At 59.0% G+C, this 57,671-nt stretch carries 52 protein-coding genes (1 of these 52 running past the window's edge); 10 read left to right on the top strand and 42 right to left on the bottom strand.

The window, feature by feature from the left end; translation table 11 throughout:
• From EOS_RS48700 to EOS_RS05710, 7 genes are all read right to left on the bottom strand, one after another.
• Window positions 1–82: the 5' portion of an aromatic-ring hydroxylase C-terminal domain-containing protein gene (locus tag EOS_RS48700; protein ID WP_326972900.1), read on the bottom strand. It extends 68 nt beyond the left edge of the window; 82 of the gene's 150 nt are visible here — the first part of the coding sequence; the start codon lies at window positions 80–82; its stop codon lies off the left edge, out of view.
• A gap of 15 nt (window positions 83–97) precedes the next feature.
• Window positions 98–577: an FAD-dependent monooxygenase gene (locus EOS_RS43430; RefSeq protein ID WP_053063769.1), complete on the bottom strand. Its 480-nt coding sequence runs from the start codon at window positions 575–577 to the stop codon at window positions 98–100.
• Window positions 578–639: 62 nt separating this feature from the next.
• Window positions 640–978: an FAD-dependent monooxygenase gene (locus tag EOS_RS47915; RefSeq protein WP_268760293.1), complete on the bottom strand. Its 339-nt coding sequence runs from the start codon at window positions 976–978 to the stop codon at window positions 640–642.
• 147 nt (window positions 979–1,125) lie between these two features.
• Window positions 1,126–2,160: an amidohydrolase family protein gene (locus tag EOS_RS05730; RefSeq protein ID WP_047845634.1), complete on the bottom strand. Its 1,035-nt coding sequence runs from the start codon at window positions 2,158–2,160 to the stop codon at window positions 1,126–1,128.
• A 91-nt stretch (window positions 2,161–2,251) separates the two neighbouring features.
• Window positions 2,252–3,562, bottom strand: coding sequence for an MFS transporter (locus EOS_RS05725; RefSeq protein ID WP_047845633.1), 1,311 nt, complete (start codon window positions 3,560–3,562; stop codon window positions 2,252–2,254).
• Window positions 3,563–4,572: 1,010 nt separating this feature from the next.
• Window positions 4,573–6,153, bottom strand: coding sequence for an ABC transporter substrate-binding protein (locus EOS_RS05715; RefSeq protein ID WP_053063767.1), 1,581 nt, complete (start codon window positions 6,151–6,153; stop codon window positions 4,573–4,575).
• A gap of 65 nt (window positions 6,154–6,218) precedes the next feature.
• Window positions 6,219–8,348 (bottom strand): acetate--CoA ligase family protein, encoded by a 2,130-nt coding sequence (locus tag EOS_RS05710; protein ID WP_047845631.1) that lies wholly within the window; start codon window positions 8,346–8,348, stop codon window positions 6,219–6,221.
• A gap of 213 nt (window positions 8,349–8,561) precedes the next feature.
• On the opposite strand from EOS_RS05710, the gene EOS_RS05705 reads away from it, so the two are divergent.
• Window positions 8,562–9,245 carry an RraA family protein gene (locus EOS_RS05705; protein WP_047845630.1) on the top strand — a complete coding sequence of 228 codons (684 nt, stop codon included), beginning with the start codon at window positions 8,562–8,564 and terminating at the stop codon, window positions 9,243–9,245.
• A 60-nt stretch (window positions 9,246–9,305) separates the two neighbouring features.
• Here the strand turns inward: EOS_RS05705 and EOS_RS05700 are convergent, their stop codons facing one another.
• The 22 genes from EOS_RS05700 to EOS_RS05595 all read right to left on the bottom strand — a co-directional run bounded on the left by EOS_RS05700 (window position 9,306) and on the right by EOS_RS05595 (window position 32,562).
• Window positions 9,306–10,364 (bottom strand): flavin reductase, encoded by a 1,059-nt coding sequence (locus tag EOS_RS05700; protein ID WP_047845629.1) that lies wholly within the window; start codon window positions 10,362–10,364, stop codon window positions 9,306–9,308.
• A complete protein-coding gene (locus EOS_RS05695; RefSeq protein WP_047845628.1) occupies window positions 10,361–11,239 on the bottom strand; it encodes an SMP-30/gluconolactonase/LRE family protein in 879 nt (292 codons plus the stop codon). Before EOS_RS05695 ends, EOS_RS05700 begins: the two co-directional genes overlap by 4 nt.
• Before the next feature lie 19 nt (window positions 11,240–11,258).
• Window positions 11,259–12,149: an amidohydrolase family protein gene (locus EOS_RS05690; RefSeq protein WP_047845627.1), complete on the bottom strand. Its 891-nt coding sequence runs from the start codon at window positions 12,147–12,149 to the stop codon at window positions 11,259–11,261.
• Window positions 12,150–12,344: 195 nt separating this feature from the next.
• On the bottom strand, window positions 12,345–13,004 hold the full coding sequence (locus tag EOS_RS05685; protein WP_047845626.1) for a GntR family transcriptional regulator: 660 nt from the start codon (window positions 13,002–13,004) through the stop codon (window positions 12,345–12,347).
• Between the two features lie 232 nt (window positions 13,005–13,236).
• Window positions 13,237–14,367, bottom strand: coding sequence for a porin (locus tag EOS_RS05680; RefSeq protein WP_047845625.1), 1,131 nt, complete (start codon window positions 14,365–14,367; stop codon window positions 13,237–13,239).
• 367 nt (window positions 14,368–14,734) lie between these two features.
• Window positions 14,735–16,219: an MFS transporter gene (locus EOS_RS05675; RefSeq protein WP_235442711.1), complete on the bottom strand. Its 1,485-nt coding sequence runs from the start codon at window positions 16,217–16,219 to the stop codon at window positions 14,735–14,737.
• Between the two features lie 60 nt (window positions 16,220–16,279).
• Window positions 16,280–17,134, bottom strand: a complete 855-nt coding sequence (locus tag EOS_RS05670; protein ID WP_047845668.1) for an amidohydrolase family protein — start codon at window positions 17,132–17,134, stop codon at window positions 16,280–16,282.
• Between the two features lie 11 nt (window positions 17,135–17,145).
• Entirely contained in the window at window positions 17,146–18,498 is a 1,353-nt protein-coding gene (locus tag EOS_RS05665) for a CapA family protein (protein ID WP_047845624.1), read from the bottom strand.
• Complete coding sequence (locus EOS_RS05660; protein WP_053063765.1) at window positions 18,411–18,950, bottom strand: amidohydrolase family protein; 540 nt, start codon at window positions 18,948–18,950, stop codon at window positions 18,411–18,413. Before EOS_RS05660 ends, EOS_RS05665 begins: the two co-directional genes overlap by 88 nt.
• On the bottom strand, window positions 18,947–19,507 hold the full coding sequence (locus tag EOS_RS05655) for a DUF2889 domain-containing protein (protein WP_047845623.1): 561 nt from the start codon (window positions 19,505–19,507) through the stop codon (window positions 18,947–18,949). The genes EOS_RS05660 and EOS_RS05655 overlap by 4 nt, the downstream gene beginning before the upstream one ends.
• Window positions 19,504–20,391 carry a TauD/TfdA dioxygenase family protein gene (locus EOS_RS05650; RefSeq protein ID WP_160312468.1) on the bottom strand — a complete coding sequence of 296 codons (888 nt, stop codon included), beginning with the start codon at window positions 20,389–20,391 and terminating at the stop codon, window positions 19,504–19,506. Before EOS_RS05650 ends, EOS_RS05655 begins: the two co-directional genes overlap by 4 nt.
• Window positions 20,392–20,524: 133 nt before the next feature.
• The gene (locus EOS_RS05645; RefSeq protein ID WP_047845621.1) at window positions 20,525–21,517 is read right to left on the bottom strand and encodes an ABC transporter ATP-binding protein; all 993 of its coding nucleotides are present in this window, start codon (window positions 21,515–21,517) and stop codon (window positions 20,525–20,527) included.
• Window position 21,518: 1 nt separating this feature from the next.
• A complete protein-coding gene (locus tag EOS_RS05640) occupies window positions 21,519–22,532 on the bottom strand; it encodes an ABC transporter ATP-binding protein (RefSeq protein ID WP_047845666.1) in 1,014 nt (337 codons plus the stop codon).
• Between the two features lie 72 nt (window positions 22,533–22,604).
• Complete coding sequence (locus EOS_RS05635; protein ID WP_047845620.1) at window positions 22,605–23,504, bottom strand: ABC transporter permease; 900 nt, start codon at window positions 23,502–23,504, stop codon at window positions 22,605–22,607.
• Window positions 23,505–23,517: 13 nt separating this feature from the next.
• Window positions 23,518–24,453: an ABC transporter permease gene (locus EOS_RS05630; RefSeq protein WP_047845619.1), complete on the bottom strand. Its 936-nt coding sequence runs from the start codon at window positions 24,451–24,453 to the stop codon at window positions 23,518–23,520.
• Window positions 24,454–24,455: 2 nt separating this feature from the next.
• Window positions 24,456–25,469: an Ldh family oxidoreductase gene (locus tag EOS_RS05625; protein ID WP_047845618.1), complete on the bottom strand. Its 1,014-nt coding sequence runs from the start codon at window positions 25,467–25,469 to the stop codon at window positions 24,456–24,458.
• Window positions 25,470–25,737: 268 nt separating this feature from the next.
• The gene (locus EOS_RS05620; protein ID WP_152693081.1) at window positions 25,738–25,995 is read right to left on the bottom strand and encodes a purine-nucleoside phosphorylase; all 258 of its coding nucleotides are present in this window, start codon (window positions 25,993–25,995) and stop codon (window positions 25,738–25,740) included.
• A gap of 237 nt (window positions 25,996–26,232) precedes the next feature.
• On the bottom strand, window positions 26,233–27,831 hold the full coding sequence (locus EOS_RS05615) for an ABC transporter substrate-binding protein (RefSeq protein ID WP_047845616.1): 1,599 nt from the start codon (window positions 27,829–27,831) through the stop codon (window positions 26,233–26,235).
• Window positions 27,832–27,889: 58 nt separating this feature from the next.
• Window positions 27,890–29,401, bottom strand: a complete 1,512-nt coding sequence (locus tag EOS_RS05610; protein WP_235442710.1) for an MFS transporter — start codon at window positions 29,399–29,401, stop codon at window positions 27,890–27,892.
• A gap of 19 nt (window positions 29,402–29,420) precedes the next feature.
• On the bottom strand, window positions 29,421–30,377 hold the full coding sequence (locus tag EOS_RS05605; RefSeq protein WP_047845615.1) for a hydroxymethylglutaryl-CoA lyase: 957 nt from the start codon (window positions 30,375–30,377) through the stop codon (window positions 29,421–29,423).
• 9 nt (window positions 30,378–30,386) lie between these two features.
• A complete protein-coding gene (locus EOS_RS05600) occupies window positions 30,387–31,622 on the bottom strand; it encodes a CaiB/BaiF CoA transferase family protein (RefSeq protein ID WP_047845614.1) in 1,236 nt (411 codons plus the stop codon).
• Window positions 31,623–31,632: 10 nt separating this feature from the next.
• Complete coding sequence (locus EOS_RS05595; protein WP_053063763.1) at window positions 31,633–32,562, bottom strand: HpcH/HpaI aldolase/citrate lyase family protein; 930 nt, start codon at window positions 32,560–32,562, stop codon at window positions 31,633–31,635.
• A 275-nt stretch (window positions 32,563–32,837) separates the two neighbouring features.
• Between EOS_RS05595 and EOS_RS05590 the strand changes: the two genes are divergently transcribed.
• Together EOS_RS05590 and EOS_RS46965 are read left to right on the top strand one after the other, a co-directional pair.
• Complete coding sequence (locus tag EOS_RS05590; protein WP_047845613.1) at window positions 32,838–33,938, top strand: LLM class flavin-dependent oxidoreductase; 1,101 nt, start codon at window positions 32,838–32,840, stop codon at window positions 33,936–33,938.
• Between the two features lie 202 nt (window positions 33,939–34,140).
• Window positions 34,141–34,311, top strand: coding sequence for a hypothetical protein (locus EOS_RS46965; RefSeq protein WP_160312467.1), 171 nt, complete (start codon window positions 34,141–34,143; stop codon window positions 34,309–34,311).
• Window positions 34,312–34,793: 482 nt separating this feature from the next.
• On the opposite strand, the gene EOS_RS05585 is transcribed toward EOS_RS46965, so the two are convergent.
• Window positions 34,794–36,188, bottom strand: a complete 1,395-nt coding sequence (locus tag EOS_RS05585; protein WP_047845612.1) for a CoA transferase — start codon at window positions 36,186–36,188, stop codon at window positions 34,794–34,796.
• A 186-nt stretch (window positions 36,189–36,374) separates the two neighbouring features.
• Here EOS_RS05585 and EOS_RS05580 point away from each other — a divergent pair, with 186 nt between their 5' ends.
• Window positions 36,375–37,976 carry an ABC transporter substrate-binding protein gene (locus tag EOS_RS05580; RefSeq protein WP_047845611.1) on the top strand — a complete coding sequence of 534 codons (1,602 nt, stop codon included), beginning with the start codon at window positions 36,375–36,377 and terminating at the stop codon, window positions 37,974–37,976.
• A 59-nt stretch (window positions 37,977–38,035) separates the two neighbouring features.
• Here EOS_RS05580 and EOS_RS05575 read toward each other — a convergent pair whose 3' ends face one another.
• A complete protein-coding gene (locus EOS_RS05575) occupies window positions 38,036–38,908 on the bottom strand; it encodes a LysR family transcriptional regulator (RefSeq protein ID WP_047845610.1) in 873 nt (290 codons plus the stop codon).
• Window positions 38,909–38,973: 65 nt separating this feature from the next.
• Here EOS_RS05575 and EOS_RS05570 point away from each other — a divergent pair, with 65 nt between their 5' ends.
• On the top strand, window positions 38,974–39,825 hold the full coding sequence (locus tag EOS_RS05570; RefSeq protein ID WP_047845609.1) for a ketopantoate reductase family protein: 852 nt from the start codon (window positions 38,974–38,976) through the stop codon (window positions 39,823–39,825).
• Window positions 39,826–40,553: 728 nt separating this feature from the next.
• Here EOS_RS05570 and EOS_RS49150 read toward each other — a convergent pair.
• From EOS_RS49150 to EOS_RS05550, 4 genes are all read right to left on the bottom strand, one after another.
• Complete coding sequence (locus tag EOS_RS49150) at window positions 40,554–40,907, bottom strand: MBL fold metallo-hydrolase (RefSeq protein WP_075645289.1); 354 nt, start codon at window positions 40,905–40,907, stop codon at window positions 40,554–40,556.
• 309 nt (window positions 40,908–41,216) lie between these two features.
• Entirely contained in the window at window positions 41,217–42,065 is an 849-nt protein-coding gene (locus EOS_RS05560; RefSeq protein ID WP_047845607.1) for a pirin family protein, read from the bottom strand.
• A 62-nt stretch (window positions 42,066–42,127) separates the two neighbouring features.
• Window positions 42,128–42,757: an NADPH-dependent F420 reductase gene (locus EOS_RS05555; protein ID WP_047845606.1), complete on the bottom strand. Its 630-nt coding sequence runs from the start codon at window positions 42,755–42,757 to the stop codon at window positions 42,128–42,130.
• 28 nt (window positions 42,758–42,785) lie between these two features.
• Window positions 42,786–43,388, bottom strand: coding sequence for an FMN-dependent NADH-azoreductase (locus EOS_RS05550; RefSeq protein ID WP_047845605.1), 603 nt, complete (start codon window positions 43,386–43,388; stop codon window positions 42,786–42,788).
• Window positions 43,389–43,514: 126 nt separating this feature from the next.
• On the opposite strand from EOS_RS05550, the gene EOS_RS05545 reads away from it, so the two are divergent.
• Window positions 43,515–44,432: a LysR family transcriptional regulator gene (locus EOS_RS05545; RefSeq protein WP_047845604.1), complete on the top strand. Its 918-nt coding sequence runs from the start codon at window positions 43,515–43,517 to the stop codon at window positions 44,430–44,432.
• A 446-nt stretch (window positions 44,433–44,878) separates the two neighbouring features.
• Here EOS_RS05545 and EOS_RS05540 read toward each other — a convergent pair whose 3' ends face one another.
• From EOS_RS05540 to EOS_RS05515, 7 genes are all read right to left on the bottom strand, one after another.
• Window positions 44,879–46,876: a family 2A encapsulin nanocompartment cargo protein cysteine desulfurase gene (locus EOS_RS05540; protein ID WP_047845603.1), complete on the bottom strand. Its 1,998-nt coding sequence runs from the start codon at window positions 46,874–46,876 to the stop codon at window positions 44,879–44,881.
• Entirely contained in the window at window positions 46,851–47,783 is a 933-nt protein-coding gene (locus EOS_RS05535; RefSeq protein ID WP_047845602.1) for a family 2A encapsulin nanocompartment shell protein, read from the bottom strand. Before EOS_RS05535 ends, EOS_RS05540 begins: the two co-directional genes overlap by 26 nt.
• Window positions 47,784–47,892: 109 nt before the next feature.
• Window positions 47,893–48,126 (bottom strand): helix-turn-helix domain-containing protein, encoded by a 234-nt coding sequence (locus EOS_RS44185; protein WP_075645288.1) that lies wholly within the window; start codon window positions 48,124–48,126, stop codon window positions 47,893–47,895.
• Window positions 48,123–49,052: a serine O-acetyltransferase EpsC gene (gene epsC / locus EOS_RS05530; RefSeq protein WP_047845601.1), complete on the bottom strand. Its 930-nt coding sequence runs from the start codon at window positions 49,050–49,052 to the stop codon at window positions 48,123–48,125. The genes EOS_RS44185 and epsC overlap by 4 nt, the downstream gene beginning before the upstream one ends.
• A 48-nt stretch (window positions 49,053–49,100) precedes the next feature.
• Window positions 49,101–49,568: a rhodanese-like domain-containing protein gene (locus EOS_RS05525; RefSeq protein ID WP_047845600.1), complete on the bottom strand. Its 468-nt coding sequence runs from the start codon at window positions 49,566–49,568 to the stop codon at window positions 49,101–49,103.
• Window positions 49,569–49,846: 278 nt separating this feature from the next.
• Window positions 49,847–50,191 carry a DUF3088 domain-containing protein gene (locus EOS_RS44180; RefSeq protein ID WP_075645287.1) on the bottom strand — a complete coding sequence of 115 codons (345 nt, stop codon included), beginning with the start codon at window positions 50,189–50,191 and terminating at the stop codon, window positions 49,847–49,849.
• 94 nt (window positions 50,192–50,285) lie between these two features.
• The gene (locus EOS_RS05515; RefSeq protein WP_047845598.1) at window positions 50,286–51,503 is read right to left on the bottom strand and encodes an acyl-CoA dehydrogenase family protein; all 1,218 of its coding nucleotides are present in this window, start codon (window positions 51,501–51,503) and stop codon (window positions 50,286–50,288) included.
• Window positions 51,504–52,184: 681 nt separating this feature from the next.
• Here EOS_RS05515 and EOS_RS05510 point away from each other — a divergent pair.
• The 4 genes from EOS_RS05510 (at window position 52,185) to groL (ending at window position 57,604) form a co-directional block, all read left to right on the top strand.
• A complete protein-coding gene (locus EOS_RS05510) occupies window positions 52,185–53,837 on the top strand; it encodes an ABC transporter substrate-binding protein (protein ID WP_082163222.1) in 1,653 nt (550 codons plus the stop codon).
• A 155-nt stretch (window positions 53,838–53,992) separates the two neighbouring features.
• On the top strand, window positions 53,993–55,351 hold the full coding sequence (locus tag EOS_RS05505) for an LLM class flavin-dependent oxidoreductase (protein WP_047845597.1): 1,359 nt from the start codon (window positions 53,993–53,995) through the stop codon (window positions 55,349–55,351).
• Between the two features lie 305 nt (window positions 55,352–55,656).
• Window positions 55,657–55,950: a co-chaperone GroES gene (locus EOS_RS05500; RefSeq protein WP_047845596.1), complete on the top strand. Its 294-nt coding sequence runs from the start codon at window positions 55,657–55,659 to the stop codon at window positions 55,948–55,950.
• A gap of 13 nt (window positions 55,951–55,963) precedes the next feature.
• Complete coding sequence (gene groL, locus EOS_RS05495) at window positions 55,964–57,604, top strand: chaperonin GroEL (RefSeq protein WP_047845595.1); 1,641 nt, start codon at window positions 55,964–55,966, stop codon at window positions 57,602–57,604.
• Window positions 57,605–57,671: the final 67 nt, after the last annotated feature.

The raw sequence follows: 57,671 nt of genomic DNA, 5'->3' as shown, positions 1-57,671 counted from the left end.
ACGCGACATGCTGGTCCGGCCGTATCAGCGCATAACGCGCGCCGTACAGCGCGTGCAAGGCGGGATCGTCGACGGTGACCAGTGTGAGTGGAATGCCTCACTCGGCAGCGTGCGCGAGCATCGGCGTCGCCGCTGTCGCGGGGCCGGCCGTGACAAGCAGCGTAAAGCCTTCGCCGAAACGGTCATACAGCGCTTCACCGCGTGCGGTTGAGTCGCCGCTTGATAGCCAGAAGTGCGGTGCCCGGCCGCCCGGGCACGCGGACGGTACGTAGTCGCGGTAATGCGTGGGCGGTGGCGTGCTGCCGTCATCGAAGACCACTGGTGAGCCGTCATAGCGGTAGCCGAGCACAACGCCGAGCGTATCGAATTCGCGCGTCTTCCATTCAACAATGTGCTCCGATGCGGTTCGCCGCGCGGCATCGCCCGCGGCGTTGTCCGCTTCGAGCTCTTCAATTGCAAGCGACTCCGACGAGTGCGTGTGGTTGATCACGGCTTCGTCAATGGTGCGCAGATGCACCGGCCGGCGTTCCTCGCCATAGCTGTCGAGCAGCGCGTCGCCGCCCCAGCCTTGCAGCACGGCAGCACGGCAGCAAGTTTCCAGCCGATGTCGACAGCATCGCCAATGCCGAGATTCATCCCCTACGCGACCGCGTCCCCCAGCTCATGCCGCTGCTGCAATTCAGCAGAGCGAAAGATCAGCATCCGGTCTTTGGACAGCGCGCCGTCGCCGGTCATTCGAATGCCGAGCGTAGCTCGGGTCGCGCTGCCTGCGCCGTCGGCACCAATCACATAGCGGCTTTCGACGTGTTCGGTGCCGTTCGCTGTCTCGAGCGTCAGCGTGACGCGCTCCTGAGTCTGCGTGAGCGCTTTAACGGTGGTGTTAAAGCGCAGCGTCGCGGCCGGCAATTCGCGCGCGTGCTCGACCAGCGTTTCTTCGAGATTGTATTGCGGAATCCATTGTGCGTGCTCGGCATACAGCGGATGCCGGCCCGGGCGGCAGAAGAATGCGTTTTCGAAACGCGCGAGTGGCTTACCCGCGGGCCGCGTCGCGAATACGACGTAGGATGGATAGTCGATCCCGAACGGTTTGATGAGATAAGTTGTCGCGCGCTGATTGGTTTAGTCTTAAGCTTCGACCAACGCACGATTTTGCAGACGATCCCTCAACCGCGGATAGACTTTAAATGCGTTCCCCGAAAACACTTTTTCGCGAAGGGTTTCATCGAGCCACTTTAGGTTGTCAATATAACGCTTCGTATCATCGTAGTTGTGTCCCGTTTCCGGATCTACACCTCGGACCGCGCCGATGATCTCGGACGCGAAGAGAATGTTGTCTCCAGGCACGGTCTTCAACAGTAATTCCATTCCATGCTGGTGGTACACGCATGTATCAAAGAAGATGTTCTTAAGGAGAGTGGTAAGCAGCGGTCGATTTTTGTCTTGAGCCAAACCGCGATATCGACCCCAGTGATACGGAACCGCACCACCCCCATGTGGGATGACCAGTCGCAGAGTCGGGAAGTCTTCAAAAAGATTCTTCAAGACGAGTTGCATAAAGACCGATGTGTCTGCGTTGAGATAGTGGGCCCCGGTATGATGAAAGTTTTCGTTGCATGATTGACTGACGTGTACCATTGCCGGCACATCCAGTTCTACCATTTTTTCAAATAATGGATACCAATAACGATCTGTGAAGGCTGGGCCCGTCCAGAAGCCATCGGAAGGGTCTGGATTGATGTTGCACCCGATAAAGCCGAGTTCCTCAACACAACGACTCAACTCTTCCACACAATTTGCTGGACTAACGCCCGGTGATTGAGGCAACTGACAAACACCGACGAAATTTTCAGGGTACAAGTTGCAAACGCGACTGATCATGTCGTTACTTGCCTGGGTCCAATCGAGGCTGGTGATTTCCGTGCCAATGTGGTGGCCCATCCCGCCTGCGGGCGGCGAGAAGATGGTGACATCGATGCCGCGCTCCTTTTGGATTCGCAACTGATTTTCTTCGATCGACTCTCGGATTTCGTCGTCGGATACCGTGAGATCCGGCTTCAACGGAGGCGCTCCCACAACATCAAACGCGCTGATCTGGCGTTCGCGATAATCCTTCAGTGCGCGAGGAGCGGTGGTGTAATGTCCGTGTACGTCAATAATCATTCATATCTCCGAGTATCAAATAAGACGCAACGACTTAGGAGGCAAATTGGCTTGCTAGACCCTCGTTGCGTCGATTAAGGCGAAGTCATCTCTATTGAGTGGACTGGTAGGCTGTTTTCTTTTGTGGGTCGTCGTTGTTTTGCGCCGATGATTCATCTCCGATCTCTTCGTGAAGATCTACACCGGAGGCTTCGCGGAGAGTCGACGCCGAGATAATCCCAATCGCGTATGCGGCTATCGCGCAGAATCCCATCGCTGTTGCCAATTTGAGGTTCACTGACAGCACGCCAACAAGCGCAGGGATGGCTGAACCGAACCCCCGTCCTACGCTGGTGCAGAAACCGGCGCCGGCGGCGCGCATGCGCGTCGGATACAACTCGGAGAACGTAGGCATAAGCGTGCTTGCTATCGCGGCTTGCAGCGCTCCTAAGAAATAGCCAAGTATTAGTGTTATGAACCCGGCCAGTGGCGCAAAGGTGTAGACCGCTACATTCACTGCTTGACATGTGAGAAGCAGCATGATGCTCCGTTTTCGACCGAGCCGATCGATCACATTTCCGCAAAGCAACGGTCCGGTGAAAGAACCCAAGATGTTGATTCCGAGAAACGCGGAAGTGTATGCGACCGGCAGATGAAGGCCCATCCGCAAGTAAGTTGGGAGCCACGTAATCATGACGTAAGCGCCACCCAGGATCCCGAATGACATACATGTGCCAGTCAGCGTCGAGGCGAGATATTGCCCCGTGAACATTTCAAGAAATGCAGGCCGACCTGAAGTTCGTTTCTTCTTTCCTTGCTCGTAGATAAACACATCCGATTCATCTACGCTGCGGCGGATGTAGAGCACAAAAATCGCCGGTAAGCATCCAATTCCGAAGAAGACTCGCCAAGCCCATTCACCCGGAACGATTAAGTGCACAAGCGGCAGTAGCGACACTGAAATGGCGTAACCAACTGCGTATGCGCTTTGGATCGAGGCAGCGACGCGGCCACGCAGCTTAGAGGCGACGGCTTCGCTGATAAGGACGCCGGCAGCCGCGCCCTCTCCACCGATCCCGAGCCCTTGTAAAAAGCGAATGGCAATCAACTGGTGAAACGAAACTACGAATGCTGATATGAATGTGAAAAGGCAGACCCAGATGAGGGTGAGTTGGACCACGCGTACGCGTCCAATTCGGTCTGCAAGAATTCCAGCACCCCATCCGCCGATCGCCGCTCCAACCAAACCGGCTGATGTCAATGCGCCCGCCTGCGGGTGCGTTATCCCCAACAGTGCGATGAGGCTTGGTATGACGAGTGGAAACATCGTCGAATCCATCGCGTCAAATGCGACGGCGCCATAGCAAGCGGCATAAATCTTTCGTTGCTTCAATGAGAGATTTGAGAACCATCCGAATTTCATACGTCTCCTTCCGCTATTGCTCTTTTCTATCGCCTCGCCTCTCCGCAGAAAGCCCGAGGTCGATCACTGTCTCGGTCGATACCTTACGCGGGACGACCTAAGCAGTCAACTATATTGTCAACTAAATAGTAATCAATACTTGTTGGCTCGTGTTTCTAGAAAGTGTCAGAAAATCGCTGTTCGCGTCGCGAAGTGGGCCTCGAATCGCTGAGTACGCTCAGGATGGGATAACAGGACTAGGTGCCATGAAAAGTCATTTGGGGAGCCCCAAGCATTCATTTCGGCGCTCCAGAGCTCCACGACTAACCTTGTTTCAAATGTTGATAGTGATTAGAAGCTTGCGGATGCATACTCGGTGCTGAAGCATTCCCTTGCGCAACGCCGATGGATGAAATGACGAGATGCCTCTCTTGCTTGGTTGGACGCGCACGACACTCGTGCCGTCGTATTCCGCATGCAACCACGCAAAGGTAGGCGACGGGTGCGGTCGCGTCGAACCGGTGAGTCCTTGCGCGTCGCTTGTGAGCATAGGTGATCGCGAGGCATGTGATACCGCGAGCGACTCGCGCTCTATCTACAGCCCGTCTTGGCCAGCCTCGTAGCTGACGAAAACACACGTCTGATGGGTCTTGCCATTTTTGCTTGTGCTGCTCGCCGAGTTCGACGATATTCTAAAGTCGAGCGTCATGAAACGAGGTACTGACCGAGCGGAAGCCTGGCTTGTCGCGAAGACCATCATGCAGCGCGCCTTTCCTTTGGGTCACCTGCGGATTCCATCGAAACCGCCAGAACGACTCTGATCTGTTCACAACGCAACTGCATTCGTCGTAGGTCCATCGACAAACAAGTACACACTGCGCTTGCTAGAGGCCAAGCCTCTGCTAAGGCCAGCTATTAAGACCTTACGCGGTTCGTGCAGCGTCGCGACCGACACGCACTTGAGTTGTGTTGAACAGTGCGTTCGTGCACCATCACGTTCGTAACCGGTCAAGTGCGTGGCAGCATGGCGCTCATTTGTCCAGCCAGGTGTCGTCGAGCCGAAAGCTGTTGAAGTGACCGCCATTATCCGAGATCGTTAGCCCTTTTACATACGGCTGCGTGCAATAACCGATGGCGCTGTGATAGAGCGTAGGGCGCACGGCATCACTCATCAACTCGTCGTCAATCTTAAGCACGAGCGCCTTTCGCTTCGCAGGATCAAGTTCCTGTGATTGCGCCGCGATTTGCTCGTCGAATTCCTTCTTGCAGTAGTTCGAAATGTTGGTGGGTGATTGGCAAGTCAGCCGCGAGAAATAGTCGTCTGGATCGTCGACCGCGGTGCCGACAACATCGACGGCAAGCTGATAATTCTTGCGGGCTCGCGTCGCATACCAGACGCTCGACTCGAGAAGATTGATCTTCGCATTCACGTAAATCTTGCTAAGCTGATCGGCGACGAGCGTCGTCGGCGCCAAATACGAATCAGAGTTGCGCGTGATGAGCTCGACGTTGAGCGGCTTTTCGGGGCCGTATCCGGCTTGGCGCATCAGCTGCTGCGCCTGCGCGAGATTAGCCTTCGTATCCGGACCGTAGCCGGGAAACGCCGCGAGCGCCGACGCGGGTCTGCCCCATTCGCTATCCGAGCGAAACAGGCTGCCAACATTGAACGCGTTGTTGCTGATGCGCAAGAAGGCGTTGCGATCGATTGCGTACGCGAACGCGCGTCTCACATTGACGTCATTAAATGGCAGCGCGGCGTGATTGAACACCAGCACTAGTTCCGTCGATGTTTTCTTGATCTCGCAGCGCGCCTTCGGATTCGTCAGTTGCAACTGGGCGACCTTGTTATACGGAAGATTGATCTGATCATAAATCCCCGACGTAAATCCGAGTTCCTGATTCATCATCGATCCGCCTGCCAGAAACCGAATCGTCACGCCGTCGAGATACGGATGGCCCTTTTTGAAGTAATCTGGATTTCTCACCAGCTGCACGCTCTTGCCGCGTTCGAATTTCGCGACCTTGAACGGTCCGGTTCCGATCGGCGCGCTGCGCATCTGCTGTGCGCTTACGTGGCACGGATAGACCGGACTTAGACCACTCGCCAGATACTCGAGCAAAGACGGCTGCGGACGCGCGAGATGGAAGCTGACTTGCCGATCGTTATCGACGGTCACGTCTTTCAGATTCTGATACCACCCCGCACGTGGATTGTTTCTCCAGCCGGCCTCGCGCGCGCCGCGCAGTGTGTCCCACGTGCACTTTACATCCTTGGCGCTGAACGGCTGGCCGTCGTGCCACTTGACGGCCGTACGCAACCGGAATGTCAGGACGGTATGGCTGCTGTCCCAACTCCAGCTTTCGGCGAGATCCGGTTTGATTTCTTTCATCGTGTGATGGGTCGCTGCTTGATCGAAGATCACCAGATTGTTGAACACCGGCATGAACGCGCGCTGTACGTCGAACGTATATTCCTCGTGAATCGACGCGCTCGGCGGATTCAATCCGACGAGATGCAGCACATCTCCGCTTCTTTGTGCCATTGCATCGTGCGCCGCACACGTCGCGACGATACCGGCGCCAGCAATCCACGCCTTCCACAATCTCTTCATCTGTCTCCTCCACGCCATGAGCGGTGACCTTAACCGGCCCCGTTTGCTATTAATTCAGTGTTGTTTCAAATTAAATTCCCAGCACTGCACAATGTGATTAACGCGTCGAGCGCGCGAACGCCTTCGCCTGCGGGCAGCACCAAAAGGGGATTGATGTCCATCTCAGCGAGCTTTCCATTGCACTGCATCGCGACCTGCGAAATCTCGACGAGAGCATCGGCGAGCGCGTCGGTGTCGGCGGGCGGCGAACCGCGAAATCCGCGCAACAGCACGCTGCCCTTCAGGTCGTCGATCATGCGCATCGCTTCATGGCGCGACACCGGACACTGTCGTAGAGCGACGTCCTTGAACACTTCCACCATCACCCCACCGGACCCGACCAGCAACGTCGCGCCCAGCTGCGCGTCATAGGTTATGCCGACAATCATCTCGACTCCCCCCGACACCATTTCCTGCACCACGACGCCGTTGATTCGCGCATCCGGCGCGTATCGCATCGCACTTGAGGTGATTTCATCGAAGGCTGACTGGGAGCTCTGCGCATCGCGCACATCGAGCTTCACACCGCCCGCTTCCGTCTTGTGCTGGATGTCGGGCGAATCAATCTTCATGACGACCGGAAAGCCGATTTCCTGTGCCGCCGCTGCCGCCTCGGACGCGCTCGATACGAGACGCTCGCGCGGCGACGCAATCCCCCATTCCCGCAGCAACTGCTTGCCTTCGGATTCGGTGAGCGTCGTGCGTCCTTGCCGCACAAAGGGGTCGAGGCACTCAGACGCTGACGATTTGCTCGCCGCTTGCGACGCGACGCGCTGTTCGCGCCACGCGTGATAGTCGAACGCGGCGCGCAGCGCCTTTGCAAGACCGTCCGGGTTGCTCATGATCGGAATGCCGGCGGCCTTCAGTTTCGGTAGACCAGTTTCCTGTGCGCGGCTCCCCGTCCACAAATACGCAACGTTTTTGTCGGTCGTATCACGCAGCGCAATCAGTTGTTCCGCATGCCGGTCCCCTCCGGCGCTCGCGACGACCAGTGTGCCGATTTCCTCCTCGTCGGCGAGTGCGCCAATGATCGCGGGAAACTCTTCGCTATTGGCTTTGCCAGTGATGTCTGCGGGATTCGAAGCGGCGCCGAAGCCGTTGAGAATTGCGTTAATCGTTGATTCTGCGTTCGGCGATAGCGCGGGCAACGTGATGCCATCGTTGCCAAGCATGTCCGCGGTTAACGAGCTCACCCCGCCGGAATGCGAGACCACGGCAACACCATCACGACGTTGCAATTTGAAATGCGCAAGGACCTGCGAGATGTCCAGCAACTCGTCGTAGTTCGTCACGCGGATTACGCCGTACTGCTTGCACACCGCGTCGTACAGTGCGTCGGAGCCCGTCAGCGCAGCGGTGTGCGAGCCGGCCGCGCGCGCGCCCTGCTCCGATCTGCCGATCTTAATTATGACGAGCGGCTTGCCCCGCTCGGCAGCCAGCTTTGCGACCTGCACAAACTTATTGGCATCCTTGAAGCCCTCGATGAAGCCCGCGATGACCTTCGTTCCAGGATCGTCGAGCAGATATCGGGCGAAGTCGGCAAACTCGAGGTCCGCTTCGTTGCCAGTCGAAATCGCATAGCTGAGACCAATGCCGTTGTCGGCTGCTCTCGCCAGCAGTGGGCCGAACAGCGTCGCGCCGCTCTGACAGATGAGCCCGATAGGTCCCGCGCTGCCCGTTAATACGCGACTTGACGAGGTCAGCCACAGATCGTCGTGAATATTCGCGAGACCTAGACAATTAGGACCAGTAATGCGAAACCCCGAAGCGCGCGCAAATCGGCCAATTTCTTTTTGAAGGCCCCGGCGCTCGTCGGTGCCGCGCTCGGAAAAACCCGCGGAAATCACTATGCCGGCCTTGACGCCTTTTTCGCTGCATTCCTGCATCGTCTGCAGCACCGCGTGCCAAGGAACGATGATGACGGCGAGATCCGGCGCCTGCGCCAGCGACGTGATGCTGGGTTGGCACGGTTGATCCATGATCTCGTTGTACTTCGGATTGATCGGATAGACCTCGACGCGATCCCTGTACGCGAGAAGGCGCTTCAGAAACTTTCCACCGTAATGCATGCGCGGTGTCGCGCCAATCAGAGCGATCGAGCGCGGATGCAGCATCGCGTGAATCGATGTCTGCGAATAGTCTGCCAAATCATTCATAGTCAGAAACGCCCTGGAAAGTTGCGGGATAGCGCGCCCATACATTGTCATTATAGTTATCTGTTATGTATCTTTATCGTTAACAATGCTAGCCGGATAAATTCTCGAAGTCACGCGTTTTTAAGTTAACATAATAGTTAACAATATAGTTGACTTCATGTCAATCTGTGGTCCATCATCGAGAACGAATCCAACTTACATCAGGAGATGTTTATGTCGATTGGTTTCCAAGTTCTGCGCCGCAAACGAGCGGCGAGCATCGAATGGATCGAGAAATTCAAGGCGCTCCCGGTCGCGAATATTAGCGACGTCATGCATCGTCTGACGGCTGGCGGACCGCGTTTGCGTCCCTACCACGCGTCTGGCGTGCTCTGCGGCATCGCGTTGACCGTCAAGACGCGGCCCGGCGACAACCTGATGGCGCATATGGCGTTGACGATGGCCCAGCCCGGCGACGTGATCGTCGTCGATGCAGCCGGCGATCTGACCAATTCGATCATCGGCGAACGTATGATGGTGAATGCGCAGCGACGCGGTTTCGCGGGATGGGTGATCAATGGCGCGATCCGGGATCTAGAATGGGTGAAGCGGAATACTTTGCCTGTCTTTGCCGCGGGCATCAGTCACCGCGGTCCGTACAAAACCGGACCGGGCGAGATCAACGTGCCAGTGGCGATCGACGGCATGGTGATTGAACCCGGCGACTTGGTGATCGGCGACGACGACGGGCTACTGTGTGTTCCGTTCGATCAGATTGAAAAGATCTACGAGGCCGCGCGCGCGAAACATGCGCAGGAATCGTCAAGCTTCGACGCGATCGGGCTAAGCGATCAGCAAGCCGATTGCGCGAAGCTGACCATGCTGCTGGCGGAGCAAGGCTGCCGCTTCGAGGCCTGAAGCTGCGGCGGCGATGACACTACGTCATCGCCGCTTGCGCCTGCATCTGCTCTGCCGTGCTCAATTGGCAGGGTGTTTGCATCCGAGCTGATTGGACAGTTGCATCGCCGCGGCGCGCAAAGCGGCGGGAACCGGGCTGTCCCATTCCGGATCGATGTCGTCTGAACGGCCGGACACCGTCAGCACGAACGCGATCGCGCCAGACGCATCGAAGACCGGCGCAGAAAACGCGTTGATATCGATTTGATGCATCGGCGACGGCTTCGACAGCGCGCGCGCCAAGCCGCGTCCCCGTGTTTCGGCCAGTGCCGTCTCGAACCGAGCGCGCTCGGTCAAACCTTCCTGCAATTCGCTGTCGAGGATTGCGTCCGCGAGACCGGACGGTAGGAACGCCGCAAACATTAGGCCCGTCGCCGATTGCGTCGTGGTGAGGACCACGCCCGTGCGCAGATTTGTACTCACGGGATTCTCCGATGGCTCCCAGCGGATGATCGTCGGGCCCTTGTTGGCCCAGACGGCGAGCGACACAGTGTGTTCGAGCTCCAGCGCGATCTCGGGAAGCGCGGCGCACGCGACTTTCACCGAATCGATGTGCGCGACGTTCGCATTGGCGAGCTCCAACGACACCTGGCCGAGATCGTGCGCATACGCGACCATATATTTGCCCGCGCCGAACGCGAGCGGCTTGCGCGCGGTCCGTTCAAATTTCTCGACCTGCCCAATATAGACGACATGATCTCCACCAGGAAACATCTCGAGCTTCTTGCATTCCAGCCAAGCAGCGCAACCCTTGATGATCGGCACGTCTGCGAGCCCGTGGCTGATTGCGACGCCGGCGAACTTCTCGTCGCTGGTCTTCGCGAAACGGTTCGAAATGTCGATCTGATGCGACGCGAGGATGTTCACGACGAAGCGCTCGCTGTCCTTGAACGCGGGAAAACTTGTCGAGCGCGTCGACTGGCTCCACAGCACCAGCGGCGGATCCATCGACACAGAGCTAAACGAATTTGCGGTGACGCCGTACTGACGTCCCTCGCCGTCGACAGTCGTGACGACGGTCACGCCCGTGAGAAAGGTGCCGAGTACATTGCGCAGTTCACGCTGATCGAAGTTGCTCATTGCTGCGCTCCCTTCAGATACGCCTTGTGCCAGGCGCTCGGCAAACCGGGGACCTTGACGCGCAACGTGTACACGGAACTGTGAGCGCAGATGTAGAGGGTCTTCAGATCATCGCCACCAAACGTGAAGTTGACCGGCGTTTCCGTGCAGGGGATCAATCCGATTTTTTCGCCGGCGGGCGTATAAACCCAGATGCCGCTGGGGCCAGTGCAATAGATGCGTCCCAGCGCATCCACCTTGACGCCGTCGGGCGCACCCTGCGCCGTGTCGAATGTCATGTCGCCGATGATTCTGCGACCGATCACGTTGCCGTGCGAATCGAAGCTGATTTCGTGGAGGTACTTTAGGAAGCGTGTATTCGCCACGTACAGCTTACGCTCGTCTTCCGAAAACGCGAGTCCGTTCGGGTACTCGCAGTTCACAACGAGATGTACTAATCCATCGGGCGCGACGCGCCAGATTGCCGCGTCGAGTTCGCGATCCTTGATGTCGACGCGCTTGTCGGGATCGGTGAAAAGCAGGCTGCCGTCCGAGCGGCAGATGACGTCGTTTGGGCGATTCAGTTTCCTGCCCTCGACATTGTCCACGATGATTTCGGCTTCATCGGTTCGCGGATTCCATCGCGTCAGGCGACGGCCAAGTCCTTCGCATTGTACGATGTTACCGTTCAGATCGAACGTTGTGCCATTGCCGTTGGTCGTCTTGCGCACAAACTTGGCGTCTTTACCGGGCGTGAGTCGATAGAGCTTGTCATCGCGCACATCGGCAAAATAGAAGTGTCCGCTGGGATCCCAAAGCGGTCCCTCAGCGAAAGTATATCCAGTCGCGACGCGCTGCGGCGGCTGCGACGACTCGAGAATTTCAACCGCGCTCATATTATCTTTCCCTCAAAATCTAGCGCGTCCAGTACAGGCGCGTGGGGTTGTCGACGAGAATGCATTTGATCTGTTCGGCAGTCGAGACCCAGCTGCTCAACTGATCGGCGAGCCATGCGCCATCGGGTTTCACCTCCTTGGCGAGCGTATGCGGCCAATCGGTTCCCCATAGCACGCGATCCGGCGCGGCTTCGACTAACGCACGCGCGACCTCGTTAACATCGTTGTAGTGGGGCGGACCTTCATGGGAGGTGATGTACACGCCGGACAACTTCACCCACGTGCGGCCGCCGTCAAGAAGTCTTTTAAGCGTCGACATGCGCGCGTGACGCACGCCTTCCGGTTGCGGCACGTGGGCGAGGTGGTCAAGCACGAGCGGACACGGCAGTGTGCGCCACACCCCCTCGTTCGCCTCGAGCAGACCGCTGTTGCGATCGGCGAGCAACTGGAGATGCCATCCGAGCGGTGCGATTTTGTGCGCGAGTTCGGTCATCTCTGCGGGCGCCAACTTGAGCGGACCTTCAAGGTACACGCGAATGCCGCGCACCCCGGCCGCGTGCCAGAGTTCCAGCTGCGCGTCATCGACTTCCGCACGCGCGACGACGACGCCTCGTGCTTCTTGTTTCAGCTGCGCGAGCGCATCGAGCAGTGCGGTGTTATCGAAGCCGTAGCTGGCAGGAGCGACCACGACCGAACGCATGAAGCCGAGTCGCTGCTTAAGCTTGCGGTAATCGTCTACGGTCGCCCAGATGCCGGTGCGGCCTAGCGCGCGCGGAAATCTCGGATCGAAAATATGGTGGTGGCAGTCGGTCGCGTCCGGCGGCATGACCAGATGAGGCGGCGCGGTGCCTGCGGAAAACGGGACTTCGACACGTCTTTGCCGACTCTCGTCGATCCCTTCCTGACTCATGTCTCCTCCTTACGCGTCTTCAGTTTTTCTATCCATATTGTTAACTATATTGATAACCGATGCAACTAGCCGATGAATGATGCCGGACGCGGATTCTTCCGTGTCGTAGCATCTTCAAAACGAAAGACGAAAAAAACCCGCGTAGGCGGGCTATCTAAGGTTAACTACAAGAAATGACGGCACTCCGGCGCGCTCTTATCCGATCTCGGCAACTCGATGGCGCAGCGCTTTTTTCAGGGCCTGCACGGCACCATCGTGATATTTCTGCATCGCCTTCATGGCTCTCGTCGCCGACCCCGCACAAACCGCCTCGACGATGTCTTCCATATCGGTGACGATCGCTTCGGCGCGTCCCGGCATCATCACCGACTGGAACCAGATGCGCACGAGTTGCGAGTTGAGCGTCGACAGCACGCGTATGCCGGTATCGTGCCCCGAGATCCTCCAGAGCTCTTCACGCAGCCGCCTGCCGACAGAGCCGACCGACATCGGATCTTTCGCCTTGGCCGCCGCACGGATGCGCGTCAGCAGGTTGCGCAGCGTCGTCTTGTCAGCGTCGGTGACTTTCTCGGCAGCGGCTTTGACCAGCAGCACCTCCACAGCGCCCCGCACTTCGAAGATTTCCACCGCTTCCTCGGGACTGATCAGCCGCACCCGCGCGCCGCGAAACGGCGTGCTGACGACCAGACCCTCCTGCTCGAGACGCGACAACGCTCGGCGCACGTTGGCCCGATTCGTATTGAACTGCTCCGCATAGTCCGCTTCGACGATACGCTCGTTCGGCAGAATTTGCCCATTCACAATCATCTCCCGCAACGACTTGTATTCGTCGATTTTTTTCTCGGGCTTGTTCATCCATTTCTCCGCGCAAACTAGGCGCGCGCTCCACGTAATCACGATCCGTTAGTTTACACCTTTGTTGACCATAGCAACCCTCAACGGCAAGCGTTATTGCTAACGCGCGTCAACATACAGCCACGGAAAGCGATATCGCACTGTCGCGTCCCGGACGATACGGCGGTCCGGGCGTTCTGAACCGCTCGAACTGAGCTTACCGACAGTAAGCTCCATATTGTTCACGTCTGCCTCAGAAGCGATGGCGGATGCCGACGTTGATCCCCGTCTGATCGTATCCAGCTGCGGCCGTCGCGTAGCCGTTCACGCCGAGCGTCGCCCTTCCCTTGTTGTGCGTGTAGGCGGCCGTCGCGTAGAGATCGGTGCGCTTGGACAGCGAATAGTCGGCCGAGAGCACGCCGAGCAACGAATCGTTGCTGCTGCCGTGAACGTCGTTGTAATAGGCGACGCCGGTGATCTGCAACGCCGACGTGATCTGATAGGTCATGCCCGCCTGATACATCCCCGCGCCGGTCACGTCGCCCACCGTGGACGGTACGACCGGATTGGTCGGTAGAAACGCATTTCCGACGCGCAACAGCCGGTACCCGAGATACGCGGTCGCCGGACCGATTTGATACATGCCCGCGACATAGAACCGCTGCTCGCTCGACGTGTTGGTCGTCAAAGTATTCCCATTGCGTTGATCGAACGCGGCGGTCAACGACAACCCATCTATTGTATAAACCGCCGATCCGCCGTAGTAACGGCCCGTGATCTGTGCGCCTGGCACCTCTGCACCGTATCCAGTGTCATAGCGCGTGGAGTACATCGCCGACAGCGTCAATGGCCCGAATGCGCCGATGTATTTGATCGAATTGTCGATCCGCGATGACATCGCATAATCAAGGCTCAGCGACGAATAGCGCGCGCTCGTGCCCATCGGATCAAAAGTCGCGGCGATGTCGGACACGATCGACAACTGCCGGCCCAGCCGAAGTTGCTGTTTCGCAGAGCTCAAACCGACCCACGCCTGACGGCCGAACAGGCGGCTCGTCGTCGTGGCGTTCGTGCCGAGGCCTCTGGTCGATTGCGCGGACGTCCCGTCGCTTATGCTGAAGCCGGATTCAAGATTGAAGATAGCCTTCAGACCGCCACCGAGATCCTCGATGCCGCGCAATCCCCACCGTGATCCGGACAGATTGCCCGACGCTTCGCTCAGGCGCGAACCGCCCGTCGGAGTGTTGTTCACGTATTCCAGGCCGGCATCCGCGATCCCGTACAGTGTGACGCTGCTGCTCTGCGCGAAGCAGTACTGAGTGCTCAACGCCATCGCAGTCGATGCGAGGCCGAGACGCATGGTCCGGCGTGTCGTCGTTTTCATATGCAAGTCAGTCTCCGTAATTATGTGTTGAATGTTGTACCGATCGAATTCGCCGAGTTGATCCTCCAAAAATATTATTAACGTTTCGGTATCTTTATTGTTAACCGATAGTACCGGCAACTTTGTAGTTTGTTTTCGAACCTTTCGCAACGAGGTGATACGAGATTTCTGATTATCTACAGACTGGGGCGTACGATTCAATCGCGTCTATCTACCGCTCGCACGCGACCGGAGCGTGCAATACATGGCGCGCGCTTCAGACCCGAGAAAAACAAGCGAAACTGCGGTGAGCGCGCAAGGCAGACGCACGCGTGCAGACGCGCCCAAGCCCGCACCCAAGCGCGCGCGATCAGCGGGCTGCGCGCAGTCAGGGGTTAATCTCTTCCAGCGACTTGCCGGTCGTCTTCGGGCCGAAGATGCCCACGACGAAGACTTGCAGCAGCATCGAACTCGCTGTGAATGCGGCGACCAGCGAAACGTCGCCGGCATGCAGCAGAATGCCGATCAGCAGACCGGCGAAGGCCGAGGAAACTCGGTTCCACGAGAACGTGAATCCGACCGCGCGAGCGCGAACGTGCGTGGGGAAAAGCTCGGGCCCGTAGCTGTGATACGCGATCGACTGACAACTCGAACCTAGCGTGAACAGCACACCCGATGCGATCAGCGCGAGCGGCGCCGAAGCCTGCGAAAATGCAATCATCGCGAGTCCCATAACGAGGCACGACAAGATGACGAGCCACTTGCGCTCGATTTTGTCCGCGAAAGTCGACACAACGCATGCACCGATCGGATAAGACAGCGTAATCACGAATCCGTACTGCAGACTGTGCTCAAAATTCACGCCGCGCGCGGAAAGCAGCATTGGGATCCATGCGCCGAACGCGTAGAAGCCGAAGCCGTTCGAGAACTGCGCGACCGACAGCATGATCGTCCGTCCGAGATGTCCGACCGCGAAGATATCCTTGAACGAGCCTTCGGTGAGATCTTCGGCCACGGCTGGCGCGGGCCGTTTTAGCGGCGCGGCGACGGCCGCCTCAACCTTCGCTTCGAGTTCGGCGATGACCGCCTCGGCTTCCTTGATGCGGCCTTTTCTCGCGAGCCAGCGCGGGCTCTCCGGCAATCCGTTGCGCATGCTGAGCGCGAACACCGATCCCGCCGCGCCGATAAGCACGACCCAGCGCCAACCGTCCAGACCCAATGGCGACAACAGCACCATGATCCAGCAGAGCAGCGCGGCGAGCGGCGACGAGCAGTAGCTGAACGCCTGCTGCAACGAGAACGCCTTGCCGCGCACGTGCACTGGAGTTAGCTCAGTGAGGTAAGCGTCTATCGTCGAGAACTGTACGCCAAGCCCGACGCCGGTCAGAAACCGCCAGATGTTGATGCCAAAGCCTGTCGTCTGAAACACCATCACCGCCGAACATCCGCCATACATCATCAGCGCGAATGTGAACGCCTTCTTCCGGCCTATTCGATCAGCGAGCGGACTCAAGAACAGCGTGCCGGCCCATAATCCGATCAGGCTAGCGAAGACGAAGGTGCCGAAGCCCGACACGGAGATGGCGTGCAACGCACTGAGTGGTCCAAGCGACTCCGGCTTGAACAGCCCCTCCTTGATCATACCGGGCGCAACATACGGGATCCCCGAGTTATCGTAGAACTCGAAGAACGAGCCGAGTGCGAGAATTAGGACGATCTTCCAGATCGGCATGCTGGACGGCAGGCGGTCGAGGCGAGCCGCTAGGTGTGCGGCGTCGATCGCAAGCGTCGTCGTCCTGCTATTCATCGCGCCGACGGCGTGATTAAGATACTCGCCGCGCAACGCACGCGACGACCTGGATCCGTCCAACATGATTGCTGCCTCCTATCCCTTATCGTTATCTTCTGCCGACGAGCGCGTCCTGATCGAAGCTCAGGGAAATCCGTACAGAACGGACGGATTTTCGACCATAATCCGCTTGAGGGTCGCATCGTCGTCGATCCACTGCGCGAGCGTATCGACCAGCACCGCATCGTTGGGCATCGTGCGATCCCACATGTTCGTGTGCGGCCAGTCGCTTCCCCACACCAATCGCTCCGGCGCATGCTTGACGAGCGCGCGAGCGATGGGCACAACGCTAGGATACGGCGGCTCTTCCATCGTGATCCGCATCGGCCCGGAAATCTTGACCCAGAACCGCCCGGTATCGAGCAACTCAAACAGCTTTCGGTTCGCCGCCGAGTTCACGCCCGCCGACGCCGGATTGTGCGCAAAGTGATCGAGCACGACGGTCGCATGAGTTGCGATCAACCGATCCGCGTGCTCGATCAACCCGTCGGGCTGCGGATAGAACTGGATGTTCCAGCCGAGCGACGTGAGCCGGTCGATCAGCGCTGGCGCCAATTCATTGATATTGCGGGAGAAGAAGCGCGCGCCGCGCACACCGAGTGCGTTCAATTTCGCGAGTTCGCCGTCGGTGACAGATGCCGGTAATCTGACGACGCCGCGCAGCCGATCCGGATACGCGGCCAGCGTGTCGGCGAGATGCTCGTAGGTCTCACCGTAGCCGCCGCCGCTCACCAGGACCGCGCGCGCGAGGCCAAGTGTATCCTGCATACGGAAGTACATTTCCGCGGTCGCGTTCCCCGAAACATACGGCGCGTTCTCGGCGAACGGATAGCGATCGACTGGACCGAACATATGCAAGTGGCTGTCGACGGATCCCGCCGGCAGCTTCAGACTCGGAGTCGACGTATTCAGGTCAGGGGGAGGGGTCAGCCGATGCATGGTCGCGTCCTTCACAGATTAATGATGCCGACGTTGCCTTCGATCGAGAGCCGCGTGCCCAGCACTTCGGACAGCGTTTTCATGCGGTTCAGGATCACCGCGCCCGCTTCCGGATCGGCCATATACGGGCGGCCGTCGGTCTTCGCGTGACTGCCCGAACCGACCGACCGAGTGATCTCTCCCTTCACTGCGGGATTGCGGCCGAGATTGACCGGATAGAGCTGGATCTGCGTGACTTTGTGACCTTCCATTTTCACGCGGAACAGCACCGTTCCCCACCACAACGTGTCGACGAGGCCAGGATGCAGCGGCTCGGCGGCGGGATTGTGCTCGGGCATGCGGTCAGGATCGTGGCCCCACGATTCGTAACTGTCGGCCGGTACGCGATCGTTGAATTCCGACTGCGCAAAGAAGTTGCCCAGACCGTAGAAGATCGGCTTGCCTTTATAGATCTCAATGCCCAGCGTGCGGTGCCAGCCGTGACCGATATACATGTCCGCGCCCGCATCGATGCAGGCCTTCGCGAACTCCACCGCGTAAGCGGGCGGCCTGTCGCCACGCGCGCCCTCGGCGGTTGCCGTGTGATGCGAGACGAGCACCATGTCGGCCATCGAGGCGGCCTCGCGCACCGAGCGCAGATTGGCTTCAAGATCCTTGTCGTGACACTTGCTCGTAATGCGAAAATCCGGTCCTTCGGTGAACACCGGGACTGAGCGGTTCGACGCCAGTTCTGGAAACTGCAAGCGGATCTCGCCATCGACCGCGTCGAAGCGGTGATAGCCGATGTGCAGCTTTTCGACGGTCCGGCGCAACTGTTCCGCCGCGGCCGAATCTACCTGATGATTAAGCTGCACGCGCAGCGGATTCATGCCCGGACGGCCTTTCATCGTGGCTTTCGGCATGCCGGCCCATTCGTTGTTTTTGTTGCCCGTGGCCACAGAAATCAGCGCCGCACGCCCCTTGCGCGTTTCGTGGTACGCGGGCTTACGCGCTTCCTCGAGATCGCGTCCCGTGCCGGCATGCGTGATCCCGACACGATTGCAATGTTTGATCGTCGAGAAGATGCCGTCCGAGCCCCAGTCGAAACTGTGGTTGTGCGCGAGCGACATCATGTCGACGCCGGCCCATTGAAAATCGTCGGCGACATTGCTATCGGCGATCATGAAGCTGGCGACCCAATCGTTGCGCGACGGATACTGGATTTCCTCCGGATCACCGAAATTCATCTCGAGATGCGCCATCGTGAGATCCGAATCGCGCATTAGATTGATGACCTTCAAAAACTCCGCGTCCTCGCACTGCGAGAACGGGCGCGATGCCATGCATTCACCAGCAAGGACGATATCCCACACGTTCGATGCCATCGTTGTAGTCTCCTGATGTGATAAGCGTTGACCGAAAGCTGGAGCGGCCTCACACGGCCAAATAGACGCGGATAGAAACGCAGCCCCCGCAAGCCGCGCGCGTGCAGCTCGCGCAACACGCTGTCCTGCACATCGACGCGCGCGATCGCTATGCCGCGCGCGATCTCGCTGCCGAAATCGTCGAGCGCTTCGAGCAGGCAGCGGTTGCCGTCGCCATAGCTGGACGGCGCGGCGACGATGCTGCGGGTCAATCCGAACCGCCGCTTGAACAGCTCGTAGTCGGCAACCGTCGCGTACGGCACCGGCCTTCCGTCGATCCGCGCATAATGCGGATCGACGATGTGGTGATGGCAGTCTGTCGCACCGAACGGCGCCGACGTCTCGGGCGGTTCCGATCCCGTGAACCGGTGCGCCACCAGCCGTTCCTCGCAAACGAAGTCAAGTGTGCTCATGGTGTGGTCGGCGTGTAGAACTGTGGCCATCGTCTGAAGACGACCGGACTGGACGATGCGTACATGTGACAGGTGTCGAGAACGCGCGGCGGCGTCCGCGGATCACGCGGCTTGTTCTGGCGTGCACGGTTGGTCGCCTGAAAAGCCACCGTTGCGACGCGCCCCAAAAGCTCCCATTGATGCGTGCACCCCTCAACGCCGCCGATCAGCGGCTTGAGCGTCTTGGTCCAGTCGCGCGTGATTCGCCTGCCGCGCAGCACCTCGAATTTCGAGGTGATCGCGCCGCATTCGGGAAAAGGCCCCGCGTTCGTCACCGCGACGGCATCGTGAATCAACATGTCGAGATCGATCGTCAAACGGATCGCCATATCGTGCGCCGCTTCACCCGCTGGCAAGTCGCGCAGTCCCGCGCGATTGGGCCAGAAGGTGGTTTTGAAATCAGTCAGATGACCCTCGATGTCCCACAGTCCATCATCGCGCTCGTAGCCGTGACACTCGATCACCCGGGTGTGCATCAGACGACGCGGATACCTGGCAGGCGGAAGACCGGTCGTCATGCCGCGCCCGTCTCGTTGCGGACCTTGTTCCGCTTCACGGTGCAGCGATGCGCGTAGCGCCATCCCACGCCGTTGTAGTCGGACACCGCATGGTGGATCGTGCAGCGGTTGTCCCAGATCAGCAGATCGCTTTCCTGCCATTGATCGCGATAGATGAATTGCGGCTGCTCACAATGCGCGAACAGAAAATTCGGGATCGCCGCGCTCTCTGCCGCCGTCATGCATACGATCTCTGTGGGAAATCCGCGATCGAAGATCGATTTGCATCCGGTATCATGGTGAAACCGCACGACGTCGTGCGCGCCAGTGTTCGCCTTCGCGTCGCCGGCAGCCGTCATCTGCTGCCCATAGATCTTCGCGAGCGTATGCATCACCTCGAGTCCTTCGAGCCACACCTTCATCCGCTCCGAGAGCGTGTCGTACGCGCGATACACTGACGCGAGCACCGTGTCGCCGCCGCACGGCGGAACTTCGATTGCGTGCAAGATCGACGCCTTACCCCGCGTGGGCGACGTAGCGAGAACTTTGTGCCAGAACATGCCTGCTTCCTGTCTGCCGATCGGACGTCCTTCGGCATCGATATTGTTCGACATCCGCTCGACCTGCGGGAATTCTGGTAACGCGTCCGACTTGCGCATCTCGATGAACGTGCATTTCGCATCGTTCTGCACGCCGCCCGACACCAACACCTGCCCGAAAATCCCGGCGAACGCGAGCCGCTCCTTCGGTTCGAGCTTCTGTCCTCGCACGATCGGAAGGTCATTCGCATCTAGCCACGCCGGGTAGATCTCGCGCGCAACGTCCACAAAAACGTTCTTGCGCAGATTCACACTGCTCAGTTCCGCCCGGAGCGACGGGTTCGAGCGCCTAACTTTAAGTGCCATCTGCTTCTGTAAGCGACGATGACGGATGTTAATCGTCGTCAATACAGTATCTTTCTTGTTAAACATATTAGATAACTCGTCAAGTCGTCGGCTATATCGCGCGGCATCCGGCCGCGTCGGATCGATCAATTCGTCAATGCAGATGGCACGCGACTAGATGCCCGCTGCCGATCTCGCGCAACGCGGGTGACTCAGACTGGCAACGATCGAATGCGTGCGGACATCGATCGCGGAAATGACAGCCTGACGGCGGATTGATCGGGCTCGGCAGTTCGCCGCCCAGCACCTCGCGCTCACGCTTCAGCGCGGGATTCGGGACCGGCACGGCAGCGAGCAGCGCCTCCGTGTACGGATGCAGCGGCTGCGTGAATAGCGCGCGCCGCTCGGCAAATTCGACAATACGGCCGAGATACATCACCGCAATTTTGTGACTGATGTGCGCGACCACCGCGAGATCGTGGGCGATGAACAGATAGGACAGCTTTCGTTCCTGCTGGATGTCCATCAGCAGATTGACCACCTGCGCCTGAATCGACACGTCGAGCGCGGACACCGGTTCGTCCGCGACGATCAGACGTGGATTCGAAGCAAGCGCTCGGGCGATCCCGATTCGCTGTCGCTGCCCGCCGGAGAACTGATGCGGAAAATTTTTCATCTGCGATGCGCGCAGGCCGACTCGCTGAAACAGTTCGACCACACGCTCCATACGCTCTTCCGCTGAGCCGATGTCGTGCACGTCGAGCGGTTCGGCGACGATCTCGGCGGCCGACAGACGCGGATTTAGCGAAGCGAACGGATCCTGAAACACGATCTGCAGTTGCCGCCGATATGGACGCAATTGCCGCTTGCTCAGCGGCACGATGTCCGTTCCGTCAATGTAGATCTGGCCGGACGTCGGTTCGATGAGACGCATCACGGCACGCGCGAGTGTAGACTTGCCGCATCCGCTTTCACCGACAAGACCAAGTGTCTCGCCCACTTCTACCTTGAAACTCACGCCGTCGACTGCGTGCACTCGATCGCGTCGACGCACGAGCAGCGATCGTTGCAGCGAAAACTCTTTCACCAGATTAACCACTTCCAGAACAGGCTTCGATCCGTCAACGGTTGGGGCCGGGGTTTGCATGTCAATGAGTACCAGTGATGGGTTTGGAATGCCAACAGGCGGCTAGGTGCCCCGGCTCCTTTTCTTCGAATGGGGGATATTTCTGACGACAGATTTCCGTCGCGCGAGGACAGCGCGGCGCGAAGGTACAGCCGTCCGGCAAGTCGATCAGTGCAGGCACGATGCCGGAAATTTCCTGCAGCCGAGGCTGCTCCATTTCGCCGGTGAGCAAATCGAGTCGCGGCACGGCCTTTATTAAGCCCTCTGTGTACGGATGCTTCGGCCGTTCGAAGATGCGTTCGACCGGTGCCTCTTCGATCTTCCTGCCGGCGTACATCACGATCACATGATGCGCGTTCTCGGCGACCACGCCCAGATCGTGCGTGATCATCACGATCGCCGTGCCGAACTTCTGCTGCAGGTCGCGCATCAGTTCGAGAATCTGCGCCTGAATCGTTACGTCGAGCGCGGTCGTCGGCTCGTCGGCAAGCAACACTTTCGGATTGCAGGCGAGCGCCATCGCGGTCATCGCGCGCTGCCGCATGCCGCCAGAGAGTTGATGCGGATATTCTCGCGCGCGCCGCTCCGCTTCTGGAATCCGCACCAGCTTCAGCATTTCCACCGCACGCGCCATCGCTTCGGACCGCGATACTTTCTGATGCAACGCGACAGTTTCTGCGATCTGATCACCGATCGTCATCACTGGATTGAGCGAAGTCATCGGCTCCTGAAAGATCATCGACACTTCGTTGCCGCGAATCCCGCGCATCGCTTTTTCGCTCAATGACAGCAAATCCTTGCCGTCGATGCACACCTTGCCGCCGACCGTGCGTCCCGGCGGTGACGGCACCAGCCGCATGATCGATAGCGCGGTCATGCTTTTGCCACAACCTGACTCACCAACGATCGCGAGCGTCTGCCCCGCTTTGACGTTGAACGAGAGATCGTCGACCGCTTTCACGAGACCGGCGCGGGTAAAAAAATACGTCCGCAATCCCTCCACGGTCAGCGTCACGCCCTCGTTCGTGTGGTTCATGTGATTCGTGTTGTGGGTTTTGATCTGCTCGGCTTCGAGCAACTGTTCTGATTGCATGATGCAAGGCTCCCGTTAGTGAGCTCGCGAGCGGGGGTCGAGAATGTCCCGCAACGCATCGCCGAGAAGATTGGATCCGAACACCGCGAGGCTGATGAACAAGCCCGGATAAATGACCAACCAGGGCGCCGTGCCGATGTATTCCGCCGCCGACGAGGACAGCATCTTGCCCCACGACGGATACGGTTCCGGAATGCCGAGCCCCAGAAACGACAGCGATGCTTCGATCAGAATCGCGCTGCCGAGATTGGCCGCCGTCAGCACGATCAGCGGCGCGAGTGTGTTCGGAAGAATGTGACGCAGCGCGATGCGCCATTCGCTCATGCCGGCCGCGCGCGCGGCATCGACGTACGTAAGTTCGCGCAGTACGAGCGTGTTGGCGCGGATCACGCGGCCGAGAATCGGCGTTTTGGTGATCGCAATCGCGAGGATCGTGTTCATCACCGACGGGCCCAGCACGGCGGCCATCGTCATCGTGAGGATCAGGCTCGGAATCGCCTGCAGCATCTCCAGCAGGCGTTGCAGCACTAGATCGAGCTTGCCCCCCGCGAATCCGCTTGCAAGCCCGATGGCCGTGCCGAACAGCGTGCCGAGTATCGTCGCGCCGACGCCCACGCCGATCGACGTGCGCGCACCGAGGATGATGCGGCTCAGCACGTCACGGCCTAGGTAGTCGGAACCGAACCAATGCTCCGACGACGGCGCCCCCAGCGACAGCAGCGGATGCGTCGTCAACGGATCGTGCGGCATGATCAGGTTTGCGAACACCGCGATGAAGATCAGCAACGCCATGACCAGAACGCCCAATGCGCCTAGCGGATATCGCCTGATCAGAAACGCGACCGTTCCGAAGCGCCCTTTGACGTTCGCGCCGGCGCGGGACAGTTCGACTTCGTAGTTCACCAAGGGCTGCATGTGTACTCCTGCTTCAATACTTGATGCGCGGATCTAGCAATGCATAGCTGAGATCCACGAGGAAATTCACGAAGACAGCCGCGAACGCCATCAGCAGCACGAGATCCTGTACCACGGGATAGTCGCGCTGGTTTATCGAATCGACGAGGTATCCGCAGATACCCGGCACGCTGAAGACCGTCTCGGTCACGACCAGACCGCCGATAAGATACGCCGCTTCGATGCCGATAATCGTCAGCACCGGTAGGAACGCGTTCTTCAGCGCGTGACGGAAATTCACCGTGAACGTCGAAGCGCCCTTCGCTTTGGCGGTGCGGATGTAGTCCTGGCTCAGCACTTCAAGCATCGACGATCGTGTCAATCGCAACACCAGCGCCGAGCTTCTAAAACCCACCACCATTGCGGGCAGGCTCAGCACAACGAGTTCCTGAATGAGCGTGCGCTGCCCCATCGGGTAGATCGGAATGAAGCCGAACGCATGGACGAAAAACATCAGTACGAGTAACCCGATCCAGAACGACGGCAACGAAAGTCCGCTGATGCTGATGACGCGCAGCGCGTTATCAACAAATGAGTTCTTTCGAATCGCGCTGAGAACGCCGAGCGGCACGCCGATGATTGTCGCGAACAGCATCGCCAGGCCGGCGAGTTTCAGCGTGACGGGAAGACGGGTGACGATCTCGGCGGCGGCTGGTCTCTCCGAGATAAACGAATAGCCGAAGTCGCCGTGGAGAATGCCACCGATCCACGCCGCATATTGCATCGGCATTGGCTTGTCCAAACCGAGTTGCTTGGTGATCAATGCTTTCTGCGCTTCGTCGACGTAGCCGCCCGAATCGAACAACACGTCGACGATGTTGCCCGGAATCATGCGCATCATCGCGAATATCAGGATCGATACGCCTATCAGCGTCAAGACCATTAAGCTCGTGCGCTTGATGATGTACATCGTCACTGTCCGTCTCCTCTGCTTTTTTTGCCCGACGCGTAGTCGGTGAGTGCGTCGACTATCCGTTTGGGAATGTCGATGCCGTGCCGCTTCGCCTGCTCGCGCGATCGCGCGCTTCGCTCTCCCGGCAAGCGGATTTCGTCGATCCCCTTTTGCGTGCGCGTCGCCTTCACCGACTGCAACCAGCGCGACATCGTCTGGCGATACGTCGAAGAATCACCTGCGAGCGTCGGTTTGATCGCGACGACTAACGCGCCTGGACCCGTTTTCGGCGGCGGCGGTTCCGCGTTGCACAGCATGCCGAGCGCGTGAATCGCGAGAGAAATGCCAAAGCCTTTGTGATCGCCGAACGGCAGCAGCAAGCCTTCGGCGGCGGCGTGCGGATCGGTCGTCGGAACGCCTTGCGAATCGAGAGCAACGCCTTCTGGCAGCGCGATATTGAGGCGTTTTCGATACCGCACTTCGGTCGTCATGAACGCCGACGTCCCCATGTCGATCACGAACGGATCGCTCTCAGTCGGAAAACCGAACGCGATCGGATTGGTGCCGAGAACCGGCGACGCACCGCCCGGCGCCGCCACCACCGGCGTCGACGCGACGGTCACAATGCCGACCAGTCCGCGCTTGGCGAGTGCGTCCACGTAGTACGCGCTGCGCCCGCTCATCCATGTGTTCCTGACACCGATCACGGCGAAGCCGAACTGATCCGCGCGCTGCGCGGCCGCCATCGATGCGAGATACATCACGTACATGCCGTTGTGATTGCCCCCATCAAGCAGGCTGATCGGGCCGGTCGAATCGCTGAAAGTCGGCTCGCTGCGCGCGGCGCGAAAACGCGCGTGCTCAAGCAGATTCAGCAATTTCGCGAGACCCGAATAGCCGTAACCGCACAACTCCGCATCGACGACGTGATCAGTGATGACGCCAGCTTCGTCGTCGCTCAGTCCGGCAACACGAAGCGCCGCGAAGCCAAGCTCCCGCGCCTGCGTTTCGGTCAATTGAATCTGAATCGTCATGGTTAGGCGAATATCGAAGATCGAAGATCGAACAGGTTTATAAGTGAAGCGTGGGATGACAATAAACTGAACATCAAAGCAGCGCAATAATGGTTAACAATATTGTTCTCTTTATTGCGTAAGGAATAACCCTACTACGCCTATTCGGCGGAGCGTACTGAAAACCCGCGGGAAGCGGGGATAAGAGAAAAGAAGGCGCCAAGCGAAGGAATCGTTGCGCGCGAGAACAGATTGACCGAAAGCCGATTAATATCGCTGAGAGGGAAGCTTAGACATCCGCACGCCTTGGCAGCGCGCGGAGTCGAAAGTCAGGGTAGCGCCGGGCGCGTTGGGGCTGACTCGCGTTATCGGCAGTCGGCAGCTTCTGCGCGGACGACAGGCGCGCTTCGGCTGTCATGATGTCCTGCGGATAATAGGGATCGTCGCCGGCCCGTACTCTATAGCCGGCCGCCTGTAGACGCTGCAAGTCGCCCGTCACATCAGATCGACTGAGCAGCATGTCCGCAAAGCATGTGACCGGCAGCACGCAAAGCATCCAACCTATCATTACGCGAGCGTTATTTATCGTTAGACTCCGGGCCGTTTGTGGGCATCCGGGTTTGCAGCGATGTAAGGCCCGAACGCGGAAACGTCTCTCGTCTTGATGTCGCTACGTGACCGGAAGACGCGGTTCTAGATGATCGTATCCAGCCCCAGCTTTCGTCCACACAACGCGCCAGCCGTAGGAAGATTTCATCACATATCATCGTGCACTGAACACTTCTTATCGACCCAGCCATACGTCTTCGTATCGGTACGTGTTGTACAGACTGTTTGTGGCCCTTATCGCGCCATGCACGAAAGGGTATCGGCAGAAGCCCGTGTAGCTGGTGTACAGCACCGGGCGCGCGCCCTGCTCGGCAACGCGCAGATCAATCGCATTGACAAGTTCCTTGCGCCTCTGCGGATCAGCCGTCGCCGATTGCTTCTCGATCATCGCTTGTGTCACGGGATCGCAATAGTCGCTGTAATTCCGCGACGACCTGCAAGACAATTGCTCGAGCAGGATCGCGTCCGGGTCGTCCAGCGCGGGCGCCGACGACCACATTTTCAGCTGATAATCCGCGCGACGCGTTTCTCGCTGCGTCCATACGCCGATGTCTACAGGATCGAGCGTCACGTCAATATAGATGCGCCGTAGCTGATCTGCGAGCAGCGTCGCGGGCGTGATGTGCCCGGTACGATTGACCACCATCATCGAGAGCGAAAGATGACGGTCAGATCCGTAGCCGAGTTGTTTCATTAACGCCTGCGCCTCTCTCCGATTGGCTTCGACGTCCGGCGCGAAACCCGGCGCGCTCTTGATCTGCTCGCCTGACAGTCCCCACGCGCCCTCTGGTGGCACCATCATCACGCCCGTCGCTGCCGCTCGACCTTTGCTGACGACCGTCGCCAGCGATTTCCGGTCGATCGCCAGCGCGATCGCCTTGCGCAGTTGAGGGTTCCTCAACGTCACGTCGCTCGGGTTGTAGATCAGTTGGCCCACGTTAAACGCAGGCGCAAGATCACATATTGCCGCCGGTTGCTGCAAGCGGATGTTTTTTTCGTCATCGGGGTTGATGTCCGGATACGTGATATCCGTACGCTGCGAGACGAACGCGAGCAGTCGCGTTCCCGAGTTGGCGATTAATCGGTAGTCGATCTCGTCCAAATACGGCTTGCCCTTCTTGAAATAGTCCGGATTACGCACGAGCCGCACGATTTGGTTACGTCGATATTCCGCCAGCTTGAACGGACCGGTTCCGATCGGATGCGAGCGCATGGTCTGCCCGTCGACATGGCATGGATATACTGGCGAAAAGCCGGAAGCGAGAAATGATAAAAACGAAGGCTGCGGTCGCTTGAGCACGAAAGTGACGCTGAGATCACCATCGGCCACCACGTCCTCGAGATTGCTGTACCACGGCTTGCGTGGATTTTTACGCCACCCTGCGTCGCGCACGCCGCGGATCGTATCCCACGTGCACTTCACGTCGGCACTGGTAAATGGCACGCCGTCGTGCCATTTCACGCCAGCATGCAGTTCGAACGTGAGCCGCTTGCCGCCGTCGGTCCAACGCCACGAATCCGCGAGATCTGGCTTGATGTTCGCCGGTTCGCTGACGCGTGCGAGTTGGTCGAATACGACGAGATTGTTGAAGACCGGCATGAACGGCACGAGCGTCGACGACGTCGTCTCTTCCTGAATCGATGCACTCGGCGGGTTGTCCCGCAGTACGGCATGCAGCGTGCCCCCGTTCTTCTGGGCAATGGACAGCGAAGGCGTACCGCCGAGCAGGCCAATTATCGTGACGATTATCCCCATCATCAATTCGCGCTTCATCGAGGTCTCCGCTCGTCTAGTTGTTGGGGTGCAATGTATGTTCGTCGCGCAAGGGACGCTAGTGCTCCTTGCGCGGCAGTGTCGCGTCGAACGATCCGTCCGGCTGCGCCGTCCGCCGCTTTGCCGGCTGTGAAATGCCGTCGCCCGCTTCAGCGGGCAACCCTGCAAGCGAGGGTATCGACAAGGCGACGACCACCGCCAAAGTCAGGAACGCGAACACGAAATCCCCGTGTTCCAGGTTCGTCCGGTTGGCGAGCGACATTGATACCTGCAGCGCGCCCGCCGCGATCGCGACGCCGATCGCTTTCGGCAATTGCTGCGCGATGCCCTGGAACGACGTCGCCGATGACAGCTTCGCTTTCGGCACATCCGCGAACGCGAGCGCGCCTATGCACGCGAAATTGAGCGATCGTGTGAGCCCGCCGAACAGCAGCAGCGCGAAGATCGCGGCGGCAGACCATCGCGCCGATAACGTCGCGCAAACCGCGAGCATGATCGCGAAGAGGAGCGTGCTGGTGATGAGAATCGCCCGTACGCTAAACCAGTGCAGCGCGAAGCGCGTCAACGATTTCATGCACAACGAGCCGAGCGCGCTGGCGAGCGAGATCGTGCCACTAGTCGCGGCCGACAGTCCAAAGCCCAGTTGCAATAGCATCGGTACGAGAAACGGCAGCGCGCCGGCGCCCGCGCGAAACAGCGTCGCGCCGAGCGTCGCCACATTGAAAGTGGGAATTGCCAGCAGATCGAGATCGAGGATCGGATGCGCGGATTTGCGGCAATGCCTGACCGACACCCACGCGAGCGATCCTCCGACTACGAATGAAGCAATCGGGACCGTCGTCGCAACGAACCCGCGCCCGATTGTCTCAATGCCGATCATCAGCGCCGTGAGCGCTCCGCCAACGAGCAGCATGCCGCGCAGGTCGGGTGGCGCCGCGTCCTCGCCGGGAACGGCCGGCACGTAGCGGTAAGTCAGCAGCAAACCGGCAATGCCAACCGGCAGGTTGATCCAGAAAACGCTCTGCCACGACCATGCATCGGTGAGCACGCCGCCGAGGGGCGGCCCCGCAAGCGGTCCGATCATCGCCGGCATTGTCAGCCACGTGGTCGCGGAAAGCAGCTGATCACGGCGCACGCTGCGAAACACCAGTAGTCGCGCGACAGGCACCATCATCGCGCCGCCGATACCCTGCACAAGACGCGCGATCACCAGTTCAACGACGTTGCCCGTCAACGCGCAGAGACAGGACGAAACCGTGAAGATCGCGATCGCCCACATGAACACGCGCCTCGCGCCGAAGCGATCGGCGACCCATCCGCTCAACGGAATGAAGACCGACAGGGAGATCAAATAGGACGTGATCGCCGAGCTCATGTAGACCGCATTAGTGTGCATGTCACGCGCCATCGACGGCAATGCGGTCGCGACCACGGTGCCATCAACGTTTTGCATGAACAGCGCCGATGCGACGATCGCTGCAGTGATGCGGAAATTGATCGAGTCGTTGAACGGCGGCGGTTCGGCGGTCATCGTCGTGTCGTTCCTGGTCACTGCGTTCTGGTCGTCCATTGATGCGCCCACGCGCGGCTCACCGCCGGCGATACGAGGCGAGGCTGCCGCCGGATTTGACCTTTCCGGGCAGTGAATGCCCGACGATCGACTCTGCGAGCTGTGCGGCTTCGATCAGTCGATCGAGATCCAAGCCAGTTTCGTAGCCCATTTCTTCACACATGAAGGCGAAGTCTTCGGTGCAGAGATTGCCGGCCGCGCCTTGATGCGCGGCGAATGGACAGCCGCCAAGTCCACCGATCGAGGTGTCGAACTCACGCACGCCGAGATCGATCGCTGCGAGCGCATTGGCCATCGCCATGCCGCGCGTGTCGTGCAGATGCAACGAGATCTCGACGTCCGGATAGTGCGTGTAGACCACGTCCAGCGTCCGGCGAATCTTGTCGGGCGTCGCCCAAGCCATGGTGTCCGAGAAGCCGAGCTTGTCGATCCTGCAATCGAACTCCGCAGCGAACTCGTGCACATCGCGTACCGCGTCAAGCAGCATGTCGATCCCGATGTCGCCTTGAAAATTGCAGCCAAACGCGGCACTGACGCTGCCGCTATTGGCCGGTCGGATGCCATGACCTCGGGCGACGTCGATCATCTGGCGCTTGCGCTGCTTTCTCGCCTCGGGCGTGGCGTTTTCGTTGCGAGCGAGAAAAGCAGGCGATGCGCATACGTTAAAGCCCAAATCGTCGATCGACAGTCGGCCGGTCGAGATCGCGCGCTCGAGCCCGCGAGCATTCATGTAGAGCGCCGTATACTTGACGCCCGGCACCATTTCGACGGTGGCGACGATGTCTTCTGCGTCGGCCATGCTCGGCACTTTGCGCGGATGGACGAACGACGCGATCTGGATTTCCGCCAGTCCAGTGCCCGACAACGCATTGATCAGGTCGACCTTGCGCGCCGTCGGAATGGACACGCTCTCGATCTGGAAGCCTTCGCGGGGGCCGTCTTCGTTGATGCGAATACGGCGGGTCTTGTTATTCATAAGTGAGATTTACTGGTAGGAGAAGTCGGAACGTTCGACGGCGGCGCCCGTGTGAACAACTTTTCTCTCTTGCAAACGCTCAACTTCCGCAGCATCGATGCCGATCCACTCGAGCACTTCTGCGTTGTGCTCGCCGATCGATGGTGCCGGCCGGAAGAACTGATGCGGCGTGGCCGATAACTTGTTGGTAAAACCGAACATTGGCACATGGCCCATCTCTTCATCCGGAATCTCGACGACCGTTTCAAACGACTGAAAATGCGGATCGTCCATGATCTGCGATATGTCGTAAATCGGCGCACCGCTGATTTCCTTCTCTTCGAAAAACGCGACGGCCTCTTCCTGCGTAAGCCTGCCGAGGTAGTCCTGAACCCAGCCCCTAATTTCGGCACCGTGGTTGGTGCGCCCACGCACGCCCGCGTATTCGGGATCGTTGTTGTACTTGCCCTTTCCGATTGCCTCCAGCATGCGCTGCGGCATCGGCTCCATCGACGCTGTGTACGACACGTACTTGCCGTCCTTGGTCCGATAGAGATTCTGATTGGCGTTGCGCACACGAAGCTTCCCCGTGACGCGATAGTTAGCGGCCTGCGCACCGAGCGCGACGAAAAGCGGATTGAAGAGCGGCTGATCGATTATCTGACCGCGACCACCGTTCACCTCCACCTCGCGAATCGCAGCGAGCACGCTCATCGCGCCGCAATAGCCCGCACATGTATCGGCGAGCGGACCCGGCGGCAAGATCGGCGGGCCGTCGGCGAAACCAGTGGCTTCGGCCATCCCGCACATGCCTTCGACCAGCGTGCCGAACCCCGGACGCGCCGCGTACGGTCCGGTCTGACCGAAGCCGGTGATGCGCGTGATCACGAGGCGCGGATTCAATTCGAGCAGCGTCTCGGGCGCGAGCCCCATTTTTTCAAGCGTTCCGGTGCGAAAGTTCTCGACCAGCACATCCGATTTCGCGATGACGCGCTTGAGCAACGCGATGCCTTCGGCCTGACGAAGATCGAGCCCGAGACTCTTCTTGTTACGGCCCAACGATTTCCAGTCCGTCGAGATTCCGCCTTTCACCCATGCGCGCAGACTGTCGCCTTTCGGCGGCTCGATCTTCACGACATCCGCGCCGAGGTCCGCAAGCACCATCGTCAACGTGTTGCCCGACACCAGCCGGCTCAGATCGACGATGCGGATGCCTTTCAACGGTCCGCCCGCATCGGGTTGAAAAGTCTTCTGCTCGATTGCCATAATTGCCCCATCAGTGTTCGTTGATCAACAACTGCTGTACCTTCGCCTCGTGCTCGGCGATCGTCGCGGCCAAGGTGAGCGTTTCACGCGCCGCATCTATGACCGGCTTATCGACCATCTTTCCCTTGTACGCGAAAGCGCCCTTGCCTTCAGCGAATGCCGCCTCGGCCAGATCGATGATAGTGCGGGCATTGTCGATCTGCTCGCGCGACGGTCCGTATTCCTCGTTCAGCACCTTCACTTGGTTCGGATGGATCGCGCCGCCGCCGCGAAAGCCGAATTTCTTCGACTCGCGGATGACCTCACGCAAGCCGTCAAGATCGGTGTAATCGGCGATCGAGCCGATAAAGCCGCCGCATTCGAGACCCGCCGCTTTGGCCGCATAGAAAACCATTTGCTTCGGGTAAAGCAGTGTTTCGGGCACCGCTTCGAATCCGCACGCCGCCGCAAGATCGAGGCTGCCGAGACCGATCGACATCAGCCGCATATCGGCCGTAGCAATCTCGTGCGCCCGTTGAAGCGCCTGCGGCGTTTCGATCGAAGCCGCTAAGCGGATCGCGCCTATCGGCAAGCCGCGTTCGCGTTCGAGTTCCCCGATGAGCTCCGCGACGAGACGCACATGACCCGCGCTATCGGTCTTCGCGATGCCGATACATGCGACGCCTCCGATCACGGCCGCGCGCAGATCCTCGACCAGCAGATCGAGACGCCGGTTGACGCGCACCTTGATCCACGCGCCGCCTCTCGACACCATCGGGATCGCATCGGCGAGCGCCGCGCGCGCGTCGGCTTTCGCGTTGGAAGCAACTCCATCCTCAAGATCAAGCGTGATGCTGTCCGCGCCACGCAGATGCGCTTTCTCAATGAATTTGCGATTGCTTAACGGCACGATCAACGAAGACCGGTTGAGGCGAGGCCGGGAATAGGATGAGTGATTCATTAGAGCCATCGTATAGGTGACAATATTGTTAACCAAACGATACCATGCAATCCCTTGATTTGCTATCGTGCTTTGGGTTTGCGATCTATCTCAAGCATAGGAAAAACCCGCGGCTTCCGGCGTTGTATCGAGTTGGATGCCAACATCGGATACCAAACTGTAGCTTTATTGTTAACCATCGGCTACAGTTAATTTTGACTGCGATCGCAGCCTGTACACCTGTCGGAGCTCGGTTTTCGTTTCGGCGAAATTTCAGATGAATATGGAGGAACGTCATGTCCGTTAAATTCTTTGGTCTTCTCAATCACGAGTATTCAAGCGAGACGGTTCCGAAGCGCAAGGATGCACCAGTGATGGATGTCGACTACATGGTGCGGAGGGCAAAGGAGCACGAACAAGCGGGCTTCGATCGCGTTCTAATCGCTCACCATTCGAGCAATCCGGATGGTTTCGTGCTCGCGTCGCACATTGCACAGAACACCACGACCCTGAAATTCATGATCGCGCATCGGCCTGGCTTCATCGCGCCGACCTATGCGGCACGGATGTGGTCGACGTTCGACCAAGTGTACGGCGGACGTGCCGGCATTCACATCATCTCCGGCGGGAACGACGCGGACCAACGCGCCGACGGCGACTTTTTCAGCCACGCCGAGCGCTACAAGCGCACTGACGAATGGCTCACCGTATTTCGCAAAATGCTCACGGAGAATGCGCCGTTCGACTATTCTGGCGAATTTTTCAAAACGGAGCAGTCGTTTTCGAAGCTGAAGCCGCTACAAAAACCGCATTTCCCGATTTTCTTTGGCGGCGCATCGGATGACGCGATTCAGGTCGGATCGAAGCACGTGGATTATTGGGCGCTCTACGGCGAACCGCTTGCTGAGACCCAAGAGATGATTTCCCGCATTCGTGCCAGCGCGCAGGCCGCGGGCCGCGATCCCAACTCGATCCAGTTCGTGCTGACCTTCCGTCCGGTCGTCGGCCAGTCCGAAGCTGAAGCGTGGAAGAAAGCCGACGACATCATCGCGCGGATCAAGGAACTGCGCGGCGCGTCTGCCGGCGCGACTAAAGGCGCCAAGCCGGACGCGGTCAGCTCGCAGCGCCTTCGCGACATCGCGGCGCAGGGCAAGGTGCGCGACGCGCGGTTGTGGACGGAGGTCGCGGCCGCGATTGGCGGTGGATCGAATTCGACTGGTCTCGTGGGCACTGCCGAGCAAATCGCAGAATCGCTGAAGGCTTATCACGATCTCGGTGTGACCGCGTTCCTCGTGCGCGGTTTCGATCCCGCGAGCGATATCCAGGAATTTGGGCGCGATCTAATTCCGGTCGTTAACGAGTACATCGGCGAAACCGACCCGGCCGTGTCGCGATAACGCGTCGTGATCGAAGGCCCGATGCATGCGCATTCGGACCTTCGTGTTCGTTCGGACGCGGTCCCGCAACCCTTCCGCCGCATAGGGGAAGAATACGATGATCGAGACGCTTCGTCCACGACGTGTCTACGAGTACCCAGACCGCCTGTCCCGGGCGATACCCAAACGATGCGGTTCGGCCCAGCTCAAAGGATGCTGAACCATGGATGACGACACCGCCTATTCAAGCTTCGGTAAGCTCAATCAGGTCGTTCACGTGTGGTCGCTGCCGGACGGGCTTCCGCTCGACGAGGACCGCGACGTGACTACCGAAGGGGCCGATATTCTCGCATCGCGCCCGAGATCGAACTGCTTCGCGCGGTGCCATTCATGAAAGAGATGGAGCCGGAAGGGCACTGTTCGATGTACGAACTGGCGATCGACACCATCAAGCCCGGTTCGATCGACGAAGTGCTGGCGGCGTGAGAAAAAGGTCTTTCGGATCGTGCGCGGCACGGCCCGCTCGCAGGTCGCTGGTCCAGCGCCACCGGAAAGACCGACCGCGTGATTCGTCTACGGCGCTGCCCCGGCCTGCGCAATTGCGAGCGCATCCGCAATCAATCGTTCAAGCCCAGCGGGTGGCGGCCAGCGCGTCTTCGCCTAGTGGCGCAAGAAATCAGCTGCTCATTCCCGCTCTGTTCGTCGCCGATCGGGCGAACCGCGAAGATGTGGCTACGAAAGCCGCCACGACCCCGCCGATTTAAGTACCGAACCCGTCGCCGCCGAAGCGCTCGGCGCCTGAAACGTGTCGCCTGCAAGCCGGAGCCGAGATATGACTCCGGCTTGCTACCGACATCGAGTCGCCCGATCCCGCCTTCAACCGCGCGTCCTTCTCGTCGGCCACTCAGGCGCATGGGTTCCGTGAGCGACCGGCGGCCGATCCCAGCGCCCGGGCGTCGCCGATAGCCGCGCAATCGGACCGAGATGCGTCAAGCGCCCCGCAAAGCTTTCAGTCGACATCAGAATGCGCTCGAGTTCCAGTCGATCCAACTCGTTCGGCTGATCCACGTACTCGTGATTGCGCAACAGACCTTGCTGTCGAATCCAGTGACCCACCCGCGCGAGCGACACGCGCACGAGCCAAGTGCCGCCTTCACGCGTACGCCGGTCGAGCGCGACCATCGCACCGAACGACATCAGATATCCCGCCAAGTAATCCTGCGCGGAAACCGGCAGGAATTGCGGACGCTCGCTGTCTTGCCACGCCATTCCATTCGCCGCCTGCACGACCGTGTCGTATCCGCGCCGATCTTTCCAAGGTCCCGTGTGCCCCCACGCACTAAGCGACACGACGACGATGCCAGGACGCAGCGTCGCGAGCTTCTCCGGCGACATACCATAAGCTGCGAGCGCGCCAGGTCGATACGCTTGCGAAAAGACATCCGCGTCGCGAATCAGATCGCGTAGCGTCGTCGCTTGTTGGGCGTTGCGAAAGTCGATGTAGGTCGCGAGCTTGCCGATGCCCGTGTCGAGATCGGACAGCCCCGAATCGGGAAGATCCACGCGGTTCACGCGCAGGACATCCGCGCCGTGCTCCGCGAGCGTGCGCGCGCAGGTCGGTCCGGCCAACACGCGAGTGAGATCCAGCACACGAATGCCGGACAGCGGTCGCGCGCCTTCAGGCAGCGGTTCCCGCTCCGACTCGCCAATCTTGACGATCTCAAGCAACGGAAGCGCCTCGACCGCACGCTTCTGAGGCAACGCGTCCCATTCGCTTTCGCTGCGCACCAACGCGCCGCAGCCGCCGCCCGCAAAGATCGCCTCTTCGAGCTCCGCGCCCTCCCATTCGCGCACCCGCTTGGCAACCGATTCGCGTGTGTCGTCCGCAGCGAGCACCGCGCAATTTCGCGCGCTCAGATTCGAAAAATTGCAGTGCAGATAGACCCACCGTCCATCCTGTGTCGGATAGAAACCGGTGAGCTTTTCTGCGTTCGGCGGCCGGGCTCCGTCGACTTGCAGATAATGGGAACTGCGCATCGCGACAGCCGCATGTCGTGCATCGACCTCAATGGTCTGCGGCGCGCCGCCCTTCAGTTTCCATAGCTCGGCCGCGGCGAGTCCGTTCGCAGCAATCGCCGCTGCGCCAGTCGAAGCGATCCGATAACGCAATGGCAAAACAGGGTCGTCGCCCATAATTTGCACTGCTTTGACGTCGCTGTGTTGATACCCGGCGGCGTCGATCAGATCAACGAAAGGATTACGAACAGTCATTAGAGGTTTCCCTTGATTGGCAATCGGCACACCGGGCACTTGAGGATCAACGCCGCCGCCTCGTATGAACCATCAGCGCGCGAAAACAAGCCCGTCTATCGCGCAGCATGCATTTAGAGTAACATTATTGTCAACCATATTCGTTACCGTAAGGTAAGAAGCCAATCAGCAAAAAGGAGACTGCGGATGAGAAGCATATGTTTGTGCAAGTGGTTTGTCGCGTTGACTGTCTGTACGTGCTTGCTGATGCCTACGATCACGATCGCACAAAAATCGGGAGGAACATTACGCGCAATCATGCGAGACAATCCACCTACCGCGTCGATACAGGAAGAAGCGACGACGTCGACCGTCATCCCTTTCATGCCGGTGTTCAACAATCTGGTAGTTTTCGACCAACTCTCTCGACGCAACGACGCGAGTTCCATTAAGCCCGACCTCGCCGACAGTTGGGCGTGGAGCTTGGACCGCAAAACGTTGACGTTCAAACTGCATCCAGGCGTTAAATGGCACGACGGTGTGGCGTTCACCAGTGCCGACGTGAAATGCACGTGGGATTCGATTACCGGAAAACGCGATTCGGGCTGGCGCAAGAACCCGCGCAGGCCGTGGTACGAGAACCTCGAGAGCGTGAATACCAGCGGCGATCTGGAAGTGAGCTTCGTTTTGCGCCGTCCGCAGCCGTCCTTCATCATGATGCTGGCATCGGGCTTTTCGCCGGTTTATCCGTGTCACGTCGATGCGCAAACCATGCGCACGCATCCGATCGGTACTGGTCCGTTCAAGCTAGCTGAGTTCCGCCGAAATCGGGCGATCCGACTCGTTCGTAATTCGGACTACTTCAAGAGCGGCAAGCCCAAGCTCGACGCGATCGAATACCGGATCATTCCAAATCAAGGCACCAGAATGTTGACATTCGAGTCAGGTCAAGCCGATCTGACCTGGAGGGAGGTCAATATCGAAGCCGAAAAAAACATCAAGGCGCAACAGCCCAATGCCATTTGCGACATGGCGCCTCACGCCACCACAGGACAAATTCTATACAACCCAAACGATCCGACTTTCAAGGATCAAAGACTACGTCGTGCGATCGCACTGGCAATCGATCATGACGCCTTCAACGCCGTGATGGCACATGGCAAAGCACCTGTCGCCGGATTGATGCTCGCGCCGCCGGGAGGATCATGGGGACTGTCGCAAAACCAGCTCGCCGATCTGCCCGGCTACAGCAAGGACGTCAACAAAAGTCGCGACGAGGGCCGCCAGTTGATGGCGCAGCTCGGCTATGGTCCCGCGCACCATTTGCAAGCGCGCCTCACTGTCGTCAATCGAGAGACGCACGTCGCGCCGGCGACGCTGCTCACCGATCAGCTCCGTACGATCTATATTGATGCAACACTCGATCCGGTCGAAATCAGCGTCGCCAATCAGCGGGAGATTCAACGGTCTGGCTATCAGTTTCTGATGTTTTCCGCTGCGCCGCCGATCGATGATCCGGACTCCGTTCTGTTCGGAAGTTACGCATGCAAGGCGTCGACAAATTACAGCGATTACTGTGATCCGCAAACGCAAAAAATGATCGAGGAGCAATCGCAAACCGCGGATCCGGTGAAGCGCAAGGCGCTTGTCAACGCGATCGATCGTCGCATCACGCAACAGGCCGTTCGTCCAGTGGTCTTTGGCGAGTATCTCGGCTACTGCCGGCAGCCGTACGTGAAGAATCTGGTTCAGGCGACCAACGGTCTCTATGATTCTTACCGATATGAGGACGTGTCGATCGAGAAGTAAGTCAAAACGCATGTCGCCCGGCCGTACGTGGTCTTGCAAGAAAGCGTGACGAGTCAACATTAGCTGTCGCTATGGGCCCGCATGTATGTCTCGATCGCCGTCACAGCCGCGCGCACATGTGGCTGCGTACGCAGGTCGCGGTGATACACCAAATAGAACGGTTGAGTGGGTCCCAAAATATCCGTTTCGACACGAATGAGGTCCGTGTTTCGCGGGTCTTTTTCGAGGAATGCCGCAAGACCGATGCCCTGGTGAACCGCTTCAACGATTGCTTCCATCGAACTTGAGCGGAATGCGAACCGCGTCGCGCCAAGTTTGCGGATCCATTGCTCGTGTGGCAGTTCTTTCCAACGCTCGTCGAGTCCGACAAACGGATGCGCTGACGCCTCACCCTTGACGAGTCTCCGCGTAGGCAGATGGTGCCGGACATAATCTGCGGACGCGAACAACGCGAACCGAAAACTAGCGAGGTGTTTTTCCACGAGCACATTCGAAGTGGAGCGTGTGAGACGAACCGCGATGTCTGCTTCACGCGCGGCCACATCCGCCATCCGGCTTTCTCCCACCAGCTCAAGATCGACAAAGGGGAACGCCTCGCGAAACGTGGGCAGCGAGCGGGCGAGCGTTAGGGCCATTCCATCTGGCACGCTGATCCGCAGTGTCCCTGCCAGCAAGGTTTGATCGCGACGCAGGGCATCGAGACCGTGCGCCAGCCCTTCAGCCAGCCTCACAATCCGCAGCGCCTCCGGCTTTAACTCAGTGCCCGCCTGGCTGCGGTACACCAACTGGCATCCCATCGCAGCTTCCAGCGCATCGAGCCGGCGCGCGGTCGTGGATGTCGACAGGCCTAGTGCCTTACCTGCGGCAAGCAAGCTCCCGGCTCGATGCACGGCCAGAAGAATGCGCAGATCGTCCCAGGAGAGCGTTTCCATATATGGAAACTAGATTACCTCAATATTCCGTATACAGGAACATACGGGATGCGCACACTTGGCCCATGAAAATCATCCTGATTGGCGCGGGGCGGATCGGCAGCGCCGTGGCCTTCTGTCTCGCCAAAGCCGGCCATGACGTCACCGTCGTGGCACGAGGTGCGCGCTTCGACACGCTAAATCGCGATGGCGCAATCGTCACGGTCGACGGGCGAAGTGTGCCGGTTAAGGTCGTGTCGACGCTCGATCCGGCCACGCCCAGCGATCTGGCGATCGTCACCGTGCCTGAACACCAGGTCGCGCCGCTGCTGCCAGCGTTAGCGGCAAGCCGCGCGAACACGATCCTGCTGATGTTCAATACGTTCCAAGGCACCGGACCCTATCGAACCATCGTCGGCGCAGAACGCTTCGCTTTTGGGTTTCCGAATATGTCGGCATATCTCGTAGACCAGCGGCTACGCTTTCGCGTAGATGGCCCGGGCATGGGGACGACGATGTCAAGCCCCATTCTGGCGCAACTCTTCAAAGAAGCAGCTATGCCTAGCGAGGTAGAAGACGACATGGATGCATTCCTCCGTAGTCACGTCGCGCTCGTGGTGCCGCTCTTTCTCGCCGCGCTGCTCACGTGGCAGCGAGCAACCCAGCTCACATGGACCGAGGCGGAACAGCTCGATGCTGCCTGGACGGAAGGCTTTGACCTGGTTCGTAGTCTGGGTCACACGCTAAAGCCTCGTCTTGTCGCGACGCTCTTACGCATGCCGTCATTCGCGCGCACGGGTCTGCTGTGGCTTCTGAGCCGGTCGCGGCCCGTCAAGGATCTCGGTGAGTTCGGCCCAACGGAGACGCGTGCGTTGATCGATGCGATGGCGACAGCGGCGCCCGGCAAAACACCCCGCTTGCTGGCGCTTCGACCTTAGCCTGCGAAGGGCCGCTGTCAATTCGAAAGAAGCCCTTGGCGACGCGAGATTGCAGCCGTCCCTTCTGAGTCGAACTCGGCCGAAGGCGTCAGACCGAGTCCAGCAAGAAAGTATTCGACTTCTATGGCACGACTTTCATCGCTCCGTGTCGCGCAGCCAGCCAGATTCCGAAGCCATCATAGACGAGTACATGCGAGGATCGGAGTCAGATCGAGGGCCGGTCAAAGACCGTTATCGGAAGAAATATCGAGAAAAAAGCAAGATTTCGCGCGGAGGCGAATCAAGGAGAAACGCCGCGAGCAAAGGCGCGTCGCGGCGTACCGAGTTGGAAAATCGAATTTTCGTGCGAATCGGAAGCGATCAGAACTTCGGTGCCTCCTTCGGCGAGTTATAGGGTGTCTTGCCATCATCGAAGAAGCGCCGGTTGTCGCTTCGGCCATAAGCGAATACCAAGTCCACCCGGACGCTCCATCAGTTGACCGCATCAATATCGCCGACGATCACCTTTGGAAGTGATCAGCGGCAACTCGATGGTGACCAATGTGCCGAAGCCGGAAATTTCGGGAGCTGGCTAAATGCCGACCCGTCGTGCGCCGGGATTGGGCGAATTTGAGGGTATTTCTTGGTCGCAACCCTGATTCGATCAATATCCGCGTGCCCCTCATCGTCGTCTTCACCGATCAACCAGCGAAGCATCCAAGGCTTGTCTGCAGGAATTTCAATGCCCTCTAATTGCATATCAGATCGCCTAACAGCGCGTAACGGGCTCCTGATGGCAGACTCACAAAAACCACGACCGAGTCAGGTGTATGTCCTGGCGCTGGAACGATTACAACCGCGCCATCACCCCAGACGTCGTCGCTTCGCGGAAAGCCGAGACACGGGCCACCGTCGAATTCGTAGTTTTGGTAATTTAGGCTGCCAAAGCTGTTAATTACTTCGGTTCCCGAAGCTTTGGAATCAATCCAGCGTTTTCCCGCTACGGTAACCATTACCGGCACACCGCGAAGATCATCGATGTCGCTTAGGTGATCCCAGTGAGCATGGGTCGGGATGATGGCGGAAGTATCGTGAGGTTGCACGGAGGCGGGGCAAGCTGATCCGCAACTGGAACGAGTTTGTCATGAGCTGACTTCTGAATCGAAGGAATCAATTTCATGTGGTCTTCGAGGTGTCTTCCAAACCCGGTGTCGATAAGCAAATTCCCCTTGGGATGTCAGCACTCGATGGACGGACATCGTTTGCGCCTGTCTGAACAACAATGGCGAAGCTCCGTGGAGTCACCGCCCCCTTGTTTGGGCGCCGTATGACGTGCTGGGAAACGTTGGGCGAGTCACTCATATGTCCGTAGTGACTGCGTCGAGCTCTTGAACACTCCCACTTGCCCTGGTTCAGAATCGGCCAGCTCGAAAGTCGGCGAACGCTTGCTGGATTTCCGCCTGCGTGTTCATGACGAAGGGGCCTCCAAACGCGATCGGCTCACGCAACGGCTGGCCGGCGAAAAGAAGAAAGCGGCCGACATTGCCCCGCGCCGTTATGGTAAGTTCCGACGATCCCAGCTCCTCCGATCGCGTTAACCAGCCAAGCTGGCTGGCCTCCAAAAGGTCACCGGCGGGCCCGATCTCTACCGCACCTTCGAGGACGTAGACAAATGCATTGTCGGTCGCTGCAAACGAGTGCCGAAACGCACCACCGTTTTCGACCCGCACCTCGAGCATCGTGACACGAAGATGGTTGAGTGTGGGCGAGACCATATCGTCGTAGGCTCCGGAAAAGACCCTGACCTCAACTCCATCCTCGTTCCGGACTGGCAAGACGGAAGCCACCAGATCTTGATACCGTGGAACAGCCATCTTCTCGGCCGCAGGCAAATTCACCCAGAGCTGCAGGGTATGAGCACTTGTCCCGGCCGGAGGGTTTTCCTCATGCTGGATGCCTCGGCCGGCGGTCATCCATTGGGCATCGCCGGCACGGATCACCCCTCCATATCCGGCGCTGTCGCGATGCTCGATCGACCCCTCAATGACGAATGTAATCGTCTCGATGCCGCGATGTGGGTGAAAAGGGAATACCCCCTGGGACGTCCAATCCTCGGCCATCAGGACGAACGGATCGGCGAATGCGGCGTCCGGTGCGTCGATCAAACGGCGAGCGCGATGTCCGGCGCCTTGACCCGATACGAACTGGGGGTCGTCGATACGCGCTACTTCTCGAACAAACATCGGTTTTGGGGTGTTCATCCTGAATCCTCCTGAACGGGCGACCAGTCGCGGACTCACAATGCACGCGGCTCAAACTTAACTTAGCGAACGACCCGGCGGACGAAGTGCAATTCCACAGCGGATAGGGGGCCGCCGAGCTGCTGCATCGCACCGCCGTCCGCGAGAGAGCCGAGGTCGAGCGCGACCAGGCCCGTCGAATTAATAAGTTCGCCCACGACCGCCTTGGCATCGCGATCGTCTCCCGACATGAACAGCACGGCCTTCGGCTTCTGTGGCGAGAAATCCTGTATCCAAGCCATCGGCATATTGCTGATTGACTTCACCAGCCTGGCCCCGGGCGCCATTGCGGCGACTATCTCGCTCGACGTGCGGCCCTCCAGCGCGGCGACCGATCTCGCTACGCCGGCAGCGCTGATGTCCGGTTCCTCGCCCATGTGGGCGTTCGTCCCGTCGACGAGTATGCGGCCGGTCCAGTCGATATCCTTGAGCGCCGCCGGCGCATCCGCCCAATTCGTCGCGAGGATCACCACATCGCATTCCGCAGCGTCCTGCTTGGATCCTGCGGTGGCGGCCGGACCCAGATCAGCGACGAGCCCCGCCAACGCCTCCGGTCCCCGCGAACTGGACAGGACGACCTCGTGGCCCGCACAGATCAAGTGACGACCGATGGTCGTAGCCATGCGACCAGCGCCGATGAACCCAACTTTCATGACCGTTTCTCCGCGATCAAACGATGACTCAAGCAGCCGCAGCCAACGCAAGCACTTCGCCGAACTCCTTCACCGCCGTCTCGCCTGACATTCCAGCGCGCGCCGATCCGGCGAGGACGATGTCCATATCTGTAATTCCGATGAACCCCAGCACCTGACGGAGGTAGCTGCTGGCGTGATCGTAGCCTTCGATCGCAGAGCCAGGACTGAAATCACCCCCGCTCGCAAGAATGACGGTGGCCTTCTTGCCGGTTAGCTGCCCGACATTGTCGACGACCGTGACACCGACCCGGACGATATGGTCGATGTAGGCCTTCAGCACCGCCGGGATGGTGAAGTTGTACATCGGTGTGCCGATGATGATGCGATCGGCTGCCTGCAGCTCGGCGACCAAATCGTTGGAAATCTTGATGGCAGCAGCGCTCTCCGGCGAATGTTGCTCCGGGGGCGTAAACGCGCCGCCAATCCATGGCAGATCGACAAACGGCAGATTGGTCTTCATCAGATCACGTTCAATAGCTTTGCCGCCGGGATGTGCGGCCAGCCATTTCTCAACGAACACCGCCGAGAGCTTGCGGGAGGTCGAGTGTTCGTGGCGAGGGCTTACCTGTATCGCGAGAAGTGTGGGCATTTCGATCTGTTCCTTTCAGCTTTGAAGCGTCGCCCACGTGGGCTTGCGTGATACGAAAGATAGGGAAAGTGAATCATCTTGAAAACTGACAAAATATCGCTTCTATCCATCTAATGAGTAGATGACATGCTCGACACCGTCTCAATCAACCAACTTCGCACCTTTGTCGCGGTATGTGAGGAGATGAGCTTCACGGGCGCGGCCCGCCGGCTCCGGCGAGCCCAATCCGCCGTTAGCCACGCGATCTCCGCCTTGGAAGCTGCGCTAGGCCTGGAACTCTTTCAGCGAGATGCTCGGAAGGCCGAGCTCACCGCTGCAGGACGGGGCCTTCTTCCTGACGCGCGAGCCGTGATTGCACGTATGGAAGAGATGAAGAACCGGGCGAAGTCGATGTCGGCGGAAGGCGTGCCGAGCCTCTCAATCGCCGTCGATACGTATTTCCCAAGGGGGCGCCTGATCGACTGTCTGCGTGCACTCGAACGCGAGTCGCCAACAGCCGCCATTAGCCTGCGCATGATCACCATGCAGGGTGGTGAGGCGCTGGTACTGGCAGGCAGCTGCTCGCTCGCGGTTACCGTTTCAGACGTGCCCGAGATCAAGAAAGGCGCGATCGAGAGGCACTGGCTTTGCGAAGTAGAGATGGTCACCGTGTGTGCGCCAACCCATCCGTTAGCGAATATCGAGCGGCCAATCTCCCTCGAACAATTTGGTCAGCATGTGCAGTTGGTGGTAACAGACAACCAGCCGGGTGCAGAGAAGACCCAGATGGGAGTAGCAGGAGAGCGCCAGTGGCTCGTCAACGACCTAGCCGCGAAACGTGACCTTCTGATTTCGGGGCTCAGCTGGGGCCACATGCCTGTGAACTTGGTCGCTGAAGACTTGGCTGTCGGTCGTCTGGTCGAGCTTCGTCGCCGAGCATGGCACCTCCGCCCTCTTGTGTTTGTCCTCTCGCGCATGCGCGGCAGCGAGCTTTCACCGTTTGAAGAGCGTGCCGTGCAGCTTCTGGCGGATCGGGCGGTTTCAGACTCTTCGCAATATCCTTGAGATCGGGCATTCATCGGCAAATCGTGCGTCGAATTCGTGGTCGCCTTGGACTTGCGCTTTTGCTTGCATCGCAGGCCAAGCTTTGCCCGCAAACGTCTGATGCGGTGAACATCAATGTGGACGCCGTGGTCCGCCAGATCCCGACATATAGCCGCACAGAAATAGCTCGACGGGTTCCACCTAGTTCGCCTGATGGATCAGATCACCGCTTGGAAAGTCCCAGTTGCGGATACTCAGAACACCTTGGTATTTAGGTTGCGCAAGATTCTTAAAAGCCCGCATTACGACGTCCGCTTGAGCGCACTGCTGTCTTGCGCCCAAGCGAAACGAATTGATGTCTCACACCTCGAGATACGAGCAATATTGCCCGAACGATGAAATAGAACGTCGCACGGCACGCGCCCGAATGAAGCCGTGCGGAGACCGCGCGGGCCCAACTCGCTGCTTTAACGCGGCGACGATAGCCGGCGTACCACGGAAACCATCTGATCGACTTCATCGCTGGTGTTATAAAAAGCGAGTGACGGCCGCACGGTCGCCTCGACTCCGAAGCGCCGGAGAATCGGTTGCGCGCAGTGATGCCCCGAACGCACGGCAATGCCTTCTTCGTTCAACGCCTGCCCGACCTCTTCCGTCTCATAGCCTTTCAGCACAAACGACAACACGCTGGCCTTATCCTTCGCGGTGCCGATCAACCGTACGCCCGGCACCGGCTGCAACACGCTCGTTGCGTAGGCCAGTAGATCGTGTTCATAACGCCCGATATTCTCGATACCCACACGCGTCACGTAATCGATCGCAGCGCCAAGACCGACTGCATCGGCGATATTGCCCGTGCCCGCCTCGAAGCGATTAGGCGGCGCCTGGAAGACGGTCTTCTCGAACGTCACGTCCGCGATCATGTTGCCGCCGCCCTGCCATGGCGGCATGTCTTCGAGCAGATCGCGCTTGCCGTAGACCACGCCAATACCCGTGGGACCGAACAGCTTGTGGCCCGAGAACACGAAGAAGTCAGCGTCGATCTCCTGCACGTTCACCCGCATGTGCGAAACCGATTGCGCGCCATCGACCAACGCGCAAGCGCCGGCGCGATGCGCCATCGCCACGATTTCCTGCACCGGCACAACGGTACCCAACGCGTTCGATACCTGCGTGACCGAGACAATCTTCGTGCGGCTGTTGAGCAGCTTCTGATACTCGTCGAGTCGAACCTGACCCGAGTCATCGACAGGAATCACGCGCAGCGTCGCGCCCTTTTGTGCGGCGAGTTGTTGCCAAGGCACGATGTTCGCGTGGTGCTCAAGGTGCGACACAATGATCTCGTCGCCCTCTCCGACGTTTTGCACGCCCCAGGTCTTCGCTATCAGGTTGATGCCTTCCGTCGTGCCGCGCACAAAGATGATCTCTTCCGGCGACGCTGCGCCAATGAAGCGCCGCACCGTATCGCGTGCGCCTTCGTACGCATCGGTCGCGCGTCCTGCCAATGCATGCGCGGCACGGTGAATGTTCGAATTCTCATGCGCGTAGAAGTACGACAACCGGTCGATGACCGACTGCGGCTTCTGCGTCGTCGCCGCGTTATCAAACCACACGAGCTGACGACCATTCACGCGCTCTTGCAGAATCGGAAAGTCGCGGCGGATGGCGTTGACATCGAAGGGCGGATGTGCGGAACCAGTCCTTGGCAAGCGCTCGTTTGAATGCGGTGTACGGGCGTTATCGAGGAAATAAAACGAACTGTTGCGATCAGGCTCAGCGCCCTTCGACACTGAAGGCTCGCGGCCGTTAAATGAGCGCAGGTTATCTAATGACGGCAGGCCAAACGATACAGCCGTTGGCACATCGTGACTTGGCAACGGCAGCTCGCGGCTCGCGCCGGTTGACGAGCCCGCGCCCCGCAGGAAATAAAACGGCGATTGATCTTGTTGCCCGGCATCAGGCACGCCAACGGCCAGCGCCGCACCACCGAAGCGTGGTTCCAAGGCCGGTGCTGCACTCGTCACGGAGTCAGGTACGTTGTTTTGCGCGACAGCATGCGGCGCCAGCGCGGGTACGCGATTGCCCAAAGACAAGACGTGGGTAGGCGACGACGGCAGCAGGTTGGCGCCTGCTACCTTGCCTTGCGGAAGACTCAGGTCTGGCACACCTGTCCCTGCACCGCCCGGGCCCGCAAACGGCGACCCAGGGGGCGCCAGATTGCTCGCGGATGCCAATACGGGCGCGGCCACCGGCAACCCCGCTGAGAGCGATTCGCCACTGCCACTGCCAAGACTCGCAAGCGACGGCAACCCACTACCAGCACTTCCCGGCGCGACTGAAAAGAAAGCATTTGCGAGACGCGACAACGTGGCGACGTCCGGCAATCCCGCGGGCGCTGCGCCCGTCGGAACATCGGGAAGGGATGCGCTGCTCACTGGATTACTTGTAGGTGTCAGGGTAGTCATGGTACTTAGCGATCTCCACGTCATCCAGAACCGCCAGTGCGTCCGGCGAGTGCACTGCGAGCGAGCAATATAACGAGATCAGGTACGAAGCGATCGCGTGATTGTTGATGCCCATGAAGCGCACCGACAGTCCTGGTCCCTGCTCGCCTGCCACGCCCGGCTGGAACAAACCCACCACGCCTTGACGCTTGTCACCCACGCGCAGCAGCAGGATCTTGGTCTTCCCATCGGCTACTGGCACCTTGTCCGATGGGATCAACGGAATACCTCGCCACGTGAGGAACTGGGAACCAAACAGGCTCACGGCCGGCGGCGGCACACCGCGACGCGTGCATTCGCGCCCGAACGCCGCGATAGCCAGCGGATGCGTCAGGAAAAAGGCAGGCTCTTTCCAGACACGCGTCAGCAGTTCATCGAGGTCATCGGGAGTCGGCGCGCCAGTCAGCGGAAACACGCGCTGTTCTTCGGCAACATTAGCCAGCAGACCGTAATCGGGATTATTAATGAGCTGGTTTTCCTGTAATTCCTTGATCGTTTCGATCGTCAGGCGCAGCTGTTCCTTGATCTGATCGTGCGGACTACTATAGAGATCCGACACACGGGTCTGCACGTCGAGGACGGTGCTGACGGCGTTAAGAAAGTACTCGCGGGGGTTTTCATCGTAGGGAACGAAAGTGCGGGGCAGTTCGCTTTCGTCTTCACGTTGCGTGCAAGCCGCCTTCACTTCCTCCGGATTTTTGACCTGGTTCAACCGGTAGATACCGGCTTCAACAGGCACCCATTGCAGCAAATGAGTGAGCCAGCGAGGGGTGATGGTAGAAAGCTGGGGAACCGTCTTGGTTGCATTGGCTAGTTGCCGTGCTGCGTTATCGCCGAGCGCCGTCTGGCCGCCCACATTTGCCGTCATGTGATGCTCCGAAGTCTATAGAAGGAAAGCGGGATTACTTATCAGAAAATGGATTATCGAGGCCACTGTGGCTTCCATCAACCGGCTATAGACCACATTTCGGCAAATATTATGGTGTGGTTGCGGATTGATTTTCGCGCATCAGCAAATTTGCCATGGGCATGTCAAAAGCACTCGCTAGCTTCTCGACCGTTAATATCGACGCGGTCACCTCACCCCGTTCAATCTCGCCCACATACGAACGGTGGAGGCCCGCTCGTTGGGCGAGCTGTTCTTGTGACCAGCATTTAGCATCACGTAAATGTCTGATGTTTTCGCCAAAGACCCGTATTAAGTCAGTCATGAGGTCAGCTGGGAGCTTTGGGGCTGGAGGGCATCGCTGCGCGATACGGCCTGCGTGATATTCGCACCCGGCTCAACGTCATGCGTGAGCCACACGTTACCGCCGATCACGGCGCCGCGGCCGAGCGTAACGCGCCCGAGAATCGTCGCACCCGCATAGATCACAACCTCGTCTTCCACAATAGGATGCCGGGCGAGCCCTTTCTCCAGATGCCCTTCGTGGTTGCGAGGAAATCGCTTGGCGCCGAGCGTCACAGCCTGATAAACCCGCACGCGCTCGCCAATGATCGTTGTCTCGCCAATGACCACGCCCGTCCCGTGATCGATAAAAAACCCCGAGCCGATCTGCGCACCCGGATGGATGTCGATACCTGTTTCGGCATGCGCCAACTCCGAGACGATGCGCGCCAGCAACCGCAGGTCAAGACGGTACAACTCGTGCGCAAGCCGATGATGGATCATCGCCAGGATGCCGGGATAACACAGCAGCACCTCGTCGACGCTTCCTGCTGCAGGGTCCCCATGAAAGGCCGCGAGCACGTCGCTGTCTAGCAGTGCCCGAATGTCCGGCAGTCTTGCGGCGAACGCGCGAACGGCCGTGCCGGCGCGCGCCTCTATACCCCCGTCGTCGCGCGGCAAATGGCGAGCCCGATACTGCAGTTCCAGTTGCGCTTGGGCGAACAGGCCATGCAGTGCCGAATCAAGCGCATGGCCGACGAAGAAATTTTCGCTCTCCTGACGCAGATCGTGTGGGCCTAGCCGCATGGGGAACAGCACACCCTTGAGCGTTTTGATAATGTTCGCAAGCGCTTCTCGCGCCGGCAGTTCGCGACCGCCCGGCTCCTGCGATCGCCCCTGCTTCGCGCGCCATTGCTGGCGGACCGTCTGGAGCGATTGGACGATGTCGTCGATGTCGAATGCAGCCACAGTCGGAGATCCTTCGGCTTGTTGCCAGGAGTGGAAACGCGGGTTCTCTCAGTCTTGCACCCAAGGCAGGCCAAGGTAACGCCAGCCGCCGAGGGTGCCGCGTCGCTGCTGTTCATCGAGCTGGCCTTCAAAGCCCTCCAGCACGTTGAACGCTTGCGCAAAGCCAGCTTTCGTTGCGGCCTCGGCGGCCAGTGCAGATCGGTTGCCGCTGCGGCACAGCAGCAGCACAACAGCTTCCTTGCTGGTTTTCGCCTCGAGTTCACGCACAAACCTCGGGTTGCGCGTCAGGCTTGTGCCCGTCGCCCAAGGCACATGAACGCTGCCCGGTACATAACCCACGAACTTGCGCTCCTCGGCCGTGCGTACATCGACAATGACTGCGTCGCCCGACTCCACCAAAGCCAAGGCCTCTTGCGGCGAAACCCCACCGGCGTAAGGCAATGCAGCGGCCACAGCCGCATCCCGCGCCGCATTCAGAACTGCGTGCTTTACCCGTTCTTCCAATTCGACCGTCATACAATCTCCTTGCGATTCCGTTTAGTACACGTCATGGCCAACAGTTTTCAGAGGAAACGCAACCGTCTATAGCCATCAATTGCCACTATGCGAGAACAGGAAGGAAATTCGAACCAACAAAAACTTATTTCTAAAGAAGAACTTGCAGATAGTCGCGCTGCGACAAACCTCTTGAATTCCGCAGACGGTTTCTTGTCTGGGGCGACAACCGAAAGTAACGGCGTCCAGCCTGCCTGGACCAGTTCAAAAACCGGGGCCTTTCTTTGGCAACGGTCTGGTCAATGCACCTTTGGAAAACCATGACGCTCGGCAAGCAGATCCAGGATTCGACGCGTGTCGGTCACGAAGTGTTTGTCGCCGAGCGTATGTGCACCGGCGGGCACCGGATGTTCGTCTCCCAGAATCAGCACGGGCAAGCTCTGGTGCTCCTCATCGAGCGCAGCGATGACCGCCTCACGCGGGTGCGCAAATGGCAGACGGTGAATATCAAGGCGCGAGGTCTTTGCTGGATCGCTGGCCAGCAGACCTTCAATAGGTGCGCCATCCGGGCAGATAAAACGCTCACCCGGATATTTTGGATCGGTGAAACCCGGCTCAAGCAGCAGCAAAAGGTCTTGGCTCACGATTTGGGAATCCTTGAAGAAGAATGCCCGCTGAGAGACGAATGGAACTATCCTCGTGCCCTTGGCGGAGCGTTGTAAATCACTTAGAACACCTTCAGAACACGCGGCCTTCGGTCAGATGCGTGGTGTCGCCGTTTAACTGATAACCGCCGATCACTCGCGCTTTGTGCAACAACGGGTTGTGGCTGAAGATCGTGCGCAAGTTGCGCCAGTGACGATCGAAATTGTGCACACGCGATGTGGCGGAAGCGCCGCCTGCCTCAAACAAGCGCTCGCCCGCATGCAACGCCAGCTTGCTCACCACCAACTGTGTCTTTGCCGTGGCCAGCGCACCTTGCAATACCAGTTCTTCGGCGTTGTCAGCTTGGGCGCGGATGGCATTAGCCGACCGATCCAGCACGCGTGCATTCTGCTCGACCAGCGCATCAATCGCGTGACTGTGAGCCGCAAGATCGCCCACCACTTGCTGGATGAAATGATCCTCTCGCGCAGATGCCGCCGGGCTGTGCAGCACCGGGCGTCCATGCTTGAGCACATAGTTCTCAGCATCCGCAAGAATATTGCGGACAATGCCCGCAGCCACTGCAACGAGGTGCAGTTGACGCAATGCGCCGCCATGGCGTCCTGCCAGGGTCGAAGCGCCTCTTGGCACGACTTCGTTCGCGTGGACTTGTACGTTGTCGAGGACCAGGCTGCCACTGGCGGTCATCCTCTGGCCCATGCCATCCCAGTCATCCAGTATCTGGACGCCCGCTCGGGTGACCGGAATGATAGCGACCACGTTGTTGTTCTTTTCATCTTGCACGTTGATACGTGCATAGTCGGAAAATGCTGTTCCGGTCGAGTAGTATTTCTTTCCCGTGACACGATATTCGTCGCCATCGCGCCGCAGGATCGTGCCTATTTCACCGGGCCGCGATGTGCCCCGCTCGGTCGACGCACCGCCGAATATTGCACCGTCCAGCAAGCGCTGGATCTGAGTGTCGTTGAACGCTGAACGCGGCGACAACAGGAGCGACTCGGTCAGGTCGAAATGGATACGCAGCGCATGGGCTATGTTCGATTCCTCCGCAGCGAGGGTCGCGATCACCTGAAACAACTCCGGCAATGAGCCGCCCAGTCCGCCCCATTCGACTGGCAATCGCAGCAAGCCAAGACCGGACTTGCGAAACAACGCAAAACCATCGAACGGCAATTCACGTCGTGCCTCGCGCGCCGCGCCGTCCCGGCCTAGCTCCTTCGCCAACGCTGGCAACGCGGCAAGCGCCGCATCCAGCTGTGACGTCGCGGTAATTTCAGATGGTGCATTCATGCTTGTTATTTCCTTTTAATAGCGTAAAGCGCAGGGCTCCTTGAACCAGGGCATCGTCCGTGGGGAATCGATAATTGAGCCGCATACGGATCGGCGAACATCTGGTTGAGCTTTACGATCTGCGAATCGCTTTGGTGACGATCCCTCTGTTCGCCCGGTGCGATACCTGGCGATTTACTTAAGCGATACCTGAGCAGCACAATAATGTAGTCGCGGGCTCGCGGTATTGCTCTATCGATTTCATCTTTCTATATGTGCGCTGCTGCAAAGATGGTCGGTAAGCGAGCACCGTTCGAACTGGCTGACCGATCTGCGGTTGATGATAAAGATTCCTCCATTACTTCGTTGAGGCGGCGGGCTTGAGCCCGTACGCTAACTCAGACCATTCGACTCCGTGTACACGGCTGCGAGGCACGATGTGCTCGTGCGGCATCACATCTGGCGCAGCAGCATCAGGATGATGTGTTCACGCATCGATAAACACTGTTTGACGGGCAACGCCCTTGACCCATTGCGTTTTTTAATCAGGTCTGGTCAAGACCTCACCGGCTGAAAAAGCATAGGCCGAGGCGTCAAACTTGTGCTGCCGGATTTGAAATTGGAAAAGGATTTCGCGAAAGCACTTTCGCCTTCGCCGCTAATAAACCTCAATAACCCCGCTACTTATCTTGAGAACGATCGATGATTCAGCGCACACCCTTTCAGTCTGGCCGCCGCACCACCTTGCTCAGTCTGGCGAGCGCCGCCGCCGGCGTTGCGTTGACGTCTCTGACGCCGCTGACATCGCTGGCAGCTAGCACGGTCGGCTCGTCAGCCGTGCCGGAGGTTGCACCGAGACGGGGTGGCCGGATCACATTGCTGGTCAATCCCGAGCCGAAGGCCCTGATCAACTTCGCAACCACCGCTGGCGCCGAGCAGAAAATAAGTCCGAAGGTAACCGAGGGATTGTTGAGCTATGATTTCGATGTTCGTCCGCAAGCGCAACTGGCGACGCAATGGACCATCAGCGCGGATGGCCGCGAATACGTCTTCAAGCTTCGTCCAAATGTACGCTGGCACGACGGCAAGCCGTTCACGTCAAAGGATGTGGCCACGTCAATAGGATTGCTCAAGCAATACCATTCAAGAGGACGCTCGACGTTCGCCAACGTGGTCGAAGTTGCAACGCCCGATGCTCACACGGCCGTATTGCGATTATCGAAACCGGCGCCCTACCTTATCTACGCGCTGGCTGCGTCCGAGTCACCCATCTTGCCCGCTCATCTGTACGACGGCAGTGACGCGCTAAGCAATCCTCATAATATCAATCCTATTGGAACCGGACCGTTCATTTTCAAAAGCTGGGCGCGCGGCAGTCATGCCGTCTTCTCCCGTAATCCAGACTACTGGGACGCGCCGAAGCCTTACATCGACGAGTTGGTGGTGCGCTTCATGGGCGATCCAGCGGCACGCGCCGTCGCGCTGGAAACGGGTGAACTGGATCTCGCCGGGGAGAACCCGGTCCCGCTGACCGACATTGCCCGGCTACAGGCGTTGCCGCATCTGGCGCTCGAAACCCGGGGGTACAGCTATGACGCAGCGCTGACTCAACTGCAGTTCAATCTCGACAATCGTTACCTTGCCAATTCGAAAGTGCGGCAGGCGATCGCCCACACCATTGATCGGCAAGCAATCCTGCGCTCAGTCTGGTACGGCTACGGGATCATCTCACCGTCACCTATCAGCCCGCTGCTCACCCAGTTCTACGATCCGGCCGCGAAAGCGTTGCCGTATGACCTTGCAAGCGCCCAACAGTTGCTGGATGAAGCGGGTTTCCCACGTCAATCCGACGGTTTCCGCTTCAAATTGAATCTTGACTACAACCCCTATGATCCGACCTTCGCGCGGTTGGCCGAGTATCTGCGGCAAACATTGCGACGCGCCGGAATCGAGGCAACCGTACGCTCACAGGATTTCGGCAGCTACGTGAAGCGTATTTACACCGATCGCGACTTCGATCTGGACGCGAATTTCCTGGGCAATACCTTCGATCCGACGGTCGGCGTGCAACGTCTCTACTGGTCGCACAACTTCAAGGCAGGCGTACCGTTTTCGAACGCAACACACTATCAAAGCCCGGAGGTCGACCGGCTGCTGGAGACCGCGGCGGTAGAAAACGATCCGCATAAAAGAGTGGATTACTTCAGGCAGTTTCAGCAGATTGTAGGGCGCGATTTGCCGATCATCGACCTCGTGACCCTGAAGCAGGTGACTATCTATAACAAACGTGTGCACAACCATACGCTGACCGCCGACGGCCTGAGCGGCAACCTTGCGGATGTCTTTGTAGCGTGACGATGGGATTTGCCGGGGCTTATCGAGCGGTTAGCGCGATCCATTAGCCGTTGCGCCGAATATGCAAAGCAAAAATTGTTGATTGATGAAAACGTGTCAACGCCCAAGAATATGCATCCCCCCATCCGCACGACCCAACGACGTGGAGCAAACAAATGAGCAAGGCCAAGCGGCAAATCAAGCTAGGTGCTTTCCTGATGGAGACAGGGCACCATATTGCTGCCTGGCGTCATCCTGATACGCATTTGACTGGCGGGCTCGATTTCTCGCACTACGCTCAACTCGCGCAGCTCGCCGAGCGTGCGAAATTCGATGCGGTTTTTTTCGCGGACAGCGTAGGCATCCGTGATACGAATCTCGCCTCCCTCTCGCGCACGGCCCGCGCCGACCACTTCGAACCGCTGACCCTGCTGGCTGCCTTGTCGGTGGTCACGAAAAACATCGGCTTGATTGCGACCGTCTCCACCACGTTCAATGAGCCGTTCAATGTCGCACGCAAGTTCGCCTCTCTCGACCACCTGAGCGGCGGCCGCTCAGGCTGGAACCTCGTGACATCAAGCAGCGAAACGGAAGCTCTCAACTTCGGCTTCGAGCAACACCCGGCTCACGCAGTTCGCTACGAGCGCGCCCGCGAATTCTATGACGTCGTCGCAGGCCTCTGGGACAGTTGGGAAGACGACGCTTTCATCCGCGACCGTGAAAGCGGTATTTATTTCGATCCTGACAAGCTGCATACGCTGGACCATCGCGGCCCGCATTTCAAGGTGCGCGGCCCGCTCAACATCGCCCGCTCGCCGCAGGGCTGGCCAGTGGTCGTGCAGGCCGGAGCATCAGATGCGGGCCGCGAGCTTGCCGCACAGACCGCCGAGGTGATCTTCGTTGCGCACCAGACCCTGGATGAAGCCAAGGCGTTCTATCAGGACGTCAAGGGGCGGCTCATCAAATACGGCCGGCAACCTGAGGATCTGAAGATCATGCCGGGTATCTTCCCGGTCATCGGCCGGACCCGTGACGAGGCGCGCGCCAAGTTCAACGCGCTACAGGACCTCATTCATCCGGATGTCGGCCTCGCACTGCTGTCGAAAATGACTGGCGGTGTCGACTTGTCAAAGTATCACATCGACGGGCCATTGCCCGATTTGCCCGAAACGAATGGCGGTAAAAGCCGGCAGCAATTGCTGTTCGACCTGGCGCGGCGCGAGAACCTGAGCATTCGCGACCTGTATCTGCGCATAGCCGGGGCTCGCGGACACCAACAGGTCGTGGGCACTCCGGAGAGTATCGCCGATCAACTGGAGCAATGGTTCGAAGAAGAAGGCGCGGACGGTTTCAACATCATGTCGCCATGGTTGCCGGGCGGGCTGACCGAATTTGCCGAGCTGGTGGTACCGGAGTTGCAGCGACGCGGTCTGTTTCGCACCGAGTATGAAGGCACGACGTTACGCGAGAATCTCGGACTGCCACGTCCGGAAAATCGTTACGTCCAGGCTATACAGAAGCGCGCGGCGAGCTGAACCACCCGGGGGGGTCGCTATAGAAGAGCCGCCACGAGCGGGCGTTGATTGCCCCTAATCCAGTACTGCTGAGCACGACCAAAATCGCGTGTGCCGACGGGGCTTTGTTAAGACGCCCCGATCGTCACGTCGTGTTGCGTGACGAGCGTGATGTATGCGCACGAAGTACCGCGGCCAAATGCCAAACGCCGATAACGTTTCATGTATTCGTTATTGGATCGACCCTCTACACATTCTTATACTCAATTCCTGTTAGCACCCGGCTGCGAGGAGTGCTACTCATTCACCACAACGGAAATCCAACCATGAGCTTACGTCCGCTCCACGACCGCGTCATTATCAAGCGTCTCGACCAGGAAACAAAAACTGCATCGGGCATTGTGATTCCCGAAAGCGCCGCTGAAAAACCGGACCAGGGAGAAGTCATTGCCGTCGGCCCCGGCAAGCGTGATAGCGATGGCAAGCGCATCGTACCCGACCTGAAGGTCGGCGAGCGCGTGCTTTTCGGCAAATACTCGGGCCAGCAGGTCAAGGTCGACGGCAACGAACTGCTCGTGCTGCGCGAAGAAGACGTTGTCGCCGTAGTCACCCAACAATAACGGAGCTTCAGAAATGGCAGCCAAAGAAATTGTCTTTAGCGACACCGCGCGTTCGAAGCTGGTCGAAGGCGTCAACATCCTCGCCAATGCAGTGAAAGTAACGCTTGGGCCCAAAGGCCGCAACGTCGTGCTGGAGCGCAGTTTCGGCTCCCCGATCGTGACGAAGGACGGCGTCTCGGTCGCGAAGGAAATCGAGCTGGCCGACAAGCTGCAAAACATCGGCGCGCAACTGGTGAAGGAGGTTGCGTCGCGCACCAGCGACGACGCTGGCGACGGCACCACCACGGCCACCGTGCTGGCCCAGGCGATCGTACGCGAAGGGCTGAAATACGTGGCTGCAGGTCTCAATCCGCTGGACCTGAAGCGCGGCATCGACAAGGCAGTCATCGCCGCCGTGGAAGAACTGAAAAAGATCAGCAAACCCACCACGACCAGCAAGGAAATCGCGCAAGTCGCGACGATCTCGGCGAATGGCGAGGAGTCGATCGGTCAGCGGATTGCCGAAGCAATCGACCGTGTTGGCAAGGAAGGGGTGATTACGGTCGAGGACGGCAAATCGCTCGACGACGAACTCGACGTGGTTGAAGGACTGCAGTTCGATCGCGGTTACCTGTCGCCCTATTTCATCAACGATCAGGATAAGCAGGTCGCCGTCCTGGAAGATCCGTTTGTGCTGCTGCACGACAAGAAGGTATCGAATATTCGCGACCTGCTGCCGGTGCTGGAGCTGGTGGCGAAGGCGGGACGACCGCTGCTGATCATCGCGGAAGACGTCGAAGGCGAAGCGCTCGCGACGCTGGTCGTGAACAACATCCGTGGCATCCTGAAGACGGTGGCAGTCAAAGCGCCGGGTTTTGGCGATCGTCGCAAGGCGCTGCTCGAGGACATAGCAATCCTGACCGGCGGCCAGGTGATCGCTGAAGAAACGGGCCTCACGCTGGAAAAGGCAACGTTGGCTGAACTGGGCCAGGCCAAGCGTATTGAAGTGGGCAAGGAAAACACCATCGTGATCGACGGCGCGGGAGACACGAAAAATATCCAGGCGCGCGTCAAGCAGATCCGCGTCCAGATCGAAGAGGCAAGCTCAGACTACGACCGCGAAAAGCTGCAGGAGCGCGTGGCGAAACTGGCGGGCGGCGTCGCGGTGATCAAGGTGGGCGGTGCGACCGAGATCGAGGTCAAGGAGAAGAAGGACCGCGTTGACGATGCATTGCACGCCACACGTGCGGCAGTCGAAGAAGGCATTGTACCAGGCGGCGGCGTTGCATTGATTCGCGTCAAGCAAGCGATCAGCGGCCTGAAAGGCGCTAACGCGGACCAGGACGCGGGCGTCAAGATCGTGCTGCGCGCATTGGAAGAACCGCTACGCCAGATAGTCACGAACGCGGGCGAGGAAGCCAGCGTGGTCGTCGCGCGAGTGGCCGAAGGCACAGGCAATTTTGGCTACAACGCGCAGACCGGCGAATACGGTGATCTGGTCGAATCGGGCGTGCTCGATCCGACCAAGGTCACGCGTACTGCGCTACAGAATGCGGCGTCGATTGCGGGACTGCTGCTCACGACCGATGCAACGATCACCGAAGCGCCGAAGAATGCGGCCCCGGCCGCGCCTGGAGGCGGACCGGGCGCTGGTGGACCGGGCTTCGATTTCTGAGCCTTGGCCTACCCGTACTTGCCCACCTGTAGTCACCGCAGTACGTAAGCACGTCGGCGCGTCCAGT

The organism is Caballeronia mineralivorans PML1(12), assembly GCF_001028175.1.
Classification (GTDB): Bacteria; Pseudomonadota; Gammaproteobacteria; order Burkholderiales; family Burkholderiaceae; genus Caballeronia; species Caballeronia mineralivorans.
Note: the sequence above shows the minus strand (reverse complement) of the source record. Positions and strands in the feature narration are given on the sequence as shown.

What these genes read in the sequence shown, in the direction of transcription:
- EOS_RS05730 (WP_047845634.1), bottom strand. Translation starts at nt 2,160, where the DNA reads ATGATTATTGACGTACACGGACATTACACCACCGCTCCTCGCGCACTG.
- EOS_RS05725 (WP_047845633.1), bottom strand. Translation starts at nt 3,562, where the DNA reads ATGAAATTCGGATGGTTCTCAAATCTCTCATTGAAGCAACGAAAGATT.
- EOS_RS05715 (WP_053063767.1), bottom strand. Translation starts at nt 6,153, where the DNA reads ATGAAGAGATTGTGGAAGGCGTGGATTGCTGGCGCCGGTATCGTCGCG.
- EOS_RS05710 (WP_047845631.1), bottom strand. Translation starts at nt 8,348, where the DNA reads ATGAATGATTTGGCAGACTATTCGCAGACATCGATTCACGCGATGCTG.
- EOS_RS05705 (WP_047845630.1), top strand. Translation starts at nt 8,562, where the DNA reads ATGTCGATTGGTTTCCAAGTTCTGCGCCGCAAACGAGCGGCGAGCATC.
- EOS_RS05700 (WP_047845629.1), bottom strand. Translation starts at nt 10,364, where the DNA reads ATGAGCAACTTCGATCAGCGTGAACTGCGCAATGTACTCGGCACCTTT.
- EOS_RS05695 (WP_047845628.1), bottom strand. Translation starts at nt 11,239, where the DNA reads ATGAGCGCGGTTGAAATTCTCGAGTCGTCGCAGCCGCCGCAGCGCGTC.
- EOS_RS05690 (WP_047845627.1), bottom strand. Translation starts at nt 12,149, where the DNA reads ATGAGTCAGGAAGGGATCGACGAGAGTCGGCAAAGACGTGTCGAAGTC.
- EOS_RS05685 (WP_047845626.1), bottom strand. Translation starts at nt 13,004, where the DNA reads ATGAACAAGCCCGAGAAAAAAATCGACGAATACAAGTCGTTGCGGGAG.
- EOS_RS05680 (WP_047845625.1), bottom strand. Translation starts at nt 14,367, where the DNA reads ATGAAAACGACGACACGCCGGACCATGCGTCTCGGCCTCGCATCGACT.
- EOS_RS05675 (WP_235442711.1), bottom strand. Translation starts at nt 16,219, where the DNA reads ATGTTGGACGGATCCAGGTCGTCGCGTGCGTTGCGCGGCGAGTATCTT.
- EOS_RS05670 (WP_047845668.1), bottom strand. Translation starts at nt 17,134, where the DNA reads ATGCATCGGCTGACCCCTCCCCCTGACCTGAATACGTCGACTCCGAGT.
- EOS_RS05665 (WP_047845624.1), bottom strand. Translation starts at nt 18,498, where the DNA reads ATGGCATCGAACGTGTGGGATATCGTCCTTGCTGGTGAATGCATGGCA.
- EOS_RS05660 (WP_053063765.1), bottom strand. Translation starts at nt 18,950, where the DNA reads ATGAGCACACTTGACTTCGTTTGCGAGGAACGGCTGGTGGCGCACCGG.
- EOS_RS05655 (WP_047845623.1), bottom strand. Translation starts at nt 19,507, where the DNA reads ATGACGACCGGTCTTCCGCCTGCCAGGTATCCGCGTCGTCTGATGCAC.
- EOS_RS05650 (WP_160312468.1), bottom strand. Translation starts at nt 20,391, where the DNA reads ATGGCACTTAAAGTTAGGCGCTCGAACCCGTCGCTCCGGGCGGAACTG.
- EOS_RS05645 (WP_047845621.1), bottom strand. Translation starts at nt 21,517, where the DNA reads ATGCAAACCCCGGCCCCAACCGTTGACGGATCGAAGCCTGTTCTGGAA.
- EOS_RS05640 (WP_047845666.1), bottom strand. Translation starts at nt 22,532, where the DNA reads ATGAACCACACGAACGAGGGCGTGACGCTGACCGTGGAGGGATTGCGG.
- EOS_RS05635 (WP_047845620.1), bottom strand. Translation starts at nt 23,504, where the DNA reads ATGCAGCCCTTGGTGAACTACGAAGTCGAACTGTCCCGCGCCGGCGCG.
- EOS_RS05630 (WP_047845619.1), bottom strand. Translation starts at nt 24,453, where the DNA reads ATGTACATCATCAAGCGCACGAGCTTAATGGTCTTGACGCTGATAGGC.
- EOS_RS05625 (WP_047845618.1), bottom strand. Translation starts at nt 25,469, where the DNA reads ATGACGATTCAGATTCAATTGACCGAAACGCAGGCGCGGGAGCTTGGC.
- EOS_RS05615 (WP_047845616.1), bottom strand. Translation starts at nt 27,831, where the DNA reads ATGAAGCGCGAATTGATGATGGGGATAATCGTCACGATAATTGGCCTG.
- EOS_RS05610 (WP_235442710.1), bottom strand. Translation starts at nt 29,401, where the DNA reads ATGGACGACCAGAACGCAGTGACCAGGAACGACACGACGATGACCGCC.
- EOS_RS05605 (WP_047845615.1), bottom strand. Translation starts at nt 30,377, where the DNA reads ATGAATAACAAGACCCGCCGTATTCGCATCAACGAAGACGGCCCCCGC.
- EOS_RS05600 (WP_047845614.1), bottom strand. Translation starts at nt 31,622, where the DNA reads ATGGCAATCGAGCAGAAGACTTTTCAACCCGATGCGGGCGGACCGTTG.
- EOS_RS05595 (WP_053063763.1), bottom strand. Translation starts at nt 32,562, where the DNA reads ATGAATCACTCATCCTATTCCCGGCCTCGCCTCAACCGGTCTTCGTTG.
- EOS_RS05590 (WP_047845613.1), top strand. Translation starts at nt 32,838, where the DNA reads ATGTCCGTTAAATTCTTTGGTCTTCTCAATCACGAGTATTCAAGCGAG.
- EOS_RS46965 (WP_160312467.1), top strand. Translation starts at nt 34,141, where the DNA reads ATGGATGACGACACCGCCTATTCAAGCTTCGGTAAGCTCAATCAGGTC.
- EOS_RS05585 (WP_047845612.1), bottom strand. Translation starts at nt 36,188, where the DNA reads ATGACTGTTCGTAATCCTTTCGTTGATCTGATCGACGCCGCCGGGTAT.
- EOS_RS05580 (WP_047845611.1), top strand. Translation starts at nt 36,375, where the DNA reads ATGAGAAGCATATGTTTGTGCAAGTGGTTTGTCGCGTTGACTGTCTGT.
- EOS_RS05575 (WP_047845610.1), bottom strand. Translation starts at nt 38,908, where the DNA reads ATGGAAACGCTCTCCTGGGACGATCTGCGCATTCTTCTGGCCGTGCAT.
- EOS_RS05570 (WP_047845609.1), top strand. Translation starts at nt 38,974, where the DNA reads ATGAAAATCATCCTGATTGGCGCGGGGCGGATCGGCAGCGCCGTGGCC.
- EOS_RS05560 (WP_047845607.1), bottom strand. Translation starts at nt 42,065, where the DNA reads ATGAACACCCCAAAACCGATGTTTGTTCGAGAAGTAGCGCGTATCGAC.
- EOS_RS05555 (WP_047845606.1), bottom strand. Translation starts at nt 42,757, where the DNA reads ATGAAAGTTGGGTTCATCGGCGCTGGTCGCATGGCTACGACCATCGGT.
- EOS_RS05550 (WP_047845605.1), bottom strand. Translation starts at nt 43,388, where the DNA reads ATGCCCACACTTCTCGCGATACAGGTAAGCCCTCGCCACGAACACTCG.
- EOS_RS05545 (WP_047845604.1), top strand. Translation starts at nt 43,515, where the DNA reads ATGCTCGACACCGTCTCAATCAACCAACTTCGCACCTTTGTCGCGGTA.
- EOS_RS05540 (WP_047845603.1), bottom strand. Translation starts at nt 46,876, where the DNA reads ATGACTACCCTGACACCTACAAGTAATCCAGTGAGCAGCGCATCCCTT.
- EOS_RS05535 (WP_047845602.1), bottom strand. Translation starts at nt 47,783, where the DNA reads ATGACGGCAAATGTGGGCGGCCAGACGGCGCTCGGCGATAACGCAGCA.
- EOS_RS44185 (WP_075645288.1), bottom strand. Translation starts at nt 48,126, where the DNA reads ATGACTGACTTAATACGGGTCTTTGGCGAAAACATCAGACATTTACGT.
- EOS_RS05525 (WP_047845600.1), bottom strand. Translation starts at nt 49,568, where the DNA reads ATGACGGTCGAATTGGAAGAACGGGTAAAGCACGCAGTTCTGAATGCG.
- EOS_RS05515 (WP_047845598.1), bottom strand. Translation starts at nt 51,503, where the DNA reads ATGAATGCACCATCTGAAATTACCGCGACGTCACAGCTGGATGCGGCG.
- EOS_RS05510 (WP_082163222.1), top strand. Translation starts at nt 52,185, where the DNA reads ATGATTCAGCGCACACCCTTTCAGTCTGGCCGCCGCACCACCTTGCTC.
- EOS_RS05505 (WP_047845597.1), top strand. Translation starts at nt 53,993, where the DNA reads ATGAGCAAGGCCAAGCGGCAAATCAAGCTAGGTGCTTTCCTGATGGAG.
- EOS_RS05500 (WP_047845596.1), top strand. Translation starts at nt 55,657, where the DNA reads ATGAGCTTACGTCCGCTCCACGACCGCGTCATTATCAAGCGTCTCGAC.
- groL (WP_047845595.1), top strand. Translation starts at nt 55,964, where the DNA reads ATGGCAGCCAAAGAAATTGTCTTTAGCGACACCGCGCGTTCGAAGCTG.